This is a genomic window from Pedobacter sp. 05L430 (genome assembly GCF_056397585.1).
Window position 1 is genome coordinate 1 of sequence record NZ_JBFTNT010000016.1, and the last position, 48,932, is coordinate 48,932.

General features: G+C 38.1%; 31 protein-coding genes, 1 tRNA gene and 2 pseudogenes. 11 read left to right on the forward strand and 23 right to left on the reverse strand.

The features are described from left to right. Positions 1-880 (forward strand): signal peptide peptidase SppA (sppA, locus tag AC1DG9_RS05595; RefSeq protein ID WP_477634389.1); only part of this gene is annotated, 880 nt, incomplete at its 5' end. Between the two features lie 135 nt (positions 881-1,015). On the opposite strand, the gene AC1DG9_RS05600 is transcribed toward sppA, so the two are convergent. Further along, entirely contained in the window at positions 1,016-1,657 is a 642-nt protein-coding gene (locus tag AC1DG9_RS05600; protein ID WP_337715313.1) for a hypothetical protein, read from the reverse strand. A gap of 129 nt (positions 1,658-1,786) precedes the next feature. On the opposite strand from AC1DG9_RS05600, the gene AC1DG9_RS05605 reads away from it, so the two are divergent. From AC1DG9_RS05605 to AC1DG9_RS05630, 6 genes are read left to right on the forward strand one after another with little or no spacing between them, the layout of a single operon-like run. Continuing rightward, positions 1,787-3,472, forward strand: coding sequence for a DNA polymerase/3'-5' exonuclease PolX (locus AC1DG9_RS05605; RefSeq protein ID WP_337715316.1), 1,686 nt, complete (start codon positions 1,787-1,789; stop codon positions 3,470-3,472). A gap of 44 nt (positions 3,473-3,516) precedes the next feature. Continuing rightward, entirely contained in the window at positions 3,517-4,497 is a 981-nt protein-coding gene (gene rfaE1, locus AC1DG9_RS05610) for a D-glycero-beta-D-manno-heptose-7-phosphate kinase (RefSeq protein ID WP_337715318.1), read from the forward strand. 5 nt (positions 4,498-4,502) lie between these two features. Beyond that, positions 4,503-5,057 carry a D-sedoheptulose 7-phosphate isomerase gene (locus AC1DG9_RS05615; protein WP_337715320.1) on the forward strand — a complete coding sequence of 185 codons (555 nt, stop codon included), beginning with the start codon at positions 4,503-4,505 and terminating at the stop codon, positions 5,055-5,057. Positions 5,058-5,059: 2 nt separating this feature from the next. Beyond that, the gene (gene rfaE2, locus AC1DG9_RS05620; protein WP_172660611.1) at positions 5,060-5,560 is read left to right on the forward strand and encodes a D-glycero-beta-D-manno-heptose 1-phosphate adenylyltransferase; all 501 of its coding nucleotides are present in this window, start codon (positions 5,060-5,062) and stop codon (positions 5,558-5,560) included. Positions 5,561-5,572: 12 nt separating this feature from the next. Further along, positions 5,573-6,553 (forward strand): glycosyltransferase family 9 protein, encoded by a 981-nt coding sequence (locus AC1DG9_RS05625; RefSeq protein WP_246269520.1) that lies wholly within the window; start codon positions 5,573-5,575, stop codon positions 6,551-6,553. Between the two features lie 10 nt (positions 6,554-6,563). Next, complete coding sequence (locus AC1DG9_RS05630; RefSeq protein WP_172660612.1) at positions 6,564-7,064, forward strand: SixA phosphatase family protein; 501 nt, start codon at positions 6,564-6,566, stop codon at positions 7,062-7,064. Here AC1DG9_RS05630 and AC1DG9_RS05635 read toward each other — a convergent pair. From AC1DG9_RS05635 to AC1DG9_RS05660, 6 genes are all read right to left on the reverse strand, one after another. Continuing rightward, complete coding sequence (locus AC1DG9_RS05635; RefSeq protein WP_477634390.1) at positions 7,061-7,924, reverse strand: AMP nucleosidase; 864 nt, start codon at positions 7,922-7,924, stop codon at positions 7,061-7,063. The two genes, AC1DG9_RS05630 and AC1DG9_RS05635, sit on opposite strands and share 4 nt — an antisense overlap. Positions 7,925-8,131: 207 nt before the next feature. After that, on the reverse strand, positions 8,132-9,373 hold the full coding sequence (gene clpX / locus AC1DG9_RS05640) for an ATP-dependent Clp protease ATP-binding subunit ClpX (protein ID WP_172660614.1): 1,242 nt from the start codon (positions 9,371-9,373) through the stop codon (positions 8,132-8,134). 2 nt (positions 9,374-9,375) lie between these two features. Then, positions 9,376-10,071, reverse strand: a complete 696-nt coding sequence (gene clpP, locus AC1DG9_RS05645) for an ATP-dependent Clp endopeptidase proteolytic subunit ClpP (RefSeq protein ID WP_068890234.1) — start codon at positions 10,069-10,071, stop codon at positions 9,376-9,378. Between the two features lie 217 nt (positions 10,072-10,288). Continuing rightward, complete coding sequence (gene tig / locus AC1DG9_RS05650; RefSeq protein WP_337715324.1) at positions 10,289-11,635, reverse strand: trigger factor; 1,347 nt, start codon at positions 11,633-11,635, stop codon at positions 10,289-10,291. Between the two features lie 70 nt (positions 11,636-11,705). Continuing rightward, positions 11,706-11,787 (reverse strand) — tRNA-Leu (locus AC1DG9_RS05655). 479 nt (positions 11,788-12,266) lie between these two features. Then, positions 12,267-14,405 (reverse strand): prolyl oligopeptidase family serine peptidase, encoded by a 2,139-nt coding sequence (locus AC1DG9_RS05660; RefSeq protein WP_430709519.1) that lies wholly within the window; start codon positions 14,403-14,405, stop codon positions 12,267-12,269. Positions 14,406-14,536: 131 nt separating this feature from the next. On the opposite strand from AC1DG9_RS05660, the gene AC1DG9_RS05665 reads away from it, so the two are divergent. Then, complete coding sequence (locus AC1DG9_RS05665; RefSeq protein WP_477634391.1) at positions 14,537-16,984, forward strand: M1 family aminopeptidase; 2,448 nt, start codon at positions 14,537-14,539, stop codon at positions 16,982-16,984. Positions 16,985-17,031: 47 nt separating this feature from the next. Continuing rightward, positions 17,032-17,556 carry an OmpA family protein gene (locus tag AC1DG9_RS05670; protein ID WP_477634392.1) on the forward strand — a complete coding sequence of 175 codons (525 nt, stop codon included), beginning with the start codon at positions 17,032-17,034 and terminating at the stop codon, positions 17,554-17,556. A gap of 41 nt (positions 17,557-17,597) precedes the next feature. Here the strand turns inward: AC1DG9_RS05670 and AC1DG9_RS05675 are convergent, their stop codons facing one another. The 15 genes and pseudogenes from AC1DG9_RS05675 to AC1DG9_RS05745 form a co-directional block, all read right to left on the reverse strand. After that, positions 17,598-18,395: an ABC transporter substrate-binding protein gene (locus AC1DG9_RS05675; protein WP_337715330.1), complete on the reverse strand. Its 798-nt coding sequence runs from the start codon at positions 18,393-18,395 to the stop codon at positions 17,598-17,600. 68 nt (positions 18,396-18,463) lie between these two features. Further along, complete coding sequence (locus tag AC1DG9_RS05680; RefSeq protein WP_337715331.1) at positions 18,464-20,842, reverse strand: ABC transporter permease; 2,379 nt, start codon at positions 20,840-20,842, stop codon at positions 18,464-18,466. Between the two features lie 14 nt (positions 20,843-20,856). Then, a complete protein-coding gene (locus AC1DG9_RS05685; protein WP_477634393.1) occupies positions 20,857-23,268 on the reverse strand; it encodes an ABC transporter permease in 2,412 nt (803 codons plus the stop codon). 16 nt (positions 23,269-23,284) lie between these two features. Then, complete coding sequence (locus tag AC1DG9_RS05690; protein WP_337715335.1) at positions 23,285-23,974, reverse strand: ABC transporter ATP-binding protein; 690 nt, start codon at positions 23,972-23,974, stop codon at positions 23,285-23,287. A gap of 25 nt (positions 23,975-23,999) precedes the next feature. Continuing rightward, a complete protein-coding gene (locus AC1DG9_RS05695) occupies positions 24,000-26,393 on the reverse strand; it encodes an ABC transporter permease (RefSeq protein WP_337715337.1) in 2,394 nt (797 codons plus the stop codon). Between the two features lie 20 nt (positions 26,394-26,413). Next, positions 26,414-28,786, reverse strand: coding sequence for an ABC transporter permease (locus tag AC1DG9_RS05700; protein WP_337715339.1), 2,373 nt, complete (start codon positions 28,784-28,786; stop codon positions 26,414-26,416). Between the two features lie 147 nt (positions 28,787-28,933). After that, positions 28,934-31,297 carry an ABC transporter permease gene (locus AC1DG9_RS05705; RefSeq protein ID WP_477634394.1) on the reverse strand — a complete coding sequence of 788 codons (2,364 nt, stop codon included), beginning with the start codon at positions 31,295-31,297 and terminating at the stop codon, positions 28,934-28,936. An 18-nt stretch (positions 31,298-31,315) separates the two neighbouring features. Further along, on the reverse strand, positions 31,316-33,676 hold the full coding sequence (locus AC1DG9_RS05710; protein ID WP_337715341.1) for an ABC transporter permease: 2,361 nt from the start codon (positions 33,674-33,676) through the stop codon (positions 31,316-31,318). A gap of 16 nt (positions 33,677-33,692) precedes the next feature. Then, positions 33,693-36,056, reverse strand: coding sequence for an ABC transporter permease (locus AC1DG9_RS05715; RefSeq protein ID WP_477634395.1), 2,364 nt, complete (start codon positions 36,054-36,056; stop codon positions 33,693-33,695). 17 nt (positions 36,057-36,073) lie between these two features. Next, positions 36,074-38,446, reverse strand: coding sequence for an ABC transporter permease (locus AC1DG9_RS05720; RefSeq protein WP_477634396.1), 2,373 nt, complete (start codon positions 38,444-38,446; stop codon positions 36,074-36,076). A gap of 16 nt (positions 38,447-38,462) precedes the next feature. Next, entirely contained in the window at positions 38,463-39,275 is an 813-nt protein-coding gene (locus AC1DG9_RS05725; protein WP_477634397.1) for an ABC transporter permease, read from the reverse strand. Next, positions 39,272-40,591 (reverse strand): ABC transporter permease, encoded by a 1,320-nt coding sequence (locus tag AC1DG9_RS05730; RefSeq protein WP_477634398.1) that lies wholly within the window; start codon positions 40,589-40,591, stop codon positions 39,272-39,274. The genes AC1DG9_RS05725 and AC1DG9_RS05730 overlap by 4 nt, the downstream gene beginning before the upstream one ends. Positions 40,592-40,596: 5 nt before the next feature. Beyond that, positions 40,597-42,990, reverse strand: a complete 2,394-nt coding sequence (locus AC1DG9_RS05735; protein WP_337715347.1) for an ABC transporter permease — start codon at positions 42,988-42,990, stop codon at positions 40,597-40,599. A 22-nt stretch (positions 42,991-43,012) separates the two neighbouring features. Beyond that, positions 43,013-43,687 (reverse strand): annotated as a pseudogene (locus AC1DG9_RS05740) (ABC transporter ATP-binding protein). Between the two features lie 47 nt (positions 43,688-43,734). Further along, entirely contained in the window at positions 43,735-44,979 is a 1,245-nt protein-coding gene (locus AC1DG9_RS05745; protein WP_477611747.1) for an efflux RND transporter periplasmic adaptor subunit, read from the reverse strand. A 182-nt stretch (positions 44,980-45,161) separates the two neighbouring features. On the opposite strand from AC1DG9_RS05745, the gene AC1DG9_RS05750 reads away from it, so the two are divergent. Further along, a complete protein-coding gene (locus AC1DG9_RS05750; RefSeq protein WP_337715349.1) occupies positions 45,162-46,532 on the forward strand; it encodes a sigma-54-dependent transcriptional regulator in 1,371 nt (456 codons plus the stop codon). Continuing rightward, on the forward strand, positions 46,532-47,893 hold the full coding sequence (locus tag AC1DG9_RS05755) for a sensor histidine kinase (RefSeq protein WP_172660632.1): 1,362 nt from the start codon (positions 46,532-46,534) through the stop codon (positions 47,891-47,893). Before AC1DG9_RS05750 ends, AC1DG9_RS05755 begins: the two co-directional genes overlap by 1 nt. Here the strand turns inward: AC1DG9_RS05755 and AC1DG9_RS05760 are convergent. After that, positions 47,894-48,770, reverse strand: a pseudogene (locus AC1DG9_RS05760) (sugar phosphate nucleotidyltransferase). Positions 48,771-48,932 lie beyond the last annotated feature (162 nt).

Genomic DNA, 48,932 nt, shown 5'->3' on the forward strand with positions numbered 1-48,932 from the left:
AAACGCCGATAAAAGTGAAAGCGGTAAAAACAAAGTAGCTGTAATTTATGCTGATGGAGATATTGTTGGTGGAGAAGGCTCTAATGCACAGATTGGTTCTGAGCGCCTTTCCAGAACCATCAGAAAGGCCAGATTAGATTCAAGCATCAAAGCTATTGTATTGAGGGTAAACTCACCAGGCGGCAGCGCACTTGCTTCTGATGTAATCTGGAGAGAAATTATTCTTACGAAAAAAGTTAAACCGGTAATTGCCTCATTTGGTGATGTGGCAGCATCCGGAGGTTACTATATTGCTTGTGCAGCGGATTCAATTTTTGTACAGCCAAACACAATAACTGGATCTATTGGCGTATTTGGTGTGATTCCTAATTTCCAGAAATTACTGAACTCCAAACTTGGAATTACATTTGATGGTGTTAAAACCGGAAAATATGCCGATATCATGAGTACTAACCGCCCTCTAACTGATGGCGAAAGGCTAATTATTCAAACTGATGTAAACAGAGTTTACGATACCTTTATTACTCATGTATCTGAAGGACGTAAAAAGTCTAAAGCATATATTGATAGCATTGGTGGTGGCCGTGTTTGGATAGGTACAGATGCGGTAAAAATAGGACTTGCAGATAGAACCGGAAGCTTTAATGATGCTATTGTTTCGGCAGCAAAAAAAGCAAAGGTAAAAGAGTACAGAGTAGTGGAATATCCTGAAATGATAAGCCCCCTAAAGTCATTTATGGAAAACAGTACCGATAAAGTAAAAACATATTATGCCAAGCAAGAACTTGGCGATAGCTATCCAATTTATCAGCAAATAAAATCAGCCATTTCAAAATCAGGCGTACAAACACGCATGCCATTTGAAATTAAAGTAAATTAAAAGATCTTAACTTTTATTCTTTAGAACGCATCGTCATACTTTAGAACGCACCGTCATCTCCTTTGGTTAATCAAAGGAGATGACGAAAGCCTCAAAACGACAGCCCTAAAATCAGCAGCGTCAAACAATCTTTCTTTATTGAACTTTATTCCAACCCGGATGTATCGTTAAATATGTACTATTTACCGATACTTTTTTAGGATGTACTGTAATGGCAGTAGTAAAAAAATGATCTCCTTTATTCCTTACATCAAAAGCTATCCCCTCATCCTCTGCATCATAAACAACTAAAGTATCTTTTTTAACAGTGCTCACATAAATCTCGGCCTTTTTTACATTCGGAAAAACTGCCTTTATCTCATCAAGAGATACTCCAATCCTTAAACCCTTATCAGTTCTGTAATTCGAAGCACTCACCACAATCTGCTTAACGTCTTTAGTAACCATCGTGCTATCCTTATAAGATGAATAAACCGACAGCATTCCTTTTTTGGTATCAGTTGAATCTCTGAGGTACCATATCCCCCACGCCTTTCCCATCGCGGCATCACCGTCATTTGGATTCCCTAAAATCTTAAAAACCTCTTGCATGTCTTGCCCTAAAAACACATTATCAATCGACTTGCCCGGAACAATCATCAGATCTCCGGAATACTCTGGAAATGCACCGGCAGGAAGACGGGCCTCTTTGTCCTCCTCTGTCGTCTTTTTATTTGGTTCATTGCAGCCCAAAACCAGAGCCAGCAAAAAAACACTTAAAATATTGAATTGTCTCATAGCAACATAAGGTAAAAAAACCATGCCAATAATAGTTTAATCAAAAAACCGAGCGTTTTTATTTAATTTAGCAACGATGGAATTATCCTAAAAAATAGCTCCATTACTGTTAAGGTAAAAAATAACTCAATGGAAAACAAGACCATCGCCCGTACCCTCCGTCTCCTGTCTCAATTGATGGAACTACATAATGAAAATCCTTTTAAAATAAAATCAGTGGCTAATGCCGCTTTTAAAGTAGATAAACTGCCATTTGCCATTAAAGATAAAACGCTCGAAGAAATCGCACTCATAGATGGCCTTGGCAAAAGTATATCGGCAAAAGTATGGGAGTTACTGCAGACAGGCTCCATGGTTGAACTTCAGACCATCCTGACCGAAACACCCGAAGGAATTGTAGAAATGCTGGGCATTAAAGGTATTGGCCCTAAAAAAATATCAGTTATCTGGAAAGATCTCGCTATCGAAAACATTGGCGAACTTTATTACGCCTGCAATGAAAACAGACTTATTGAAGCAAAAGGCTTTGGTCTGAAAACACAGGAAGAGATCAAGAAAGTTATTGAATTTCAGATGGCAGCACATGGCAAATTCCTGTATGCCCAGGCAGAAGGATTTGTTAACACACTATTTGGAGACCTTGCCATATGGCTTAGGGGCATCAGCGGAGAGCCGCTTTTAGGTGTTGCCGGAGCATACCGCCGCTGTCTGGAAATTATCGAAGAAATAGAACTCGTAATTGGTGCCGAGCGCATCGAAGAAGTAGTTACAAGAATATCAGAATTTGAGCCTTTACAATTTGAAGCGCAGGGCGATGATGCACTTATAGCACACAGTCCTACAGGTCTTAAAATCAAACTTTATGTGGTAGCCAAACACGATTTCTACCTCAATTGGTTTAAATTAACCGGCAATGAAAAACATGTTACCGATGTTTTAACTTTAGCAGGCAATGGCCCCTTTAATGATGAGCAATCTATTTATCAAAAAGCCGGATTAGCATTTGTTGAACCGGAGCTTAGAGAGGGATTAAATGAAATAGAATTGGCAAAGGCAAACAAACTGCCTCAGTTAATTACCTACAATGACCTAAAAGGAAGTTTACATAACCACTCTACCTGGAGTGATGGCGTGCATACCCTGGAACAGATGGCGCTTTATTGTAAAGACAACCTGCAATTAGAATACCTGGGAATTTGCGATCATTCAAAATCCGCATTTTATGCCAATGGCCTAAACGAACAACGCGTTTACGCACAGCATCAGGAAATTGAAGCATTAAATGCTAAACTTGCTCCATTTAAAATATTTAAAGGAATAGAAAGCGACATCCTTTTTGATGGTTCATTGGATTACAGCGACGACATCCTTAAAACGTTTGATTTTGTAGTTGCATCTGTACACAGCATCCTGCGTATGGACGAAGAAAAAGCTACTTCAAGATTAATAAAAGCGATAGAAAACCCATATACTACCATACTAGGACACCCTACCGGCAGATTACTGCTTAGCAGAAAAGGTTACCCAATAGATTATGCCAAAGTAATTGATGCCTGTGCTGCAAATAATGTAGTTATAGAAATCAATGCCAACCCTTTGCGCTTAGATCTGGATTGGCGCTGGCATCGCTATGCGCTTGAAAAAGGCGTTATTTTATCTATAAATCCGGATGCCCACAGAACAGAAGGCTTCCATGATATGAAGTATGGCGTGTTAGTGGGCAGAAAAGGAGGCCTGGAGGCCAAACAATGCTTAAATAGTTATTCTGTAAATGAAATAGCAGATCATTTTAAAAACAGGTTCAACAATATTTAATCATTATAAAAGCCATTATGCTTACCTTTGACCTATAATAGAGCATGCTAAAAGAAAAACTACATAATGCACATCACAATAATCCCGCTCCGGATATATTAGTTATAGGCGATCTCATGTTAGATCACTACATCTTCGGGTCGGCCACCAGATTATCACCAGAAGCACCAGTACCAATCCTAAATGCACATAGAGAATCAAAAATTATTGGTGGTGCGGCAAACGTAGCCAGCAACCTGATTGATCTTGGGGCTAAAGTTCATCTTGCCGGAATTGTTGGTAATGATCTGTTTGCGGCCGACGTAATAGAGATATTAACAACAAAAGGCATAGATAATCGATTGATTTTAAAAGATGACAGCAGAGTAACTACCGTAAAAACCCGGGTTATTGCCGGAAATCATCAAATTGTTAGAATAGACAAAGAGGATATCCACAACATCTCTGCTGAACTGGAAGAATCTTTTTTTGCTTTCATTGCCCCCTATATAGAAAAAGCAGATATTGTAGTCCTTTCAGATTACAATAAAGGATTACTTACTCCAACCCTATCCTTAAAAGTCATTGGTTACTGCCAATCGCTTGGTAAAAAAACCCTTGTAGATCCAAAAGGAATGGATTATAGTAAATATGAAGGTGCTTTTCTTATTAAACCGAACAAGAAGGAACTGGCAGAAGCTGCCAAAGCAGAAAAAATCAATTCTGATGAGGATTTAATTAAAGCTGCTCACGTTATTCTGGACTCCACCAAGGCAACCTATCTGATTGTAACACTTTCAGAAGCAGGAATTGCTATTATTACTAAAGAAGATTATAAAATCATACCTGTTGCCGCTACCGAAGTTTACGATGTAACCGGCGCCGGAGATACCGTAATAGCCACTTTAGCGTATTGCCTATCACTAGACTTTAGTGTTGAAGAAGCGGCAACTATCTCTAATTACGCGGCATCAATTGTGATTAAACATATTGGCAGTGCAACTACCAGCATTGAAGAAATCATTGCATCTTTAAAAACCAATTAACATTCATGGTATTAGACGAATTAAATCATCATAAGGCAACCATTGAGAAAGTCATTTCGAACCTTGTACCTCAAATAGAGAGCAGCTGTAAACTAATTACAGATACCTTGCTTTCGGGTGCTAAAGTACTGTTGGCCGGAAATGGGGGAAGCGCTGCCGATGCACAGCATATTGCCGCAGAACTTACCGGTAGGTTTGTTAAAGAGCGCAAGGCACTACCTGCAATTGCACTTACGGTTGATACTTCGGCACTAACCGCAATAAGCAATGATTATGGTTACCATAGCGTATTCGAGCGTCAGTTGCACGCGCTAGCCAATCCTTCAGATCTATTTATTGCGATATCTACAAGCGGCAACAGCGCAAACATTATAAACGCCTTAAAAGCAGCAAAAGAAATTGGTTGTAAAACACTAGGTCTCTCTGGCAGAGACGGTGGCCAGATGAATAAACTTTGCGATATAAATATTGTAATCCCTGAAGACAATACTGCCAGAATACAAGAAATGCACATCCTGATTGGGCACATTCTTTGCACCGCAGTAGATCAATCATATTAATTATGGCAAAAGATTCAAAACAGACTCTTGTACAAAAAATAGTATCCAGAGATACGCTAATTGATAAGGCCCGTAAGTGGAAGGCTGAAGGTAAAAAGATAGTATTTACAAATGGCTGTTTTGACATCATACACCCTGGCCATATCGCCTACCTTGGCGAAGCTGCAGATCTGGGAGACATACTTGTTGTTGGTTTAAATACCGACAATTCTGTATGCCAACTTAAAGGCGAGAACAGGCCAATAAATAATGAGTTTAGTCGCACACAACTTATTGCATCTATGTTTTTTGTTGATGCTGTTGTCCTTTTTAGTGAAGATACTCCCCTTGATTTAATCAACGCAGTTCAACCTGATGTATTGGTTAAAGGTGGAGATTACAACCTCGATAATATTGTGGGCGCAAAAGAAACAATTGCCAATGGAGGTGAGGTTAAAGTACTTAACTTCTTGCCGGGTTATTCATCAACAAGTATTATAGAAAAAATAAAAGGTTCACAATAAGAAATTATTGATTTGAAAACACCTAAAAAGATTATTGTAATAAGGTTTAGTTCCATGGGGGATATCATTTACACAACCCCGGTAGTGAGATGCCTCAAAGAACAATTACCTGATTGCGAAATACATTTCCTTACCAAACCCGCATTCAAATACATTTACCAGAATAACCCCTATTTAACTAAACTTCATACGCTTAAACCAAGGTTATCTGATACCATTAAGGATATTAAAGCTGAGAATTTTGACCTGATTATAGACCTGCACAATAACCTGCGTACTTCTATTATCAAATTCAAAACCGGACTACCCTCTTCTACTTATAAAAAAGATAGAATAAGTAAATGGCTGGCATTAAAATTCAAATGGAATAAACTCATTTCTGGAAAACATCTGGTAGACAGATATCTTGAAACCGTGAAGTTTCTTGGTGTAAAAAATGATGACAAGCCTATTGATTATTATATCTCTAAAGAATATCATTTATCAGAATTTTTACCTCCATCTCATCAGCAAAAGTTCGTTGCCTTTGTTATTGGAGCCACTCATTTTACCAAAAGGCTGCCTAATGATAAGATCATAGAAATATGTAATAAAATAGATCTTCCTGTTGTTTTATTGGGGGGGAATGATGTAAAAGAGAATGCCGATATAATTAAGGAAGCTACTGGCGATAATGTATTCAGTACCTGTGGGATTACAAACCTGGATCAATCTGTTTTTCTGATCTCTAAAGCCCATAAGGTAATTGGATTTGATACCGGACTGACGCATATTTCAGAAGCTTTTGACAAGCCATTAGCGTCTGTATGGGGCGGCACCACACCTGATTTGCTAGGGGTACATCCTTATAAAATATCACAATCATTAATTGTTGGAGAAGACCTGGCGTGTAGACCGTGTTCAAAGTTTGGTTTAGAGAGATGTCCCTTAGGACATTTTAAATGTATGAAAAACATTCATACCGATAAGATTGTTAGTTTTATAAACTCATAAGAACGCTTATATGAAGCAATTGCTATTAGTAAGACACGGTAAATCAGATTGGGCCAATTCCCATCTTTCAGATTTCGACAGGCCATTAAATCCAAGGGGACACAGAAATGCACCAGAAATGGCGTCAAGGATACTTCAAAAAAACCTTGTTCCGCAATTATTGGTAAGCAGCCCTGCTTTAAGAGCAATTACTACCGCCAAACATTTTTCGCAAGTATGGCACAAATCTCCTGATCAGATCAAAGAAGAAACTGCTATTTATGAAGCTGATGTGAACACCCTTTTAAAGGTTGTAAACAAGCTGAATAATAAATATGACAGAGTAGCCATATTTGGGCACAACCCGGGATTTACAGATTTTGCAAACTACTTAAGTGATGCAAGTATCTATAATATCCCTACCTGTGGAATTGTTATGATAGAATTTCCTACAGATGACTGGGCTGAAGTTAGCCACTTTGGCGGAACGCTGATTGAATTCGATTCCCCCAAAAGTACTGATGGTGACTAAAAATGAAGGTGCTTAACTGTAAGTCCGTTATTAATTAGTTGCATTAACGAATCTACCCCTATTCTTAAATGAGTTTCCACATAATTAGTGGTTACACTGCTATCGCTTTCGGCAGTTTTTACGCCTTCAGGAATCATTGGCTGATCAGAAACCAGCAGTAAAGCTCCGGTAGGTATTTTATTGGCAAATCCAGTGGTAAAAATAGTTGCGGTTTCCATATCTACTGCCATTGCACGTAAGCCTTTCAGGTATTTCTTAAAGTTCTTGTCGTGCTCCCAAACCCTGCGGTTGGTGGTATAGCAAGTTCCTGTCCAATAATCTCTCGAGTGATCTCTTATTGTTGTTGATATCGCTTTCTGCAAAGCGAAGGCAGGTAATGCCGGTACTTCTGCAGGCAGGTAATCATTTGATGTCCMCTCGCCTCTTATCGCTGCTATAGGCAAAATCAAATCGCCCAATTGGTTTTTCTTCTTTAACCCTCCGCATTTGCCTAAAAACAAAACTGCTTTAGGAGAAATTGCGGTTAGCAGATCCATCATAGTAGCCGCCATCGGGCTTCCCATACCAAAATTGATAATGGTAATTCCATTTGCAGTTACGCTTTGCATCGGCTTATCTAATCCTAAAATAGGTGCATTGCCGTTCCACTCAGAGAACATTTGCACATATTTACTAAAATTTGTTAGCAAGATGTATTGTCCAAATTCTTCTAATGGTCTGCCGGTATATCTTGGCAACCAGTTCTTAACAATCTCTGATTTAGATTTTAAACCACCTTTTACAGGAGATTCAATTTCTTTAGTTCTTTTTGCTTTCGCTACTGCTTTTTCATCTTTTTTTACGTCTTTTTCTTCGTTCATATATTTATCCTTTCTTTATTATTCTTTTTTTGAGGTGTATGCTAAACTTCTGTTATCCAATTAAGTATGAGCCCGTCATCCTAAATCTTGTAGTCTTCGGCTACTTCTTCGTCATCTCGACGATAGGAGAGATGACGGCTTGGCGTGCCTACAACCTTAACCAATATATTAAAAAAAAATCCCCGGTAAAACCGGGGATTTAAATTTCTAAGCAGCTTTTAACTTTTTAAAGTCGGCCTTCTCAAATTTCTCCACGGCATAGTCGAGTGAAATACTCAATTCCTGGACACTCGCGTCCGATGGTATTTCAAACATCGCATCAAGCATAATCGCTTCGCAAATAGAGCGTAAGCCCCTTGCACCAAGTTTATATTCCATTGCCTTATCAACAATGAAATCTAAAACCTCATCTTCAAATACAAGCTTTACATTCTCATATTCGAATAGTTTCACATACTGACGCAACAATGAGTTCTTAGGCTCAGTAAGAATGTTGCGTAAAGCCTGCTTATCTAATGGGTTAAGGTGCGTTAAAACCGGCACACGACCAATAAGCTCTGGTATTAATCCAAATGATTTTAAATCCTGAGGAGTGATATACTTGTACAGGTTTTTAAGATCCAACTCTTCGTCGTCCTTTTTAACTTTGTAACCTACAGCCTGTGTACGCAATCTGTTCGCTATTTTACGTTCAATACCATCAAATGCACCCCCGCAAATAAACAAGATGTTATTCGTGTTCACAGGGATCATCTTCTGATCAGGGTGCTTACGACCACCCTGAGGCGGAACGTTTACTACAGTACCTTCTAAGATCTTCAACAAGGCCTGTTGTACACCTTCTCCCGATACATCTCTGGTGATTGAAGGGTTATCACTTTTACGTGCCACCTTGTCAACCTCATCGATATAAACGATACCACGTTCTGCCGAAGCCACATCATAATCAGCCGCCTGCAATAAACGTGTTAATATGCTTTCAACATCCTCTCCTACATAACCTGCTTCGGTAAGCACCGTTGCATCGCATATACAAAAAGGCACATGCAATATCTTTGCAATGGTTTTAGCCAGTAAAGTTTTACCTGTTCCTGTTTCGCCTACCAGCATGATGTTGGATTTTTCAATCTCAATCTCGTCAGCTTTATCAATCTTCTGACTCAACCTTTTATAGTGGTTATACACTGCCACAGAAAGTACTTTTTTAGCATCATCCTGACCAATAACATACTGATCAATATGCGCTTTAATTTCCTGTGGTTTTAACAAGGTGATCGAAGGATCTAAAGCTTTACCTTTTTTGCTGCCCAGCTCCTGTACCAGAAGCTGATTCGCCTGAGCAACACATTTATCACAAATGTATGCATCAAGCCCTTCGATAAGCATTAAAGTATCCTGCTTACCTGAGCCACAAAAAGAGCAACGCGATTCTTTATTTTGTTTAGCCATTTTTAATCTTTCTTACTACTGGCAACCAGTACTTCATCAATCATTCCAAAACCTTTCGCCTCCTCAGCTTTCATCCAGTAATCACGGTCTGAAGCTTTTTCTACCCACTCATAAGATTGTCCGGAATGATTAGAAATGATATCGTACAATTCCTTTTTTAATTTTAGCATCTCCCTAAGGTTGATCTCCATATCTGAAGCCACACCCTGAGCACCACCAGAAGGTTGGTGAATCATTACACGTGAGTGAGGTAATGCAGCACGTTTTCCTTTAGCTCCTGCTACCAATAAAACCGCTCCCATTGAAGCCGCCATACCGGTACAAATTGTAGCCACATCAGGAGTGATGTACTGCATGGTGTCGTATATACCTAAACCGGCATAAACTGAACCACCTGGTGAATTGATATAAATTTGAATGTCTCTATTGTTATCTGTCGACTGTAAAAACAACAATTGAGCTTGTATAATGTTTGCATTTCCGTCATAAATAGCATCACCTAAAAAGATAATCCTATCCATCATCAAACGAGAGAAAACGTCCATTTGCGCTACATTAAGCTGGCGTTCTTCAATGATATAAGGTGTCATGCTTTTTGGAGAGTTGTTTGTTGCTCCAATAAAACGATCAACATTTAAACCGTTTATACGGTGATGTTTAACTGCATATTTTCTAAACTCGTCTTTATCTATTTTCATAAGTTCCTATTTTTCTTTTATCTGTTATGAAGCTTCCTCAGGAGGTTTCAGAAGTTCCTATTTTCTAATATTTGTCACCAAAGTAGCTAAACTAAATTGGTAATTTATTGTGGCATTGTAAAATTTGAATATCTTTTATATAAATAAGGCGGCCTTAATAAAGCCGCCTTATTCTTAAAACTATAAAATTAATTGTGTTTGCTGTTACCAGCCTTTCTTATTTTAATTCTATAAATTTATTATAAGCTATTTCTTTTTGGTCTAAAGTAGCAACTGATTGAATGTGTTCGAAAACTTTAATCGCTTTTACTTCATCAAAAATACGGTTAGCGTTGTCTTTCTCTTTAAGGAAAGTAGCAGTGTACTGAGCCAATTGATCTTCCGGCATCGGAGCTGGACTGTACATTCTAAATTGTGCGTCTAAACGTTGTTTTGCTGTTTGGAAAACATCTTCGTATTTAATCTCGATGTTATTGTCTTTCATCAATTTGTTTTCGATTAAAGTCCATTTCAAGTTTTTAGCGAAATCATCATAACCTTCAGCTAATTCTTCGTCAGTTAGTTTTTCGTTAGTAGCTTTTAACCATTTACGTAAAAACTCATCTGGCAAATCAATTTTAACACTGTCAGTAAGTTTAGTATACATATCGTTTTGTAATTTACGATCTGCATCTTGCTTAAACATGCTTTCGATTTCTTCTGTAATTCTGGCAGTAAAACCAGCCTCATCAGTTACTTCACCTGCACCAAATAATTTATCAAAGAACTCTTGATTTAAATCAGCTTCCTCTAAACGGTTTACATTTTTAACCGTTGCCTGGAATTTTGATTGTAGGTCTTTGGCATCTTCTTCGCTGATGTTTAATAATTTGGCTATTATAACCTCATTTTTATCAAAAGCTTTTTGAACGTCAAGCGTAACTACATCATCCTTTTTTAAACCAATTAAAGATTTTAAAATCTTTTTATCAGTAACCTGATCTAAACGAATAGACCCTGTTTGTGTAATGCCACCTTCAAAAACTGAACCATCGGCAGAAAGTTGTGCTAATTCGGCATAAAGTACGTCTTCTTCTGCCGAAACTTCAGGGTTTGTCATTTTGCCATAGCTTTTGCGGATGTTTTTGATACGTGCAGCTAAAGTTTCTTCGTCAGCTTTAACAACATATTGAGTAAACTTGTCTTTAGAAGAAAGGTTTAAATCAATAGCAGGTGCTAATCCTAATTCATAATCAAATTCAAATTCGTCTGTATAATCCCATTTGAATTCTTTAGAATCATCCATCACAGGCAAAGGCTGACCAAGAATTTCTACTTTATTATCAGTTAAGTGCTTATTTAAAGTTTCGCTTAACAGATTGTTGATTTCTTCTACAAGAATACTTCTGCCATACATTTTTTTGATGTGAGCAGGAGGAACCATTCCTTTACGGAACCCAGGAAGGTTTGCTTTTTTAGCTTGTTCTTTTATAGTCTTATCAACCTTTTCAGTATAATCTTCAGGTGCAATTTTAATTTTTACAACTGCGTTTAAGTCGTTAATTTTTTCCTGTGTAATGTTCATCTTTCTGAATCAATATTTTTATAACCGTCTTTATATAAAAATTCCCCCGTGTTGCGGGGGAATTTTTGTGTGCGGAAGAAGGGACTCGAACCCCCACGCCGTGAAGCGCCAGATCCTAAGTCTGGTGCGGCTACCAATTACGCCACTTCCGCAGTTAGGATTGTTTTAGGACTGCAAAGATAGAGATAGTTTTCAATTCTCAAAACCCTTTTTAAAATATTTTCAATAAATATTTAATACCCCTCTGCCCTATTCTCATTACTTACTCACCATCAAAATTTCACCCTTCTGATAACCAGCAAAATACATTTGAAATTTTTAATGCATCAATAAATTTCATGAATAAAAAAAAATTAAAATATTTTTTCATTTAACTGTTTTCCGGTAGAGTCGTCGCTAGTTTTCAATCAAAAAGCCATGAAGACATACTCGTTATCCTGAAATCGTGCTATAGCACATGCTGTCGTCGAGATGACGAGCGTATTAGAATGACGCTTAGTACTAACTAATCACCTCCTGTATAGCCAGAGCAGGAGGCGACATTGCTTATCAGGACGTGACATTCTTTTATTGCCCCACCCCTCTTACCATCCGAGAAACCCAGGAGTTGTGGGTGCATCTCTTCTTTCAGTTACCTATATCCCAAGCCCATATTGTAGAATAGAAAGGCCCATTTGTCGGCAATCTCTTCAATAGCTTTATCTGTCGGTTTACCGGCACCATGCCCGGCGTTGGTCTGTATACTGATCAGCACCGGTTCATCACCTCCCTGCCGCTCCTGCAAGGTTGCCGCAAACTTAAAAGAGTGCGCAGGCACAACTCTGTCGTCATGATCGGCAGTAGTAACCAATGTTGCGGGATATTTCCCTCCTGCTTTTAAAGCATGCACGGGCGAATACTTATGTAAATACTCAAACATCTCTTTTGAATCTTCCGACGTTCCATAATCATAGCTCCAGCCTGCTCCTGCCGTAAATTTATGGTAGCGCAACATATCCATTACCCCAACGGCCGGAAATGCTACCTTAAACAGCTCTGGTCGCTGCGCCATGGTAGCTCCAACCAACAACCCGCCATTTGAACCACCCATTATTGCCAGGTAATCTTTAGAAGTATACTTAGTTGAAATCAAATACTCCGCCGCAGCAATAAAGTCGTCAAATACATTTTGCTTTTGGAGTTTAGTTCCTGCAAGATGCCATTTTTCGCCATACTCGCCACCACCACGCAGATTAGGGACTGCATAAACACCTCCCTGCTCCAGTAAAACAACTATAGAAGTACTAAACGCAGGAGTTAAACTAATATTAAAACCTCCGTAACCATATAACACAGTAGGATTTTTGCCATTTAGCACTAGTCCTTTTTTATAGGTAATGATCATTGGCACCTTAGTGCCGTCTTTAGAAGTATAAAATATCTGTTTAGACTCGTATTTTGATGGATCGAAATCGATACCCGGCTTTTTATAGACTTCCGATTGGCCTGTAGTTACCGAATATTTAAAAATTGTAGTTGGATAAACATAGGATGTAAAGGTATAAAATAGCTCTAGCTCCTTCTTTTTACTGCCAAAGCCAACAGCTGTACCTATCCCGGGCAACTTAATTTCATGTTCCAGTTTACCGTCCATATCATACTGCAATACCATCGAAACTGCATCCTTAATGTAATTAGCAAATAGCTTACCTCCACCGGTTGATGGGCTTAATACATTTTCTGTTTCTTTGATCAGGTCTTTCCAGTTTGCAGGTTTGGGATCGGCAGCATCCACAGTAACGATGCGTCCATTTGGMGCGTCAAGGTTTGTATATATGTACAACTTGCTGCCAATATTATCAATGATGCTATGGTTTTGTTCAAAATTATCGACCACAGGGATAATGGCAGAATTGGCCACAGAAAGATCCTTTATGTACAACTCATTACCTGATGTAGAATTAGCAGCAGAGATAATCAAATAGCGTTCATCTTCTGTTAAGCCTGCACCAATATACCTGCGTGGAGTTTTTGCACCTCCAAATACCAGCTGATCGTCTTTTTGCGGCGTTCCCAGTTTATGGAAAAACAATTTATGTTGTTCTGTTAACCCTGATAGCTGGCTTCCCTCTTTAGGTTTATCGTAGCTGCTGTAATAGAAGCCGGTATTGCCTTGCCAGGCTATACCAGAGAATTTTACGTCAATAAGTGTATCGCCAATAATTGACTTATCGGCTGCGTGCATCACAACAACGCTGGTCCAGTCTGAACCTCCTGCCGAAAGCTGATATGCTACCAAACTTCCATCTTTAGAAAAACTGATGTCGGCCAATGAGGTGGTTGCATCTTTAGAAAACGTATTTGGATCCAGAAATACTTCAGGCTCTCCGCCTTCCTTTTGACGATACAGAAGGCTTTGGTTTTGCAAACCCGTGTTTTTATAGAAATAAGTATAATCGCCTTCTTTAAATGGCTGAGAATACTTTTCGTAATTCATCAACTTTGTTAATCGTTCTTTTATGACTTTTCTGAAAGGAATTTGGGCCAGGTACTTTTGGGTTACTGCATTTTCTGCTTTTACCCATGCTTTGGTATCCTCTGCACGATCATCTTCCAGCCAACGGTACGGATCTTCTACTACAGTTCCAAAATAGGTGTCTTTTATGTTTTCTTTCTTTGTTTCCGGATAAGTTATTGCCATTTTTTGTAATGTATTGTTTTTTTGAGCCTGAGCAAAAATAGGGAACATAATGACAAGTGCGATCAGGCTGTTTTTAAATGTTGTTTTCATAGCCAAAATTGTTTTACCTAAAATTTAATATTGAGATTATGTTCATAAAATTAAACAAAAAATACGCACACAACACTGTTACTTTTCTTTATTACTACGAATACGTAACTTGGGCGCTTTAATTAACTTTAATGAAGAACTTATTTTGCAAATCGGCCAGGGTTGGACTGGCACTCATGTTAACTTCCATCGGTGTTTGGGCTCAGGCCCCTTACCATGCATCATCTACAAAAATAAATGCATTAGTGCACACAAAATTAGATGTAAAGTTCGACTACTCAAAACGCCATCTAATTGGTAAAGAGTGGGTAACATTAAAGCCTTACGCCTACCCAACAGATTCGCTAACCCTAGATGCTCAGGGCATGGATATCAGAACTATTGCATTAGTAAATGGGAAAAACCTGCAAACGTTAAAATACACTTACGATGAAGAGCAGCTAAAAATACAGCTGGGAAAGAAATTCTTACCAGGCGAAGCCTACACCATTTTTATTGATTATACAGCAAAACCTGATGAATTAAAAGTAAAGGGCAGCGCTGCCATAACAGATGCAAAAGGTCTTTATTTTATTAATCCAGACAGTGCGGTTAAAGGGAAGCCGGTACAGATCTGGACGCAGGGCGAAACAGAAGCGTCTTCTGCTTGGTTCCCCACTATAGATAAACCAAATCAAAAAACTACAGCCGAAATTAGCATTACTGCGCCGGCTAAATACGTAACCTTATCAAACGGAAAACTGGTAAGTCAGCTAAAAAATGCCAATGGAACCCGTACAGATACCTGGAAAATGGATCTGCCACATTCTCCTTATCTATTTATGATGGCAGTTGGCGATTTCAAAATCTATCGTGATAAATGGAACAGTAAAGAAGTAGACTATTATCTGGAACCTGCTTACGCGCCTTATGCCAAACAAATTTTTGGGCTTACCCCAGAAATGATAGACTTCTATTCTAAAACACTTGGTGTTGACTATCCCTGGAATAAATATAGCCAGATTGTAGTTCGTGATTACGTAAGCGGTGCAATGGAAAATACCACTGCCACCTTACACGGTGCTTACGTACAACGCACACCAAGAGAAATGCTTGATGAAAATTTCGGACAGGCAGAAAGCACTATCGCGCACGAATTGTTCCATCAATGGTTTGGCGATTATGTTACGGCTGAAAGTTGGAGCAACTTAACTGTAAATGAATCTTTTGCCAACTATAGCGAATATTTATGGGCAGAACATAAGTATGGAAAAGATGCTGCCGATGCGCACAATTATGAAGACATGAGCCAGTATCTAGGTTCTAAAAAAGAAGCTTTAAAGAACCTGGTACGCTTTCATTATGCCGATAAAGAAGAGGTTTTTGATGCGGTATCTTACCAAAAAGGCGGTCGCATTTTAAACATGATGCGCAACTATTTGGGCGATAAGGTTTTCTTTAAAGGCTTAAATATCTATCTGAAACAAAACGCTTTTAAAAATGGTGAAGCTCATCAATTACGCCTGGCCATGGAGGAAGCTAGTGGACAGGACATGAACTGGTTCTTTAACCAATGGTATTTTAATGCCGGTCATCCGAAAATAAGTATAGACTATGCATGGGATGAAAGCGCGAAAACTCAAAAAGTAACACTTAAACAAACTCAGGCGGGAGATCCTTTTACCTTACCTATGGCCATAGATGTGTATACCGGGGCCAATAAAAAGCGTTATCAGGTAACATTTAAAGATGCAGTACAGACTTTTACATTTGCCAGTGCAACTAAGCCCGACCTTGTGAATGTTGATGCCGATAAAGTTTTATTAGCTGAAAAAGACGACCATAAATCCTTAGCCGAGTTTGCATTTCAATATGCACACGCTCCTTTATTTATGGACAGACTTGAAGCGATAGAAGCCGCTGGAAAAAACAAAAAAGATGCAGAAGGTGCAAAGGTTTTACTTTCGGCATTAAACRACAAGTATTATACGTTAAGAATGCAGGCAATAGATTCAATTGCGGCAGATGATTCAGAACTTTTTAAAACTGCAATGCCTGCAATTCAAAAACTGGCCACTTCTGATCCGAATACCCTTGTGCAGGCACAGGCAATTTCCATTATAGGTGGCAATAAAAATGCTGCTGATTTAGCATTGTTCAAAAAAGGGCTTGAAAGTAAATCGTATGCCGTTCAGGGATCGTCATTAATGGCTCTTGCTTTACAACAACCTGAAGAAGCCCTAACTGTCGCTAGAGCGCTTGAGAAAGACAACAAAGCATCACTTACACAAGCAATTGCATTTGTTTATTCAAAATTTGGTTCAGAGAAAGAATTACCTTTCATTACTGAGAAATTTACAGCAATGTCTGCTCAGGAACAAATAGAGATGATTCCTGCTTATGTAAACATATTAGGCAAGGTTAGCGACATTAATGAGCTAAAAAAGGGAGTTGATCTTGTTAAAGCCATCGGATTGAAATACAAAAGCTATGGCTACAATAAATATGTTACTAACTTCCTGCTGCAACTTAAAAAGCAAAAACAAGGAGACCAGGCTGCTTTGAGCTATACTGACAGCGCAATTGATGAATTGAAATAACAAACAACAAATTGAATTAACACAAACTTTATATACAAACCACACAAATGACAAAGAAAACCATCTTATTTTTGGCGCTTTTAGTTAGCGTAACACTCTCGTGTAAAACCGTTAAAAAAGTTATTCAAGCCCCTMCTTCTCCGGCAGAGAAACCAGCGGGTGATGCTGAGCTAGACAACATTAAGAAAGACCTTCCTGAAAGTCAGGTAGAGCGTACTGATGCCGGAATTAAATTCACATTTAGTTCAGAGATATTGTTCCCTACCAACTCTTCGTATTTAAATGAAGGTTCAAAAAAGAGTATTGCTGATGTTGCTAAAGTTTTAAAACAGAAGGACGCCAACCGTCAAATTCTTATCGAAGGACATTCGGATAAAACTGGGACCGCAAAATACAATCAGTGGTTATCAGAAAAACGTGCAGTATCTGTTAAAACTTACCTGGTTAGTTTAGGTATTAACGGAGATAGAATTCAAACTTCAGGTTTAGGTGATACACAGCCTATTGCAGATAACAAAACTAAAGAAGGACGTTTAAAAAACAGAAGAGTTGAGGTTACCTTGTTGAAGTAAGAACAACTGTTAAAGATAAATAATTCAACCCAGCCGGCCGGTTAATAAAGTTCCTTTTGAAGCTGAAACAGATACTGAACTGCTTTAACCAGTCGGCTACCATACCAGGAGAACATTTCTCCATCAACCAACATTACTTTAGCTTCAGGTACTACAGCCCTGATTTCTTCAAGGTGTGCTTCTTTGAAGGGATAGGGCTCTGAGGATAAAAATATAAGATCGGGCTTTAATTTAGCCAGTTCATTTAGTTCAATTTCAGGATACCGCTTCTCTTTAATTACATTGCTAAGGCCATTTAATGCCAATATATTATCTATAAAGGTATCTCTGCCAGCCAACATATATGGTTTTTTCCAGATCAGATAGGCAACTTTTTTATTGATTCCGTTTTGAACGGCCAAGGTTTGAAGATCATTAAAGCCTGCACTGATCAGGTGATTTAAATAGGAGGCTTCTGGTTGCCTGTCAACCAGTTCACCTATTTGGGCAATGGTCTTCTTTGCATCTTCCAGCGTATAAATATCGCTCATCCAAACAGGATAATCCTCCATCAGTTCTTCGATCTGCGATTGCTCATTCTCTTCTTTATTACCGATGATGAGGTCGGGATTTAAATCCCTTATTAGCTGGATATTTAGTTTCTTAGTCCCTCCTATTTTGGTACGCTCTGCAAACTTTTCAATGGGATGAATGCAAAATTTAGTAAGTCCGATGATTTCCTGATCAAGCCCAAGCTCGAGCAACAGTTCTGTTTGAGAAGGCACTAAAGAGACGATCCGCTTTGGCGGATAATTGATTAAAATTTCTCTGTTCAGCTGATCGGTAAAACTGCGTTGCATGATGCAAAGATAGTTGCATTATGCGTAATTTAAAGCAATCGTCGAGGACGAGACGGCGGCAAAATGACTTATTCATATTTCAATGCATCCACAGGATTTGACTTTGCAGCACGATAAGCCTGCCAACTCACAGTAAACAACGCAATCAAAATGCTCGATACTCCGGTAAGAATGAATACGGCAGGGCCAATTGAAATGTGGTAATCAAACTGCATCAGCCAATTATTCATAATCAGATACCCAATTGGCATGGCCAACACCATAGCTATCATAACTGTTTTAACAAAGCTTACTGACAACAGGGTAATGATACCAGTAATGGTTGCGCCCAATACTTTACGTATGCCAATCTCTTTTGTGCGTTGCTCGGCACTAAAGGCCGACAGCCCAAATAAGCCAAGACAGGAAACAAATATAGAAAGGCCTGCAAAGAGGTTCGATATTATAGACAGCATTTGTTCATGTTCAAATTTCTCGGCAACCAGGCTATCAACAAACTTGATTTCTACAGGGAAATCAGGATTTAATTCTTTTGTGATCTTTGTGATCTGATCAATGCTTTCCCGTACATTCCTTGTAGTGTTTAACCGCATCGTGATTACATCACTGTTTTCAGCATTGAATACGATGGCCATTGGGTGCAGCGTTCTGGTAGGTTCATCCCACAGTACATCGGCAAATACGCCCACCACCGGTCTTTGTTTACCGTTGAAAAGAACTTGCTGACCAAGGGGTTCTTTAAACCCCATTTGTTTTACAGCAGTTTCACTGAGCATCAGTGCCGACGAGTCTGAGGCACGGCCTTTACTAAAATCGCGTCCGGCAATTAATCTGATGTTATTCGTTTTCAGGAAATCATAAGTGGTCTGAATAAGGTCAAATGAAATTTTCTTATCTCCATCTCTCATGCCATGCCATTCAAGCCCGCTGGTATTTGAATTTTGAAAGGCGATGCTTCCTGATGACTGCGTTACCGCAGTTACTGCCCCTGAGTTGAGCAATCTGTCCTTGAACAAGTCAAATTTAGGATATAAGTTGCCTTCATGAGGCATTTCGATCAGTGCATTGCTATCATATCCCAGAGGTCTGTTCTTTAAATATTGTAATTGCTGATAAAGGATGAGTGTTGCCACGATTAGAACAATTGCAAAGCCGAACTGGATGATAACGAGCACCTGTCTAAAGCTGAGACTAAAATTGCTTTTAAATGCTATGGTCTTCTTTAAAGCCTGAACCGGGTTAAATGAAGAAAGGAAAAATGCTGGGTAACTACCAGCAATCAAACCGGTAAACAGAATCAGGCCGGTCACTGCCAGCCAGTTTCCGGGATGGTCATAACTGATCTGCAGTTTGGTATTCAGCAGGCCATTGAATGCTGGCAGGAATAGTTCAACCAAGACTATTGCTAGTACCACACTAACTATGGTCAGGATAAATGATTCGAGCAGGAACTGCATTATTAATGATGTGCGGCTGGCACCAATTGTTTTTCTGATACCCACTTCTTTAGCACGTTTTTGAGATCTGGCAGTAGAGAGGTTCATAAAATTGATGCAGGCTATTGCAAGAATACCCAAGGCAAGTATAATGAAAATGCGTACTTGTTCGATCTGGCCGCCATCGGCTATACCATTAGTAAAATGGCCATATAGATGGTATTTTTCGAGGGGATATACAAAGGGGGCTGCTTCAAGAGTTTTTGTTCCGGTATTTCTGGCAATGGTGTTTTTTATTTTTTGGTTGAATGCATTAGGTTCGGTCCCATTCTTTAGTGTAAGCAACGTAAAGAAAGAATAATTGCCCCAGTTAGATTCGGCTGGCCATCCGTTCAGGTTCTCATAAAGTTTCCAGGATGTCAGACATTCAAATCCATAGGTAAAATTTGGCGGAAGATCCTTTATTACCGCAGTAACCTTCAGGTTGGCCTGGTTTTCAAATCGAACAGTTTTATTGAGTACATCAACAGTGCCGAATAACCGTTTTGCAATGGTTTCTGTAAGCACAATGGAGTTCGGATCGTCAAAGGCTTTCTCCGGATTACCGCTTAGATAGTCAAACTTAAATATTCGCAACAGATCAGGATCAGCATAGCGTCCTTCTACCTTAAAAGAATTCTGCCCATTAGCCACTAATCTTCTGCTGGCCCATAACACCCTGCTGATGTTTTCTATTTCTGGGCTTTCTTCTTTTAGCACCAATGGAAGCACATTGGAAACCTGTGGCGTGGTTCCGGTAATGCTCTTATCGGTACCGTAAAAATTAACCATCAAGTGATAAGTGTTTTCACTATTCCCAAATTGCTTATCGTAGCTCCACTGGTATTGCACATACAGCAACAACAATAGGCTTGCTGCAAGACCAATGGCGAGCCCGCTGATATTGATCAGCGAAGCAGTCTTGTGCTTTAGTAAATTCCGAAAAGCAATTTTAAGATCTAGTTTAAACATCGTTTAGGGCTTAATTATTCATATTTCAATGCCTTTACTGGGGGGCTAACCGCAGCTTTTCTTGCCTGTATGCTGATAGTAAATACTGCTATTATTAAAGATATTATGGTTGCAAATACAAATGGAGCGAACGGCATATCAACACGATAGGCAAACCCCTGGAGCCACTTATTCATAACTATGTAAGCAATGGGCCAACTGATTACATTTGCTGCTACAATCAGTACCAGGAAGGAACGATTAAGCATATTGATTATTTGGAAATTAGAAGCGCCCAACACTTTACGAACAGCAATTTCTTTTGTTCTTCGTTTTGAAACGAATGCTGATAAAGCAAATAAACCAAGCAAAGAAAGCAATATTGAAAAGGCACTAAAAAGCGTGATCATTTCCATGAAACGTTTGTCTGAAAGTATCTGGGCTTGAAAGGCCGCCTCCCCAGAGGTATATATCATTGGAAATTCGGGGTAAATCTTCATCCACTCCAGCCTTACTGACTCTATCATATGTTGGTAATTATCCGTGTTGAAACGGACTAAAAGGTTATTGGTACTAGACATACCACCTAAATGGGTAACTTTATAAATTGTAGGCAAAACAGTCTTATCAAAACTTTCATTATGATAATCMTTGATCACTCCGACGATGCGAAAAGTATATTTTCTCTTTTCGTCTAGCACATCATAGTCCTGTCCAACAATATTTTTACCAAGTAGTTTTGCTGCTGCTTCATTTAAAACAACCGTATTTACTGTATCCTGTTTATACTCTTTAGAGAACAGCCTACCGCTAACCAGATGTACACCTAAAGCTGGCAATGTTTCCATGGTAACTGTTACAGTATTGAAATCAAAGGTGTTACTTTTATACACTACTTTTTCAGAAACGTTAAACGTATTACCCATTACCTGGGTTGTAGTAGCTACGTATTGCACTCCTGGTATTTTTTTTATCCTTTCAGCAAACCGGTCATCATAATTGGTTGATATATTGATGAGATGGGAACGATCAAAACCAAGATCCTTGTTTACTAAGAAATTTGTTTGTGATTGCATTACACCAATAGAGATTACAAATGTTGCAGCAATTGCAAATTGGACAATAACTAATCCGTTTCTTAAAGCAATACCTTTAAAACTATGTTCATAATTTCCTTTTAATACAGCAATAGGATTATAGTTAGAGAGTACAGCCGCAGGGTACAAACCAGCCAACAACGTAACAATAATAAATACAGCAAATAGCTGGAATAATATGGACACTAGCTTTGCATTGTGCCAAAAGCTAAGCTGTGCATCAAAATTAGTGCTAAAGGCGGGCAGTAACAGTTCAACAAGTGCAATACTAATAAATAATGCAAATAAACTTTGAATGGCCACTTCAAAAAGAAACTGCCATACAAGTTGTTTCTTGCTTGTTCCCAACACCTTTTTGACACCAACTTCTCTAGCTCTTTGTACAGATTGTGCTGTGGCAAGATTAATAAAATTGATGACAGATATGAGCAATAAAAATATAGATAGTGCTACTACAGGCTTAATTTTATCTACCCAGTTTTTTGCAAAGGGAGGATTCCTATGTACATCCTTTAAAGGGATAATTTTTAAAATCGGAGCGCTTGTACTTCTAGAAACATCCTTATTTTTTGCTTCACCATAGAGTTTATTTTTATAATCAAAATGAGCGATGTTAATGGTTTTATTTAGTGCATTTGTATCTATTGCCGTATTTACTAACCCGTATATTTTACAAGGGGTAGTGACATTCAAATTCTCAGGATCTTTTTCTCTTTCTCCGTTATGCAATATTGCATTAAACTTAAGGCTTTCTGAAGCCAAGGGATCTTCAACCACACCTGTTACAGTATAAGATGTACCAGGATCGCCCTTCCACATAAATATCTTAATGGTTTTTCCTAAAGCCTCATCAGTACCAAATAGCAACTTTGCAACACTACGCTTCAGCACTACTGAATTAGGAGATTGCAATGCATTATTTTGGTTGCCCTGCAGAAACTGATAAGGAAATACCTTAAAAAACAGAGAATCAGCATTAACAAATCCTTTTAATACTAAAGGGTCGGCAAGCCCGGCTTTTATGGAAAGAACATCCCCCCAATCATTATCTATCTTAGTAACATATTTAAACTGGGGAATGCTTTTTTTTAGCATTTCTGCATTTCTGGAATTATTAAGCTCCTGCCAATGCGGCCTATTATCAGGAGTGGAAAGATTGAGAAATTCTCTGACCTGATAAACATTTTCTAGTTTCGAGTCCCATTTATCATAATTATTTTCATGGTTAATAAATAACAACAAGAGCACAAAACCTGTAAGTCCAAGTGCCAATCCTCCAATATTAATTGCAGCATAAACCCTGTTTTTAATCAGATTCCGAAAAGCAATTTTAAGATTTAGTTTAAACATGTTCAGCCGCTATTCTTTAAACAGTTTGTTGAACCACAACGTCTTCCTTAATAACCCCATCCAATAAATGCAGAATACGACTTCCATACGCAGCATTAACTTCAGAATGGGTAACCTGAACAATGGTAATTCCCTCCTCTTCATTTAGCTTTTTAAACAGATCCATAATCTGTAAAGCCTGAGTAGATTGCAGGTTACCTGTAGGCTCATCAGCTAAAATTATAGACGGTTGTGCCACCAAAGCGCGTGCAATACCCACCAATTGCTGCTGGCCTCCAGATAATTGATTCGGGAAAAGATCACTCTTGGCCACCATATTAAATCTGTCCAGAATATCAGCTACCCGACTTTTACGCTCAGAGCCCGGAACTTTTTTATACAATAATGGTGCTTCAATATTTTCGGCTACCGTCATCTCATCAATAAGATGATAAGCCTGAAATACAAAACCAATATGGTTACGGTATAGCTCAATACGCTTACGCTCGTTTAGTGAAACTACATCTTCGCCCATAAACTCATACTGTCCGTAGGTAGGTTCCTCCAGCATTCCCAATATATTAAGCAGCGTTGATTTTCCTGCGCCAGATGGTCCCATTATGGAAACAAATTCACCTTGTTTTATACTTGTAGTTACGTGACGAAGGATGTAACTTTTTACCCCTTTGTTAGCGTAATATTTCTCTATATTTCTTAATTCTATCATGAGATTATGTTTTTATGTTTTAATTCTATTCGTATTTCAAGGCATCAATTGGGTTGGTACTGGCAGCTTTGTAGGACCTAAGGCTTACAGTGATCAGGGTAATGACAATGGAAAGCAGCATGGCGATCATAAAGGGCCAAACACTGAGTGGTGCTCTGTATTCAAAACCTTGAAGCCACTTGGAAACAAATATATAAGAAACTGGCCAGGCGATGAGGTTGGCGATCAGCACCATCCAGAGGAATGAACTGTTCAGCATCCTGATGAGTTCTGCAGTGGATGCTCCAAGTACTTTTCGGATGGCTATTTCTTTGGTCCGCTGTGTAGCGATGAAGGAGATCAATCCAAACAGGCCTATGAAGGAGATGAAGATAACCACCCCTGCAAATACTTTAAAAAGTACGCTCATAACCCGCTCCGTCTCATAAAATGAGCTGATCTGATCGTCCATAAAGCTGGAGTTGTACACATAATCAGGAAATGTCCCGTTCCAATCGCTTTCAATGGCTTTCATGGCCTGAAGAAGCTGGCCTGGTTCCATTTTCACGGCCATAAGATTGTAGACACCCTTGTAGGAGAACAATGCTGTAGGCTCTATTTTATCATGCAGAGAAAAATTGTTAAAGTCTTTAACCACACCAACAACCGGCATCTTACGGCCTTGAGTTTCTATAAATTTTCCAAGAATTTCATTGGGGTTGCTGATGTTGAGTTTTTTTAGCAGGGTTTCATTGACAACGGTTTCTTTAAGGGTGTCTGTTTTAGACAGGGTTCTCCCTGCGATCAGTTTCAATGAAAAGGTGTTGATGTAGTCACGGTCTGTTGATTTCACGCTCAGCTGGAAGTTTTCATCTTTGGTACTGTTGTATTTAAAGCTGGAGGTGTTGTTGTTGTTGGATGAAGGGGCTGCATTGCTAAAACTGACTGCTTTCACGCCATTGATATGAAGTATTTTCTCCTTTAAGGTGTTGAATTTTAGTTGGCTCAGACTATCGGATGGTACATCCACCAGGGCAATGGCATTGGTATCAAACCCTAAAGATTTGGCCCTCATGTAACTCATTTGATTGATCACTACCAGAGTGCCTACGATCAGTACGGATGTGATGGCAAATTGAATAACCACGAGCGCCCTTCTGAGTCCGATTGCTCCTGCGTTTGCGGCGCTGATCTTATTTTTTATCGCAAGCGCAGGACTGAAACCTGACACGATCATTGCGGGATAAAAGCCAGCCAGGAAACTCACTACCAAAACCAACAGGGTCATGAAGATGAATATCACGGGATGCCCAAAGAGGCTAAAAGAAATATCCCCACTGAACAGATTTCTCATTCCCGGAAGGGCTAATTCTGTAAGCACACTTGCAATAAGCAATGCAATGATGGTGATCAGTGCGGTTTCGCTTAAAAACTGCCATACCAATTGTTTGCGCCTGCTTCCCATTACCTTGCGGATACCAACTTCCTTAGATCTGCTTACGGCTTGGGCGGTGGCCAGGTTAATAAAATTGATACAGGCAGTGAGCAATAAAAATGAACCAATAACGATCAAACCGATGATCTGACCCTCCGGCATGACTTTATTATTAAAGTTGCTGAATTTTTCGTTATAGTGGATATCACTTAAGGGCTGAAAATAGTGGTGCTCCTTGCCTACGCTTCCTTTTTCATAGTATTTATCGATAAGTTTCAATACAGGAGCTTTAAGCGCTGATGCGTCGGCACCTTTTTTTAACAGCACATAGCATTCGGAACTCGAGCTTACAGATTGCCAGCTATTCAGGCTTTCGTCTTTGTAGGTCAGGTAGGAAATGACTACATTGAAAGGGAAACTGCTGTTATCCGGAAAATCTTCAAAAACGCCGGTGACTTTGAGGTCTAACCTGTTTGAAAACCTGATGTTCTTGCCAACGGCATCCTGCCATTTTCCAAAATATTTATCTGCCGTTTTTTTTGACAGGGTAACGGTGTTCGGGACTGACAGCGCCTTGCGTGGCTCTCCTTCAAGCCACTTGATCTTAATGATATCGAAAAACTGGGGTTCAATATAATAAACGCTTGATGCTTCTTTAACTTCAGGTCTTGTGGTGGTGGCCGCAACCTTGATGATCCCTCCTGATTCCTGAACAGCAGCAACCTGCTCTGCCTGAGGAAAGTCGTTACGCACTGCCGCAGCGAGCGGTCGCGGCACTCCTTTACTATAAAATTCATTTTCGCCCGGATAGGTCCAGGAGGATACGACCCGGTAGATCCGGTCGTTATTTTCATATCCCTTGTCAAAGCTCAGCTGGTATCTTAAAAAGATAAAAATAAGCAGGCATGCGGCCAGTCCGATAGATAATCCTGTGATATTTATGAAGGTGTATCCTTTATATTTCCAAAGGTTTCGTAAGGCGATTTTTAAGTTCAGTTTAAACATCTCAATTCTTATTAATCTGGTTATTCGTATTTAAGTGCATTAATTGGATTTGATTTAGCTGTTCGATAAGCCTTATAGCTTACAGTAAGCAAGGTTATTGTTATGGTACCAAGGGCAGCCAATGCAATTATCCACCATGAGATTGTGGTATGAAATTCAAAATTATCCAGCCATTTAAGCATCACATAGTAAGCTATAGGTGCCGCTAATACGGTTGCAACAAGAATCATCTTCACAAACGACAGCGATAATAGCTGCATTAAGCTTACTACCGAAGCACCCAAAACTTTTCTTATTCCAAACTCTTTGGTACGCTGCTCGGCACTATAAGATAATAAGCCGAACAACCCTAAACAAGATATAAAAATAGCCAAACCTCCAAACAGATTAGATAACAATCCCAGAGTTTTTTCCTTAGTAAGTTTTTCAGCATATATAGAATTCATAAACTTGATCTCTACAGGATATGCCGGGTTTATTTCTTTAGTGATGCTTGTAATTGTCTCTATGTTTTGTTGCAGGTTATTGTTCTCATTTAAGCGCATGGTAATTGCCCCTGTACCACCTTTATTAAAATAAACGATCATCGGATTATTTGATTGGTATGGCGAGTCCCATACATAATCATCAAAAACGCCAATGATGGTGCAGTTGCTATCAAACATTTTAACAATTTCGCCAACTGGTTTTTTTAATCCCATTACTTTAACCGCAGAGGCACTAACCAAAATCGCGGAAGAATCAGAAGCGTATTTCTTATTAAAATCGCGACCACTGATCAGTTTAATTCCATTAGTACTAATATAATCGTAAGTAGTTCCAACTCTGTTAAACAACACTTTATTTTCGGGATTTGGCATCCCCCGCCATTCTATTCCGGTAAAATTAGACCCGTGATGTGATAAGTTAACCGATGACTGATACATGTTTGTAACGGCACCAGATTTTAACAATCTTGTTTTAAGCAACTCAAATTTCTCATTCAATTGCCCATCTTGCGGCATTTCAACCAGTGCATTTACATCAAACCCAACTGGTTTATTTTTTATGAACTGAATCTGCTTATAAATAACCAGCGTTGAGATGATCAGGATAATTGTGAAACAAAACTGTCCAATTACCAACAGCTTTCTTAAGCTTAGCGAAAAGAAGCTTCTGCCCTCTACATTTCTTTTGAGCGATTGTGTAGGGTTAAAAGACGACAAATAAAATGCAGGATAACTACCGGCAATTAGCCCGGTAAGTAAAATAACAGACAAAAGCCCTAACCAGATGTAAGAATTAAAATAAGGGATGCTCATTTTAATATTCAGCAGGTTATTGAATATTGGCATAAACGCTTCTATTAATGCAATAGCAATGATTACACTAATTAATGTAAGCACCATTGATTCGGCCAGAAACTGCATAATTAAGGACCTCCTGTTTGCCCCTATCGTTTTCTTTATACCAACTTCTTTTGCACGTTTTTCGGACTTTGCCGTTGCCATGTTCATGAAGTTAATACAGGCAATTAAGAGTATACCTATGGCCAAAGCTGTAAAAAGCCAGATCTGTTCAATGTCTCCACCTACACTTTTACCCTCTTCAAACTTTCCGTACAGGTGCATTTTACTTAACGGGAAAAGGAAGTTGGGTTGAGAAACCTCTCTGTTGTTTCTTTTAATGGCCTCATAAATTTTCTTATTAACCAAATCAAGATTTGCATCCGGCCTTAGGGTAACCAATGTTACAAAGCTGAAATTGCTCCAGTTTAAATCTCTGGCGCCCTCATCTAGTATTTCGTACAGAGACCAGGGCATTAAATAATCAAATCTATTTGAGCTGTTCTCTGGAAGATCTTTTATAACTGCTGTAACGGTCAAATTCTCTTTCTCCTGATATTTGACCGTTTTATTTAATACGTCAGTTGATCCGAATAAAGTTTTAGCCGTGCTTTCTGTAAGTATTACTGATCTGGGGTCTTTTAAAGCTGTCTTAGGATCACCATGCATGAACTTATAATCATACATCTTTAAAATGTCTGGTTCGGCAAATTTAGACTTCTTTTTAAAGCCGTTAATTCCATTTGCAATTAATCCGGTGTTACCATAGTCCATCCGGCTTATGTATTTTACCTCAGGAATTTCCCGTTTAATTACCGGAGCAAATGCAGTTGTCGACCCATTAAAGGTTACAAAGATCTTTCCTTTGTCATCAAGAACGTTAGTCATCACTACATGTACATTTTCGGAATCTTTTGACTGTTTATCAAAGTTCAGCTCATACATTACATATAGCAACAGCATTAAACATGCTGCAAGGCCAATGGCTAAGCCCACAACATTTATTATGGAAGACACTTTGTTCTTCCAAATGCTTCGCAATATGATTTTAAAATTCAGTTTGAACATTTCGTCATGATTTCCTTTCTGGTTGCTAATCGTATGCCAAATTAAAAAAACCTCACACAAGCCTTATAATCAATAAATTAACATCTAAAAATAAGCACCACATGTTCATTATCGAACAGGCTTCGTACAATAACGAACAATATTCAATTATTCATATTTCAAGGCATCTACGGGATTAGATTTAGCCACCTTAACGGATTGTATGCTCACTGTTAAAATTGCAATCAGAAATGATAGTCCAACGGCAATAGCAAATGGCAATACAGATATGGCCACTCTAAAACTATAAGCAGACAACCAGTGACTTATAATGATATAGGCAAGTGGAAAAGCTATGAGATTTGCAATAGCAACCAGCTTGATAAAGTCCTTATTTAATAGCGTAAGGATGTTTGCTGTACTGGCGCCTAAAACCTTACGAATGCTGATTTCTTTTTTACGCTGTTCGGCCATAAATAAGGCAAGACCTAATAAACCCAGGCAAGAAATAAATACTGCAAAGCCACCAAACCAGTTAGATAGGGTTCCTAGCAATTTCTCGTTTTGAAGTTTTGATTCGAAATCATCGTTAACAAATCTGTGGTCTACCGGAAAATCAGGGTTAAACTTCTTAATGATATTGTCTATAGTACTAACGGAAGAACTCAGATTCTGATCCGGATTTAGCCTTGCGATGATGTAATTATAATTGCTTGTTGGGTTATACATCACTAGTGGATTAACTTTTTGATAAGGAGATTCCATTACAAAATCTTTCATTACACCAACAATTGTTACCGGCGTATCATCCCATTTTATTATCGTGCCAACAGGTTGTTTTAGTCCCATTATTTTTACTGCGGTTTCGTTAACCAGAACATTTACAGTATCTACAAAGCGAGACGAAAATTCTCTGCCGGCAATAATTTTGGCACCGGTTGTTTCAGTAAAATCATAGCCCGTCCCTCTGTAATTAAATAAGATCAGTTCTTTTGGATTTTTACCTGGCCAGCTAAAATCAAAAGTTGCATCTCCAAACTGATTTAAACTATGACTAAAATAGGTAACTGAGGTTGCAGCACCTGATTTTAAAAGCTGATCTTTTACAAGATCCAGTTTTTCTTTTCCTTTTAGATTGCCTTGAACCGGTATTTCTATAAGGCCATTTCTATCGTAACCTATTGGCTTGTTCTTAATGAAATTTAACTGCTGATATATTACTCCGGTACAAACAATTAAGCATGCTGCAAATACAAACTGAAACACAACCAACACTCTTCTTACCGAAAGTGATGAGCCGCCAATGGCTGCAAAGCCCTTTAATACTTTTACAGGTTCAAATGAAGAAAGATAGAAGGCGGGGTAACTTCCGGCAATAAAACCGGTAATTATGGTTAAACCTAGCAGCGTACTCCAAAACTTCCAGTCTTGATAATTAATAACCAGTTGAATATTTAGAAGGTTATTAAAATATGGCAAGCTTATCTCTATCAAAGTAAAAGCAACCAGCATTCCTATAAGGGAAAGCACCATAGATTCCATAAGGAACTGCCCAATAAGTGATTTTCTTKAAGATCCAATAGCCTTACGTACACCAACTTCTCTTGATCTTTTCTCGGACCTTGCCGTAGACAGATTCATAAAATTAACACAGGCGATCAGAAGAATGCAAAAAGCCAGAACAATAAAAATTCTGATCTGATCTATTTTGCCACCGGTTGATTTTCCGTTTTCAAACTTATCATACAAATGCCATTTAGATAATGGATGCATTAATCCCTCATTTTCAGAATTCTTCCAGTTGCGTTTATAAATGCCTTTTATCTGACCACTAACATTATCCAGGTATTTATTATCCTTCAATTGCATTAAAGTAAGAAACGCATTGCTTCCCCATGTGGCATTTTTCACCCAGATATTTAATTTCTCATTCAATGACCAGGGCATCAGATAGTCAAACTGAATAGTTGAATTTTTAGGAACGTCTTCAATTACCGCTTCAACTTTTAATGGCTCACTGTTTTGAAATTTTACGGTCTTATTAATCGGGTCTTCATCACCAAATAAATTTCTTGCCATTGTTTGGGTCAGTATAACTGAATTTGTCTCCTGCAACACTTTCATTGGATTGCCTTTGATAAACTTATAATCCAGTATTTTAAGAAATGAGGGATCTGCAAAAATAGCAGCCTTTTTAAAGTTGTTTTGCTTATAGCTTAATAATTCATTAGTGGGGGTTGAAGAATGTGATGCGTAAGCTACGCCTTGAATTTTCTCGCTGATTTCCTTTGCCATTGGTGCCGGGGTAACACCGTAACTAACTATATCAGTACTGCTTACCGAATTAAGATACACTACATATGTTTTATCATAGTTCTTAAACTGCTTGTCGTAGCTCCATTCATACGCAACATACAGTAGCAGCACCATGCAACTGGCTAAACCAATTGCTAACCCGCCCACGTTAATTAATGTATACCCCTTGTTTTTCCAAAGGTTACGTAGTGCTATTTTTAAGTTTAATCTGAACATGACTTTAGCAGTTAAAAGTTATTCGTATTTCAAAGCATCAATAGGATTGGATTTAGCCACCTTAACGGATTGTACACTTACAGTTAGAATAGCTATAATAAGCGATAGCACCGCTGCTATTGCAAAAGGTAAAGCCGAAATACTCACTCTAAATTCATAAGCAGACAACCACTTGTTAATGACAATATAAGCAAGTGGAAAAGCAATGAGGTTAGCAATACTTACCAGTTTAACAAAGTCTTTATTTAGCAACGTTAAAATATTTGCAGTACTTGCACCCAGAACTTTACGGATGCTGATTTCTTTTTTGCGTTGTTCGGCAATGAATAATGCTAAACCTAATAAACCCAAACAAGAGATAAATATGGCAAAACCGCCAAACCAATTGGACAAAGTACCAAGGAGTTTTTCATTTTGAAACTTATATTCATAAGTATCAGCTACAAACCTCCTGTCTATAGGAAAATCAGGATTTAAAGCTTTAACAATTTCATCAATCCTATCAACAGAGGCACTTAAATTTTGTGAAGGATTTAATCTGATGATAATGTTACTAAACTCTTCAGCTCTATTGTAAATGATCATTGGCTTAGATGTTTGATAAGGCGATTCGGTCACAACATTTTTCATCACCCCAATAATGGTAACTTTAGCTCCCTCAAAATCGATCTTTGCCCCTATTGGTTGTTTTAATCCCATTACTTTTATTGCTGCCTCATTAACGATCACATTTAGTGAATCTGCCTTTCTTAAGAATTCCCTGCCGCTGACCATCTGTGCTCCAAGCGTTTTAGTAAAATCATAACCAGCACTGCGATAATTGAACAGCACCTTATCATTTACATTTTTGCCAGGCCACCCAACACTGAATGTATTATTTCCCTCATCACCTAATGGCGTGCTGAAATAGGTTATGCTTGTGGTCGCACCAGATTTTACCAACTGATCTTTCAGAAGATCCAGTTTCTCGCTGTTAACGAAATTGCCCTGTGCGGGCATCTCTATTAATCCACCATTATTATAACCAATTGGTTTATTTTTAATGTAGTTTAACTGCTGATAGATCACTGCAGTACATATGATTAAACAGGTTGCAAAGCTGAACTGAAAAACGACCAATATTTTACGAACAGAAAGTGAAGAGCTTCCAATATTACTAGCTCCTTTTAACACCTTAACCGGCTCAAAAGAGGACAGATAAAAGGCCGGATAGCTTCCGGCAATAAAACCTGTTGTTAAAGTTAAGCTGAGTAACGCTACCCAAAACTTCCAGTCGTGATAATTTATAGCTAGTTGAATATTTAAAAGTCCATTAAAATAGGGCAAACTGACCTCTATTAAAACAAAGGAGATAACCATACCCATTATTGCAAGCAACATAGACTCCGTCATAAACTGGCCAATGAGCGATTTCCTGGACGAACCTATTGCTTTGCGTACGCCAACTTCTTTCCCTCTTTTCTCTGATCTGGCGGTAGAAAGATTCATAAAATTGACGCATGCAATTAAAAGAATGCAGAATGCAAGAATAAAAAAGATTTTGATCTGATCAATTTTGCCACCTACCGATTTTCCATTGTCAAAATCACTATATAAATGCCATTTTGCTAATGGATGAAGCAGTGCCTCACCCATAGCGTCCTTTGAATTCCGGGAATAAATCCCCTTCATTAGCCCATTCGCTTTTTCGAAAAAACTGTTGTCTTGTAATTGTACCAGTGTTAAACAGAAATTGCCACCCCAACCTGCATTTTTCACCCATGGGTTTTGATCGGCATACAGCGCCCATGGCATTAAAAAATCGAATCTGATGCTATTATTTGCTGGAATATCTTCAATAACTGCTTCTACTTTTAGTATGTATTTGTTGTTAAATTTTACGCTTCTATTAATTGGATCTTCGTCGCCAAATAGATTCTTTGCCATAGTTTCTGTAAGGACCACCGAATTGACCTCTCTTAACACCTTATCAGGATTCCCCTTTATAAATTTATAATCTAATATTTTTAGGAAAGAAGGCTCACTGTAAACTGCACTTTTTTTGAACTTCTTTTCCCCATTACTAATTAATTGATCATTAGGATATGTAGAATGCGAAGCATAAGCAACTCCAGGTATTTTTTCTTTCACCTCATTGGCCATAAGACCTGGTGTCCACGCCCAGCTAAATACCTGCGTATTTGCTTTGGAATTATTATATACCACATAGGTTTTATCATAGTTCTTAAACTGCTTGTCGTAACTCCACTCGTAAGCAATGTAAATCAGCAATACCATACAACTTGCCAAACCAATTGCCAGGCCACCCACATTAATCAATGTGTAAACTTTGTTTTTCCAAAGGTTTCTTAATGCGATTTTGAGATTGAGTTTAAACATTTTGATCGAGTTTAGGTTATTCGTACTTCAAGGCATCAATTGGGTTTGCTTTTGCCACTTTTACCGACTGTGCACTTACAGTTAGAACGGCTATAATAAGTGATAGAATTGCTGCTATTGCAAAAGGTAAAGGGGAAATAGACACTTTAAATTCATATCCAGACAGCCACTTATTAATAATGATATAGGCTAGCGGAAACGCAATTACATTGGCTATGGCCACCAACTTTATAAAATCTTTATTTAAGAGTGTAAGAATATTAAGATTACTGGCACCTAAAACTTTACGGATGCTGATTTCTTTTTTACGCTGTTCTGCCATATAAAGAGCCAACCCTAATAAGCCCAGGCAAGAAATAAACACGGCAAAACCACCAAACCAATTAGATAAAGTGCCTAGTAATTTCTCATTGGCAAACTTACCTTCAAAAGAATCATCTACAAATGTTCTGTCTACAGGGTATTCAGGGTTAAGTTTCTTTACGGTATTATCTATAGTGGCCACCGAGGTACTAACATTTTGATCCKGATTTAAACGCACTATAATATATCTTGCCGGATTATCATTCATGGCAATCAAAACAGGGTTTGCCTTTTGATATGGAGATTCCATCACATAATCCTTAAGCACTCCAATAATAGTTATGTCAGTATTTCCCCATTTTATCTTACTGCCAACAGGCTTAGTCATCCCCATAATTTTAGCAAGAGCCTCATTAATCAAAACATTTGTTGAGTCGGCAAACTGAGGGCTAAAATCTCGGCCATCAACCAGCTCCATACCTGTTGTTTTAACCAGGTCATAGTTTGTAAACCTAAAATTTATCAGGATCTTATCATTTAGATTTTTACCTGGCCACCTTACATCATATCCATTATTGCCACCAGCTGTTAGCCTTTGCGAGAAACTAGTTACTGATGTTACGGCACCCGATTTCAGCAATTGGTCTTTAAGTATTTCTCTTTTAGCCGGAGTTTTCAAATTCCCCTGTATAGGAATTTCTATCAGGTTATTTTTATTGTATCCAATTGGCTTATTTTTAATGTAATTCAATTGTTGATAGATAACGATGGTGCAAACAATTAAACAGGCTGCAAATACAAACTGGAAAACCACCAATCCCTTGCGAACAGACAATGAAGAACTTCCTGATAAGGTAAATCCCTTAAGCACTTTAATTGGGGCAAAAGATGAAAGATAAAATGCTGGATAACTGCCCGACAGCAAACCGGTTAAAACTGTTAAACTGAATAGCGTACCCCAAAATTGCCAATTGCTGTAATCAATTGACAATTGAATACCTATTATGCTGTTAAAATAAGGCAAACTAATCTCTATCAATACAAAGGCTATAAGCATACTCATTAAGGCCATAAGCATTGATTCCATCATAAATTGCCCTACCAGGGCCTTCCTGCTCGAACCAATGGCTTTACGTACCCCAACCTCTTTAGCTCTTTTCTCAGAGCGGGCAGTAGATAGATTCATAAAGTTTACACAGGCAATTAGGAGGATGCAAAAGGCAAGTAAAAAGAAGATTTTCAGCTGGTCAATTTTACCACCAACAGGCAAGCCATTTTCAAATGTGCTATACAAATGCCATTTAGATAGTGGGTATAAAAAAAGCTCACCATTGCTGGTTTTATCATGAGATTTGATCATTCCATGAAACTGTTTATTGGCATTTTCGAAGAAAGAATTGTCTTTAAACTGAACAAACGTTAAACAAAAATTAGTACCCCAGGATGCATCTTTTGTCCACTGATTTAGTTTTTCGTACAATGCCCATGGCATCAGAAATTCATATTGAATGCTGCTGTTCTTTGGCACATCAGCAACAACCCCTTCTACTTTTAACTCTTCACTATTATCAAGCTTCAGAGTCTTATTCAAAGGATCCTCATCTCCAAAAAGACTTTTTGCAAGTGTTTCTGTAAGCACTATGGAATTAGGATTCTTCAAAAATTCTGAAGGGTTTCCTTTAAGCACCTTCAGATCGAATATCTTGGTGAAGTCTGCATCTACAAAGACACTTCCTTTTTTAAAGCTGTTTTGTTTATAAGTGATTAACCTATCAGTTGGATAATCTAACCTTGCAATCTTTTCTATCCCAGGAACCGTTTGTTTTGCCTCGACAGCTAATACTCCGGGAGTAGCCGCAAAACTGAAAGTTTCTGTAGGCGTTTTCTGATTGTTATAAACAACATAGGTTTTGTCGAAATCAGTGAATTGCTTATCATAGCTCCATTCATAGGCAACATACAGCAATAAGATCATACAACTGGCCAACCCAATACCMAGGCCACCAATATTTATAAGTGTAAACCCCTTATTTTTCCAAAGGTTGCGTAATGCAATTTTTAAATTCAGTTTAAACATTATGATTGAGTTTAAGGTTATTCGTATTTTAATGCATCAACAGGATTAGCTTTTGCAGCTTTATAAGCCTGAAAACTTACTGTTAAAAAGGCGACTGCACTTGTACCAAATATTGCGGCTACTATAATCCACCAGGAAATTACAGTGCGGAACTCAAAATGCCCTAGCCATTTATTCATCAAATAATAGGCAACGGGTACGCCAATTATAATTGCTACCAAAATCATTTTCATAAACGATACAGATAGCAGCTGCATGATACTGGCTACCGAGGCACCCAGAACTTTACGTACACCAAACTCTTTAGTACGCTGCTCTGCGCTGTAAGCAGCCAAACCAAATAACCCTAAGCAGGATATAAATATGGCCAATCCACCAAACAAGTTTGATAAAATACCGAGAACCTTCTCTCCCTGTAGCTTTTTGGCATACAGATCGTTAACAAACTTCAAATCAACCGGATAAGCTGGATTTATTTGTTTGSTTATCTGCGTTATCAACTCAACATTTTTGGTTAAACTATTATCTGGGTTAAGACGCATGGTGATCTGACCACCCCATCCCTGACTAAAAGCAACTACCATTGGTCGGTCGGTATAATATGGAGAGCCCCAAATGAAATCCTTGAATACCCCAACTACAGTAAAATCATTACCATGATATTTTACTGGTGTACCAATTGGATTTTTAAGTCCCATCAGTTTCACTGCAGTGCTGCTCAACATTAGCGCTGCAGTATCTGAAGCAAATGATTTAGAAAAATCACGTCCCGAAACCAGTTGTATTCCATTTGTTTTGGTAAAGTCATAGGTAGTAGCAATTTGATTAAAAATTACATCCTTATCTGCCTTGGTCATTCCAGGCCATTCAAAATTCCAAAAACTAGAACCACTGTTAGATAAACTTCCCGATGACTGGCATAAAGCTGTAACTGCACCTGATTTTAATAGCTCTGTTTTAAAAAGATCAAACTTCCCTCCAAGCTCACCTTCCTGGGGCATCTCGGCCAAAAGGTTAAGGTCATAACCTACCGGTCTGTCTTTGATAAATTGGACCTGTTTATAAATAACCAGGGTAGCAATAATGAGTATAATAGCAAAACTAAACTGACCAATAACCAGTACCTGCCTCAAACTAACAGGGATAATTTTTGTTCTTGCAATTTTTCTTTTTAGGGTTTGTATAGGATTAAAGGATGAAAGATATAATGCAGGATAACTCCCAGACAACAATCCTGTTAATAGAATTATAGTTGTAATACCAACCCAATAGCCGGCACTGTAATAATCAATACTAAGTTTTATATTAAGCAGGTTATTAAATGTTGGGAGTAAGATTTCGACCAATACAATGGCCACCAATACACTAATAACAGTTAGTAAAATCGATTCTGTTAGGAATTGAGAAATTAAGGAAGCCCTGCTTGCTCCTATTGTTTTTTTAATGCCAACTTCTTTTGCCCTTCTTTCAGATTTGGCTRTTGCCATATTCATAAAATTAATACAGGCAATAAACAGAATGCCTAATGCTAAGGCAACAAATAAATAGATGCGTTCAATATCCCCACCCACACTTTTCCCATTCTCAAATTTGCCGAACAAATGTCTATCGGATAACTTAAATATAAAGGATTCATCTGTTGAATAACTACTGTTCTTTTTTATAATTCCTTTCATCTTTGAATTTATCAAAGGAATGTTTGCCTGCTCATTTACCCGAACTACGGTTTGCCAGTTGTAATTGCCCCAATCGGGCCTTTTTACCCAATCAGATAGTGCTTCAAATAAAGACCATGGCATCAGAAAATCGAATGTATTTGTGCTATTGCCAGGCAAGTCCTTAATAATACCTGTAACTGTTAAATCTGCCTCGTTGTTATAACGTACTGATTTGTTAAGTGCATCACCATCTTTAAATAACAACTTTGCCATTCCTTCGGTTAAAACCACCGATTTAGGTGTATTTAAAGCAGTAAGCGGATTGCCTGCTATAAACTCATAATTAAATATTTTAAGAATATCCGGATCAGCATATTTAGATTCTTTTTTAAAACTATTTTCACCATTAGCTATTAACTGTTGACCATTATTACTGATACGACTAATCGCCTCAACATCTGGAATTTCTTGTTTTATAACCTGGGCTATTGCATTGCTTGTTAGATCAACAGTTCCCTTAATGTTACCTTTAGCATCTACAAAATTGGTCATTACCTGATAAACATTTTCCGAGCGCTTAAATTGCTTATCAAAACTCCATTCATAGGATACATATAGCAGCAACAAAAGGCATGATGCAAGTCCTATTGCTAAACCAATAACATTAATTATTGATGAAGTTTTATGGTTCCACAGGTTTCTTAAAGCTATTTTTAAATTGAGTCTGAACATTGTATGTTATTTTAGGTTATTCATATTTTAATGCATCGGCAGGATTTGTTTTCACCGCCTTTCGGGCCTGAATACTCACCGTAAGCACGGTAAGAACCGTGGAAAATAATGCTGCAATAACGAAAGGAAAAAGAGGGATGTCTATTCTATAAGCAAAGGTTTCTAACCATTTCTTTGCCAATACATAAGCAAGGGGCCAGGCAATAAGATTAGCAATCAATACTATTCCAATGAAAAAGGTATTTAGCATTTTAAACATCTGAAAATCTGTAGCTCCAAGTATTTTCCTGATAGATATTTCTTTAATTCTATTGTTGGTTGTAAATGCAGAAAATGCAAAGAGCCCCAATACTGCAATAAATATGGTTAGCATTGCTGCAAAGAAAAATACCGACTGAAGCTGTTCCTGTTTTTTAAACAGCTTACCATACAACTCATCCAAAAATTCATACCTGAAATCTTCGCCATCAAGTGTATTAATATCAGACCATTGCGACTTAAGTGCTGCAAGCGCTGAAGTCATACTACTTTGGTCAATATTTACCATTATCTTTATTTTCTTTTCATTGCATGGATTCTTTATCGCATATATTGTTGGTGCTACAGTCGCTTCAAAACCCTGAGCTTTAAAGTCCTTTACCACACCAACTATTTTATAATCCATATTGCAACCTCTAATTACCTTACCTACAGGATTAGTTACTCCGTAACGTGCCACTGCAGTCTCATTCAAAATTGCCGAAACGGCTGTATCAGCAATAAAATCTCTGGAAAAAAAGCGCCCGCTTTTTAACTTAATACCCAGCGTTTCAAAGTAATCAAAGTTCACATCCAGACAATAAAGATGATAGCGATTACAAACTGACCTGCCAAAAGAGAATTCCGCAACCAAAGTGTTTTGTAACTGGTTTGCATATTGCCCTTTAAAACTGATGCTGGTTTATAACCGGAAAGTACCAGTGCCGGATAAATACCGGAGATAACTGTAACTCCTAATAGGATTAATATAAGTTGACCAAAAAGAGCCGTATTTCCATGCCATATAGACAATGGGATACCAAATAAATTATTAAACAAAGGAAGCATCATTTCGGCCAGAATAAGCCCTAATATTAAGGCTAGCAAACATTGCATAAATATCTCTGCAAGGAACTGGAACGTCAGGTTAAAGCGATAAGCCCCCAGTACCTTTTTCACCCCAACTTCCTTTGCCCGTTTGGTAGCCTGAGCAATGGTAAGATTTGTAAAGTTGATACAGGCAATAATGATAATCAGGGTACCTAAGCCAAACAATGCAACTACAATCTTATAATTAGTATCGTTGCCTGCCATTGGCCTTAAGTGCAGGTTCTTTAATGGATCCAGAAAAATAACAGAACGTCCTGCAATTCTTCGGTCATTTGCAGTCATACCGCCTTTAATAAGCTCCGTCTTGTACAGCTGATCTATTTTTTGCTGGAGTGCCTCGATATTTGCTCCATCTTTAACCTGTATAAAGGTTCTAAAATTATTTGTACCGTAATCCTTATTATCTAAACCTATATCCTTTGAGAGCGATACAATATCAAACTTTATATTAGAATGCTCATCTGTCCTTTCAATTGTGCCAAATAATTTAACGGGCTGTGCATCTTTTTTTGGCCCGAGGCCAACCATTGTGGGAAATACTACTTTCTTGTCTGAAAACAGCTCTTTAATAAATAATTTAGGGACATACATCTGAAATCCCGGGTCTTTTTCATCAACTGACTTTGCATCCGGCCAAATATTAAGCATTCTAGCAACTTTAAAATCCATCAACAAAGCTTTGTTTGAATAAACCCTGCCTTTTTCTGTATTGATTGGAAATTCAAACCAAGTAGGAGTCATTTTACCCGCTACCTCTACTTCCGGAAAATTATCCTTAATTAATTTGGCCAGCGGTGCAGGTGTATATTCCGTTTTAAAATCCGGCAAGCTTCTCCCTACCTGATAAATTCTGTCGTAATTCGGCACATCTTTATCATAGCTGGTTTCGTAAGTAACATACAGGATTACTAATATAAAAGCCGCCAAAGCAATGGCAAGTCCACCAATATTAATTGCTGTATAAGCCTTGTTTTTCCAAAGGTTGCGTAGGGCTATTTTGAGGTTCAGTTTAAACATGCTGATTATTCGTATTTAAGTGCGTCAATAGTATTTGCAACTGCAGCCTTATATGATCTTAAACTCACAGTAATTAGGGTAGTGAGCATCGAGATACCCATAGCCAATACAAAAGGCCATATCGTTAAATCCATACGGTAGGCAAAACCAGACAGCCATTTATTGACAAATAAATAAGCCAGTGGCCAGGCAATTAGATTTGCAATGAAAACCATAATCAAAAAAGAGCCGTTCAACATTTTCACTAATTCTATGGTTGAAGCACCTAATACTTTTCTGATTGCTACTTCGCGAGTTCTTTGCGTAGCTACGAAGGAAATTAAGCCAAACAAACCGATAAATGAAATGAAAATAATTACGCCGGCAAAAACTTTAAACAATGCACCGGTTATTTGTTCGCTCTCATAATAACCGTTTATTCTGTCGTTAACAAAATTTGCCTGATAAATACCGTTTGGAAAAGTGCTGTTCCAAATTCTTTCTACCTGTTTCATTGCAGGCATAATTTGTTTAGCATCTATTTTAATAGCGACATTCCAGTATTCTTGTTTCCCAGGAAAAATTGCAATTCCTGAAATACTTTCTTTTAATGATTTATCATTATAATCTTTAACTACGCCGGTAATTGGTAGGATGTTGCCACTTGCATCTATAACTTTCCCTATCACATCCTGAGGATTTGTGACATTAATTTTTTTCAGAAACGTTTCATTCACCACACATCCATTAGCCGTATCGCTTTTCAGAAAAATCTTACCTGCAATTAACTTAAGGTCAAAAAGCTCGAAATAATTTTCATCTGCTCTTACAGTTCTTAATTCAAAATCTTTATTTTTTATTCCGTTATAAGTGAAATCGGTCGAATTTACATCGTTTGATAATGGGGCTGACTGGCAAAAACTAAGGGACTCAATCCCAGGAACCTGCAATATCTGTTCTTTAAACGTATTATATTTAGTCTTGCTTGTGCTATCGGTCAAAATGCCAACCATTGCAACTGCGTTCGGGTCAAAGCCTAAAGATTTCTTTTGCACATATTCCATTTGCCTGATGATTACCAATGTTCCGATAATCAAAACCACAGTTATTGAAAATTGAACCACAACCAAAAATTTACGAAGGCTTAAACTGCCACCATTTAAAGAAATTTTATTTTTTATGGCCAACACAGGGTTTAATCTGGAAATGATAAGTGCAGGATAAAAGCCAGCAAGAAAACCTACAAAAACAACCAAAAGCACCATGAATACTAAAATGCTCATGTGGCTGAAGAGACTAAATTCAATTTGTCCTTTAAAAAGATTTTGCATTGGCGGTATTGCCAGTTCGGCAATAACACAGGCAATTAACAGTGCGATTAAGCTTTGAGCAAAAGTTTCGGTTAAAAACTGTGCGATAAGTTGTTTCCGCTTGCTACCCATAACCTTGCGAACACCAATTTCTTTTGAGCGATTTACAGATTGAGCAGTGCTTAAATTTATAAAATTGATGCATGCTGTTAGAATAAGGAACAGGCCTATTATTGCTAACCCATAGATTTCGCTTTTACCAATTGTCGATTCAAGGAAATTATCGTACTGTGTACTAAAGTGAATATCTCTTAATGCCTGAAGTTGATTGTTTTGATTACCAGCAATTTTCTGAATCGGATAATACTTTTTATTAAACTTATCTAAAGGCACCTGCATATCAGCAAGGGCCACTCCGGCTTTTAAAAGAACATAGCTTGATGAGCTCGAATTAACAGAATCCCAGTTCGTGATATTCCGGCCATAGTATGTCTGATAACTGATAACGATCCCAAGCGGAAAACTGCTATTTTGAGGCATGTCCTGTATTACGCCTGTTACCTCAAGGTTTGTTTTGGCACCTAATGTAATGGTTTTGCCAATAGCATGTTCTGCTGTCCCGAAAAACTTAATTGCAAATGCTTCGGATAAAACGACGGTATTAGGCTTAGATAGTGCTTGCTGAGGATTGCCATATTGCCATCTGATATCATTAAAAACTTCAAAAAAATCAGGGTCGGCATAATATACCGCTTCCTGTGTTTTAATGATCTCTCTTCCTGTCTGGTCTTTCACATGCAAAATACCACCACGTTTTACTATCGAGCCAACCTTTTCAAATCCTGCAATTTCATTTCGTGCCGCGGCTGCAAAAGGAACAGGAACTCCTGCAGAGTAATCATCAAAGGCATTGTACTTCCAATTGGTTACTACTCTGAAAATCCTTTCTTCATTTTTATATCCCTCATCAAAACTCAGCTGAAAACGGATGAACATAAAAATAAGGATACAGCTGGCCATTCCAATTGAAAGACCAAGCACGTTTATAAAGGTATATCCCTTGTTTTTCCAGAGGTTCCGCAATGCTATTTTAAGATTCAGTTTAAACATAGTAACCTAGTTATTAAGGGAATTAGATCAATTCCTCTGTACGCCCCTTATTAATTTTTTCAGAAATAACATGTCCATCCTTTAGGTTGATGATCCTGTTAGAGAAACTGGCATCATGTGAAGAGTGCGTTACCATTACAATGGTAGTTCCTGTTTCGTTCAGCTCACACAATAACTCCATTACTTCATTACCATGTGAACTGTCCAAATTACCGGTAGGCTCATCGGCCAGTACCAGTTTAGGTTTGGTTACCAAAGCTCTGGCAACAGCAACACGCTGTTGCTGTCCTCCAGAGAGTTGTTGTGGGAAGTGTCCGCTTCGGTTTACAATATTCATCCGTTCTATAATCTCATTTACAAGGCGCTTGCGTTCGCCCGCGGCAACTTTGTTATAGATCAGCGGCAGTTCAATGTTTTCAAAAACTGTCAGTTCATCAATCAGGTTAAAGTTCTGGAATACGAATCCCATATTACGTTTTCTAAAGTTAGAACGCTCTCTATCGTTCAGTTTCAGAAGCTCAGTATCAATAAATTTATAACTACCACTTTCAGGTTTATCCAGCAAACCCATTACATTTAATAAGGTAGACTTGCCGCAACCGGAAGGCCCCATTATAGAAACAAACTCTCATTGTTTTACATTAAGATTAATACCATTTAAGGAAGTTGTTTGTATTTCTTCAGTTTTGTTACAGATACAGAGAAGGCCTTTCCTATCTAACTAAACTAAAACTAAACTAATTTCTATTTACTAACTTCAATTATATCATACTGATTGAACTGATCATAAGATGAAGTAATTACTTCCTCATTCTTTTGTAAACCTTCCAGTACTTCATAATACAGATGGTTTTTACGTCCAATCTTTATATTTCTTTTTGTTGCTTTCCCGTCTTTAAGTACAAACGCCCATGACCCGCCAGTGCTTTGAAAAAACTGTCCCTGTGCCAGAAGTAACGATTTACTGTTATCAGACAAGGTTAGTTTTACCTGCAACGATAAACCTCTTCTTAAGCCATCCGGCGATGCACCATCAAATGTCAATTCTATTTGGAACTGACCGGCAGTTACCTCAGGGATTACCTTTTTAACCGTTAAACGATAGGTTTTACCGTTAAATTCACAGTTTGCCGACTGGCCTTCTTTTACCCTGTTAATGTAATATTCATCAACACCAGCCTGTAATTTATAACCTTGTAACACATCAATTTTACCAAGCATTTCATTAGCATTATATGATTTACCTGTTACCGGATCATATGATGATAAGCGGCCTGCAACGGGAGCTTTAATGGTCATATTTTCAATATTCTGTCTAATGGTTTCTAAACTTTTGTTCATTCTGCTTATAGAGAAATCTATTTGTTGCAATTGCATCGTACGACTCTGGTTTTCTTGCTTTACAGCTTCTCTCAGGATTTTTTTACGACCTTGATAATATTCATAGTCCTGACTTGATATGTTAAACTCCTGCAAAGTGATTACCTTTTTTGAATACAATACACTGTCTATTTTATATTTACGTGTTGCCGTTCTTAAACTATTCTCAATATCCATCATATCCTGGCTCATCACCCTTTGGTTTTGTTCAAGATCTAACCTAAGCTTACGCAGCTGATTGATCTGTTCGATTATACTGGTCTCACTAGAGGTATAACTAGATAAAGCATTGGGATTTGTAATTCTTAAAAGAGGTGTTCCTTTTACTACACTGGCTCCATTTTCAGTAAAGATCTCTGCAACAGTACCACCTTCAGGAGAACTGACAATTACAGAAGTTAACGGAACAACACTGGTATTTAATAAAACTACATCTTCAAAATCTCCATAAAGTACTTTATTGATGGTGATTTTATCCGGATCGGCATTGTAAACTTTGTTTAATGACAAACTGTACCCATATGCAACAAGACCCACAAAGATCACTCCTCCTACCAGCATAAGGATGGTTTTCTTATTGAATCTTTTTTTCTCTATTTTCTTATCCATTTTATTTTCTACKCTTAACACTTACCGCTAAGCCAAGTATATGCCAACTGCTCAAATAACTTTTAGACATCTGTAAATCAACTGATTAAATATAACACAAAACAAAACATGTTCAAAATCGGACACTCGATGTACATCATCGAACACTTTTAGTATTTTTGGTTAACAAATTTTTTATTACAATGATAGATGCAACCGTTTTAGTCATTGATGATGATGATGATATCCTTTTAAGTGCAAGATTATTTTTAAAGCAGCATTTTAGTCAGGTAATCACTTGTAAATCACCAAAAGAGATTAATGTATTACTAAGCCGTAATGAAGTAGATATCATTCTGCTTGATATGAATTACCAAAAGGGAGCAAGTGATGGACGAGAAGGGATTTACTGGCTGGAACATATTCTTTCCATAGATAAAGACTATGTAGTAATATTAATGACAGCTTATGGCAATGTTGAACTTGCAGTGCAGGCAATTAAAAAAGGCGCTACAGACTTCATATTAAAGCCATGGGAGAATGAAAAACTATTTGCCACACTGTCTGCCGCTTCACGATTAAGGCAGTCTAACAAAAAAGTAAAAAAGCTCGAAAGAATTCATTCTTCTTTGCAAAAGGACATCAACAGGCAGTTTGAAAACATTGTAGGAAACTCAGAACCTATAAAGCATTTACAAAACACGCTTATAAAAGTAGCACCAACCGATGCCAATGTATTGATTCTGGGAGAGAATGGTACCGGCAAGCAAGTGTTTGCTTATGAATTACACAAACTCTCGCACAGAAAGAACCAGATATTTATGCATGTAGATCTTGGTTCTTTGAATGAAAACCTGTTCGAAAGTGAATTATTTGGCTATGCTAAAGGTGCCTTTACTGATGCAAAAGACGATAAGCCGGGAAGATTTGAAATGGCCGAAGGTGGAACAATATTTCTGGATGAGATTGGCAACCTATCCATGCCGTTACAGGCAAAGCTCCTAAGTGTAATTCAGAACCGTACGGTTAACCGTTTGGGCGAAAGCAAAGAGCGTAAGATCAATGTACGCCTGATCACAGCAACCAATATGCCGCTTAATGAAATGGTCTCCAAAGGTACATTCCGTCAGGATTTACTTTTCAGAATAAATACAGTTGAGCTGCTTTTACCAGGATTAGCACAACGTGGAGATGATATCCTACTTCTAGCAGGCCATTTCTTAAATACTTTTAGTACCAAATACCATAAAAGCATTCTGGATTTCGAACCTAAGGCCGAAGCTATGTTATTAACTTACCACTGGCCGGGGAATGTTCGTGAGTTGCAGCATGTAGTTGAGCGAGCTGTAATCATGTCAGATAGCCTTAAGATCGGGGTAAACGACCTGCAACTCAGTCCACAGAAATTTGGCAGTAGCACACCCATCCAATCTGATATGGGCTTGGAGGAAATGGAAAAACTAATGGTGCAAAAGGCAATAGATAAGCACAAAGGAAACATATCAAGAGCCGCAGCAGATCTTGGATTAACACGTGCAGCACTTTACAGGCGTATAGAAAAATTCGATTTATAATGTTTTACAACCGTTTTACCTTCCGTTTAATAAGTCGCCTGCTGGTCATCAATGCACTGGCTGTTCTGTTGTTTTTTCTCATCAAAAAAACGGAGCTATGGTTTACCATAATAGGTTTAAGCATCATATTGATTGGTACAATGCTAAGCCTCTACTATTACATTAACCAGATCAGGGACGACATCAATAGATTTATTCTGGCAGTAAAAACGCGCGACAATACTTTAAACTTCAAAAATAAAGCAACCAGAGGTAGTTTTCCGGAATTGTATGAATCATTTAACGATATTATACAGGTCCAAAAGGATATACAGCTTGAAAAGGATTCTATGTTTCAGCTTATAAAAACAATTCTGGAACAGGTTCCTGTAGGTGTGATTGTAATAAAAGACGAAAGAGAAGATACAAAACATGAAGAAATTGTATTCTTTAATCAGGCTGCTGCCCAATTATTAAATGTACCTGCATATAAATACTGGCATAGGCTAGGACAACATATTCCCCAATTTGCTACCGAGATAGAATCTATTGGCAAAGGAGGTAAACGGTTTATGGAGCTTAAAATACAAGATAAACTAATCCAGCTATCTACAGAAGTAATCCCACTAAACCTTTACAATACAGACTATACCATCATATCCTTCCAAAACATTAAGGACGAGATTGAGCAAAAAGAATCAGAAGCATGGAACAGGCTCATTGGGGTTATCTCACATGAAATATTGAATTCCATTACCCCTATCAGTTCCCTTTCTAACACGGTAGACGGTATGATTGCCGATAAGCAGAGTTTAAATTTTGAAGAACTTGAAGACTTAAAACCTGCAATAAAAACCATAAGAAGAAGATCGGAAGGTTTGCTGGACTTTGTAAAAGATTACCGTTTAATAGCCGAGCTACCAACACCAGACTTACATTACCATACCATTGGCGAGATTTTGCAGCATATTAAAGTGCTAATGCAGCCCTTTGCCAGCGGCCGAAACATCATACTAAAAGTAGAGCAAACATCCTCAAAAATCAGTATAAACATAGACTTAAAACTGGTAGAGCAAGCATTGATCAACCTGGTTACCAATAGCATATATGCACTTGAGGGCACAACAGAGCATCCTGTTATCGAGATTAACTACAGGTTAGATCAGAACAAGCTATATTTTGAGGTTAGTGATAATGGTAAGGGCATTGAACCTGAGCTATTAGAAAAGATCTTCGTACCATTCTTTACCACCAGAAAAAATGGTTCGGGTATTGGCTTAACCATTACCCGAAACATTATGAAAATGCACCAGGGAAGTTTGGAAGTAGCATCAGTTCCTTTCGAAAAAACTACTTTTTCTCTGGTGTTTAAATATCAATAATTAAATGACTGTACCATCTGGTATAATAGCACCCTTTTTCACTACTACAATACCATCCTTAACGGTATAAAGCGCATGATCGCCATCAGGTAAATGTGCACCCCCAATAATCGTCACATTGTCGCCTATTCTGCTGTTTTTGTCAATTATTGCGTTTACAATTTTACAGTTGTCGCCAATACCTATCAGTGGCTTAGTGCCTTTTTCCTTCTCTATTTCAATCAGGGTCTGGTACTTATCGCTACCCATTATGTAACAGCTTTCTATATGAGTACCCACTCCAATTCTTGAGCGGATACCAATAACAGCATGTTTTATACATTTAGCCTGTAAAATACAGCCTTCGGCAATAATGGTTTTATCTAAAGTTGTTCCTAATATCTTTAATCCCGAAATCAGGAGCGTCTTTAGCATTTACAGGTATGGTTGCAAGTGTAACCTGTACCCCACTATCAATATGTGCCTGCACCATCTCTTTAAAGTCCATCTGATACAACTGATCTCCTGATAAGATCAGTACATATTCAAAGTCATGGTTCAACAAGTGATGCATCGTTTGTCTTACCGCATCGGCAGTTCCCTGAAACCAAGTCGGATTCTCGGGCGTTTGCTCGGCTGCCAGAATATCAACAAAAGCCAGACTAAAGTGGCTAAAGTGGTAAGTATTTTTAATGTGCTTATTTAAAGATGCAGAGTTGAACTGCGTTAAAACAAACATGCGGTGTATACCGGAATTTAGGCAATTGGAGATTGGAATATCAACCAATCTGTATTTCCCTGCAATAGGCACAGCAGGTTTTGAGCGAGTTTGTGTAAGAGGGGCTAACCTAGAGCCCTGGCCGCCGCCAAGAATTACACCCAATACTTTGTCAGTCATGTTCATTCATATTTAAATTTGGTAAAGATCAATATACTGTTGTGCCGCATTATCCCAGGAATGATCGAGCTGCATCATAAACTTACGAATTTCTTTCACTTTTTTCTTATCCAAATATAATTCATAGGCACGCCCCATTGCATGGTTCACATCCCATACGCT

Coding starts and splice junctions, on each gene's coding strand:
- AC1DG9_RS05750 (WP_337715349.1), top strand. CDS start 45,162: ATGATAGATGCAACCGTTTTAGTCATTGATGATGATGATGATATCCTT.
- AC1DG9_RS05700 (WP_337715339.1), bottom strand. CDS start 28,786: ATGTTCAAACTGAATTTTAAAATCATATTGCGAAGCATTTGGAAGAAC.
- AC1DG9_RS05735 (WP_337715347.1), bottom strand. CDS start 42,990: ATGTTTAAACTGAATCTTAAAATAGCATTGCGGAACCTCTGGAAAAAC.
- AC1DG9_RS05630 (WP_172660612.1), top strand. CDS start 6,564: ATGAAGCAATTGCTATTAGTAAGACACGGTAAATCAGATTGGGCCAAT.
- AC1DG9_RS05755 (WP_172660632.1), top strand. CDS start 46,532: ATGTTTTACAACCGTTTTACCTTCCGTTTAATAAGTCGCCTGCTGGTC.
- clpP (WP_068890234.1), bottom strand. CDS start 10,071: ATGAAAATAGATAAAGACGAGTTTAGAAAATATGCAGTTAAACATCAC.
- AC1DG9_RS05675 (WP_337715330.1), bottom strand. CDS start 18,395: ATGCAACGCAGTTTTACCGATCAGCTGAACAGAGAAATTTTAATCAAT.
- AC1DG9_RS05680 (WP_337715331.1), bottom strand. CDS start 20,842: ATGTTTAAACTAGATCTTAAAATTGCTTTTCGGAATTTACTAAAGCAC.
- AC1DG9_RS05710 (WP_337715341.1), bottom strand. CDS start 33,676: ATGTTTAAACTCAATCTCAAAATCGCATTAAGAAACCTTTGGAAAAAC.
- AC1DG9_RS05600 (WP_337715313.1), bottom strand. CDS start 1,657: ATGAGACAATTCAATATTTTAAGTGTTTTTTTGCTGGCTCTGGTTTTG.
- AC1DG9_RS05695 (WP_337715337.1), bottom strand. CDS start 26,393: ATGTTTAAACTGAACTTAAAAATCGCCTTACGAAACCTTTGGAAATAT.
- tig (WP_337715324.1), bottom strand. CDS start 11,635: ATGAACATTACACAGGAAAAAATTAACGACTTAAACGCAGTTGTAAAA.
- rfaE1 (WP_337715318.1), top strand. CDS start 3,517: ATGCTAAAAGAAAAACTACATAATGCACATCACAATAATCCCGCTCCG.
- AC1DG9_RS05690 (WP_337715335.1), bottom strand. CDS start 23,974: ATGATAGAATTAAGAAATATAGAGAAATATTACGCTAACAAAGGGGTA.
- AC1DG9_RS05730 (WP_477634398.1), bottom strand. CDS start 40,591: ATGTTTAAACTGAACCTCAAAATAGCCCTACGCAACCTTTGGAAAAAC.
- AC1DG9_RS05745 (WP_477611747.1), bottom strand. CDS start 44,979: ATGGATAAGAAAATAGAGAAAAAAAGATTCAATAAGAAAACCATCCTT.
- AC1DG9_RS05605 (WP_337715316.1), top strand. CDS start 1,787: ATGGAAAACAAGACCATCGCCCGTACCCTCCGTCTCCTGTCTCAATTG.
- AC1DG9_RS05615 (WP_337715320.1), top strand. CDS start 4,503: ATGGTATTAGACGAATTAAATCATCATAAGGCAACCATTGAGAAAGTC.
- rfaE2 (WP_172660611.1), top strand. CDS start 5,060: ATGGCAAAAGATTCAAAACAGACTCTTGTACAAAAAATAGTATCCAGA.
- clpX (WP_172660614.1), bottom strand. CDS start 9,373: ATGGCTAAACAAAATAAAGAATCGCGTTGCTCTTTTTGTGGCTCAGGT.